The 57671-nt window shown below is 61.1% G+C and carries 52 protein-coding genes and 2 pseudogenes (1 of these 54 cut by a window edge); 25 read left to right on the forward strand and 29 right to left on the reverse strand.

Features of this window, described 5'->3' with window-relative positions; genetic code table 11:
* From ASD32_RS16755 to ASD32_RS16800, 10 genes and pseudogenes are all read right to left on the reverse strand, one after another.
* On the reverse strand, positions 1–785 hold the beginning of the coding sequence (locus ASD32_RS16755; protein WP_060639183.1) for a hypothetical protein. Its footprint begins 1411 nt before the window's first position; the window shows 785 of its 2196 coding nt (coding positions 1–785); the start codon lies at positions 783–785; its stop codon lies beyond the left edge, outside the window.
* Between the two features lie 50 nt (positions 786–835).
* Positions 836–1519: a class I SAM-dependent methyltransferase gene (locus tag ASD32_RS16760; protein ID WP_060639184.1), complete on the reverse strand. Its 684-nt coding sequence runs from the start codon at positions 1517–1519 to the stop codon at positions 836–838.
* Between the two features lie 40 nt (positions 1520–1559).
* Positions 1560–2570, reverse strand: a complete 1011-nt coding sequence (locus ASD32_RS16765) for a glycosyltransferase (protein ID WP_060639555.1) — start codon at positions 2568–2570, stop codon at positions 1560–1562.
* Between the two features lie 258 nt (positions 2571–2828).
* A pseudogene (locus ASD32_RS16770) lies at positions 2829–4046 on the reverse strand (glycosyltransferase family 4 protein); the annotation flags it as partial.
* 121 nt (positions 4047–4167) lie between these two features.
* Entirely contained in the window at positions 4168–5454 is a 1287-nt protein-coding gene (locus ASD32_RS16775) for a glycosyltransferase family 4 protein (RefSeq protein WP_060639185.1), read from the reverse strand.
* Complete coding sequence (locus tag ASD32_RS16780; RefSeq protein WP_060639186.1) at positions 5451–6227, reverse strand: polysaccharide deacetylase family protein; 777 nt, start codon at positions 6225–6227, stop codon at positions 5451–5453. Before ASD32_RS16780 ends, ASD32_RS16775 begins: the two co-directional genes overlap by 4 nt.
* Positions 6220–7560: an O-antigen ligase gene (locus ASD32_RS16785; protein ID WP_060639187.1), complete on the reverse strand. Its 1341-nt coding sequence runs from the start codon at positions 7558–7560 to the stop codon at positions 6220–6222. Before ASD32_RS16785 ends, ASD32_RS16780 begins: the two co-directional genes overlap by 8 nt.
* Before the next feature lies 1 nt (position 7561).
* A complete protein-coding gene (locus ASD32_RS16790; RefSeq protein ID WP_060639188.1) occupies positions 7562–9190 on the reverse strand; it encodes a GumC family protein in 1629 nt (542 codons plus the stop codon).
* A gap of 171 nt (positions 9191–9361) precedes the next feature.
* Positions 9362–10534: a GNAT family N-acetyltransferase gene (locus ASD32_RS16795; protein WP_244490187.1), complete on the reverse strand. Its 1173-nt coding sequence runs from the start codon at positions 10532–10534 to the stop codon at positions 9362–9364.
* An 82-nt stretch (positions 10535–10616) separates the two neighbouring features.
* Positions 10617–11870 carry a lipopolysaccharide biosynthesis protein gene (locus ASD32_RS16800; protein ID WP_082546821.1) on the reverse strand — a complete coding sequence of 418 codons (1254 nt, stop codon included), beginning with the start codon at positions 11868–11870 and terminating at the stop codon, positions 10617–10619.
* A 279-nt stretch (positions 11871–12149) separates the two neighbouring features.
* Here ASD32_RS16800 and ASD32_RS16805 point away from each other — a divergent pair, with 279 nt between their 5' ends.
* Both ASD32_RS16805 and ASD32_RS16810 read left to right on the forward strand, forming a co-directional pair.
* On the forward strand, positions 12150–12848 hold the full coding sequence (locus ASD32_RS16805) for a HemK/PrmC family methyltransferase (protein ID WP_060639558.1): 699 nt from the start codon (positions 12150–12152) through the stop codon (positions 12846–12848).
* Between the two features lie 53 nt (positions 12849–12901).
* Positions 12902–14017, forward strand: a complete 1116-nt coding sequence (locus tag ASD32_RS16810; RefSeq protein ID WP_060639189.1) for a hypothetical protein — start codon at positions 12902–12904, stop codon at positions 14015–14017.
* Positions 14018–14051: 34 nt separating this feature from the next.
* Here ASD32_RS16810 and nadE read toward each other — a convergent pair whose 3' ends face one another.
* The 5 genes from nadE to ASD32_RS16835 form a co-directional block, all read right to left on the reverse strand.
* Complete coding sequence (gene nadE, locus ASD32_RS16815; RefSeq protein WP_060639190.1) at positions 14052–15065, reverse strand: NAD(+) synthase; 1014 nt, start codon at positions 15063–15065, stop codon at positions 14052–14054.
* Positions 15062–16606, reverse strand: coding sequence for an AMP-binding protein (locus ASD32_RS16820; RefSeq protein WP_060639191.1), 1545 nt, complete (start codon positions 16604–16606; stop codon positions 15062–15064). Before ASD32_RS16820 ends, nadE begins: the two co-directional genes overlap by 4 nt.
* 24 nt (positions 16607–16630) lie before the next feature.
* On the reverse strand, positions 16631–16909 hold the full coding sequence (locus ASD32_RS16825; protein ID WP_060639192.1) for an acyl carrier protein: 279 nt from the start codon (positions 16907–16909) through the stop codon (positions 16631–16633).
* 21 nt (positions 16910–16930) lie between these two features.
* The gene (gene asnB / locus ASD32_RS16830) at positions 16931–18877 is read right to left on the reverse strand and encodes an asparagine synthase (glutamine-hydrolyzing) (RefSeq protein WP_060639193.1); all 1947 of its coding nucleotides are present in this window, start codon (positions 18875–18877) and stop codon (positions 16931–16933) included.
* 375 nt (positions 18878–19252) lie between these two features.
* Complete coding sequence (locus tag ASD32_RS16835) at positions 19253–19504, reverse strand: hypothetical protein (RefSeq protein ID WP_060639194.1); 252 nt, start codon at positions 19502–19504, stop codon at positions 19253–19255.
* A 190-nt stretch (positions 19505–19694) separates the two neighbouring features.
* Between ASD32_RS16835 and ASD32_RS16840 the strand changes: the two are divergent.
* The 4 genes and pseudogenes from ASD32_RS16840 to ASD32_RS16845 all read left to right on the forward strand — a co-directional run.
* Positions 19695–19880: pseudogene (locus ASD32_RS16840) on the forward strand (GNAT family N-acetyltransferase); the annotation flags it as partial.
* 22 nt (positions 19881–19902) lie between these two features.
* Complete coding sequence (locus tag ASD32_RS29620; protein ID WP_162252674.1) at positions 19903–20052, forward strand: hypothetical protein; 150 nt, start codon at positions 19903–19905, stop codon at positions 20050–20052.
* A gap of 365 nt (positions 20053–20417) precedes the next feature.
* Entirely contained in the window at positions 20418–20564 is a 147-nt protein-coding gene (locus ASD32_RS29625) for a hypothetical protein (protein WP_156383210.1), read from the forward strand.
* Positions 20533–22320 (forward strand): PAS domain-containing methyl-accepting chemotaxis protein, encoded by a 1788-nt coding sequence (locus ASD32_RS16845; RefSeq protein ID WP_060639195.1) that lies wholly within the window; start codon positions 20533–20535, stop codon positions 22318–22320. The genes ASD32_RS29625 and ASD32_RS16845 overlap by 32 nt, the downstream gene beginning before the upstream one ends.
* A gap of 84 nt (positions 22321–22404) precedes the next feature.
* On the opposite strand, the gene ASD32_RS16850 is transcribed toward ASD32_RS16845, so the two are convergent.
* Positions 22405–25635, reverse strand: coding sequence for an efflux RND transporter permease subunit (locus ASD32_RS16850; RefSeq protein WP_060639196.1), 3231 nt, complete (start codon positions 25633–25635; stop codon positions 22405–22407).
* A 40-nt stretch (positions 25636–25675) separates the two neighbouring features.
* Entirely contained in the window at positions 25676–26896 is a 1221-nt protein-coding gene (locus ASD32_RS16855) for an efflux RND transporter periplasmic adaptor subunit (protein WP_060639197.1), read from the reverse strand.
* Between the two features lie 187 nt (positions 26897–27083).
* Between ASD32_RS16855 and ASD32_RS16860 the strand changes: the two genes are divergently transcribed.
* On the forward strand, positions 27084–27683 hold the full coding sequence (locus ASD32_RS16860; protein ID WP_060639198.1) for a TetR/AcrR family transcriptional regulator: 600 nt from the start codon (positions 27084–27086) through the stop codon (positions 27681–27683).
* 54 nt (positions 27684–27737) lie between these two features.
* On the opposite strand, the gene hutC (ASD32_RS16865) is transcribed toward ASD32_RS16860, so the two are convergent.
* Positions 27738–28505: a histidine utilization repressor gene (gene hutC, locus ASD32_RS16865; RefSeq protein WP_060639199.1), complete on the reverse strand. Its 768-nt coding sequence runs from the start codon at positions 28503–28505 to the stop codon at positions 27738–27740.
* A 197-nt stretch (positions 28506–28702) separates the two neighbouring features.
* On the opposite strand from hutC (ASD32_RS16865), the gene ASD32_RS16870 reads away from it, so the two are divergent.
* The 7 genes from ASD32_RS16870 to ASD32_RS16900 all read left to right on the forward strand — a co-directional run bounded on the left by ASD32_RS16870 (position 28703) and on the right by ASD32_RS16900 (position 35548).
* Positions 28703–29542: a transporter substrate-binding domain-containing protein gene (locus ASD32_RS16870; RefSeq protein ID WP_060639200.1), complete on the forward strand. Its 840-nt coding sequence runs from the start codon at positions 28703–28705 to the stop codon at positions 29540–29542.
* Between the two features lie 144 nt (positions 29543–29686).
* Positions 29687–30409, forward strand: coding sequence for an ABC transporter permease subunit (locus ASD32_RS16875; protein ID WP_060639201.1), 723 nt, complete (start codon positions 29687–29689; stop codon positions 30407–30409).
* A gap of 15 nt (positions 30410–30424) precedes the next feature.
* The gene (locus ASD32_RS16880) at positions 30425–31135 is read left to right on the forward strand and encodes an ABC transporter permease subunit (RefSeq protein WP_060639202.1); all 711 of its coding nucleotides are present in this window, start codon (positions 30425–30427) and stop codon (positions 31133–31135) included.
* 32 nt (positions 31136–31167) lie between these two features.
* Complete coding sequence (locus tag ASD32_RS16885; protein WP_060639203.1) at positions 31168–31938, forward strand: ATP-binding cassette domain-containing protein; 771 nt, start codon at positions 31168–31170, stop codon at positions 31936–31938.
* A gap of 2 nt (positions 31939–31940) precedes the next feature.
* On the forward strand, positions 31941–33434 hold the full coding sequence (gene hutH / locus ASD32_RS16890) for a histidine ammonia-lyase (protein WP_060639204.1): 1494 nt from the start codon (positions 31941–31943) through the stop codon (positions 33432–33434).
* A gap of 21 nt (positions 33435–33455) precedes the next feature.
* Positions 33456–34613, forward strand: a complete 1158-nt coding sequence (solA, locus tag ASD32_RS16895) for an N-methyl-L-tryptophan oxidase (RefSeq protein ID WP_060639205.1) — start codon at positions 33456–33458, stop codon at positions 34611–34613.
* Positions 34610–35548, forward strand: a complete 939-nt coding sequence (locus ASD32_RS16900; RefSeq protein WP_060639206.1) for an arginase family protein — start codon at positions 34610–34612, stop codon at positions 35546–35548. Before solA ends, ASD32_RS16900 begins: the two co-directional genes overlap by 4 nt.
* Before the next feature lie 7 nt (positions 35549–35555).
* On the opposite strand, the gene ASD32_RS16905 is transcribed toward ASD32_RS16900, so the two are convergent.
* Positions 35556–36155, reverse strand: a complete 600-nt coding sequence (locus ASD32_RS16905) for a HutD family protein (protein ID WP_244490188.1) — start codon at positions 36153–36155, stop codon at positions 35556–35558.
* A gap of 57 nt (positions 36156–36212) precedes the next feature.
* Here ASD32_RS16905 and ASD32_RS16910 point away from each other — a divergent pair, with 57 nt between their 5' ends.
* A complete protein-coding gene (locus tag ASD32_RS16910; RefSeq protein ID WP_060639207.1) occupies positions 36213–36476 on the forward strand; it encodes a type II toxin-antitoxin system Phd/YefM family antitoxin in 264 nt (87 codons plus the stop codon).
* Positions 36473–36865: a type II toxin-antitoxin system VapC family toxin gene (locus ASD32_RS16915; RefSeq protein WP_060639208.1), complete on the forward strand. Its 393-nt coding sequence runs from the start codon at positions 36473–36475 to the stop codon at positions 36863–36865. Before ASD32_RS16910 ends, ASD32_RS16915 begins: the two co-directional genes overlap by 4 nt.
* A 4-nt stretch (positions 36866–36869) precedes the next feature.
* Here ASD32_RS16915 and hutU read toward each other — a convergent pair whose 3' ends face one another.
* Genes hutU through hutI form a run of 4 tightly spaced genes read right to left on the reverse strand, consistent with a single transcriptional unit; the run spans position 36870 to position 42194 of the window.
* Positions 36870–38543: a urocanate hydratase gene (gene hutU, locus ASD32_RS16920; protein WP_060639209.1), complete on the reverse strand. Its 1674-nt coding sequence runs from the start codon at positions 38541–38543 to the stop codon at positions 36870–36872.
* Positions 38540–39358, reverse strand: coding sequence for an N-formylglutamate deformylase (gene hutG / locus ASD32_RS16925; protein ID WP_060639210.1), 819 nt, complete (start codon positions 39356–39358; stop codon positions 38540–38542). Before hutG ends, hutU begins: the two co-directional genes overlap by 4 nt.
* Before the next feature lies 1 nt (position 39359).
* Positions 39360–40895, reverse strand: a complete 1536-nt coding sequence (gene hutH, locus ASD32_RS16930) for a histidine ammonia-lyase (RefSeq protein ID WP_060639211.1) — start codon at positions 40893–40895, stop codon at positions 39360–39362.
* A gap of 48 nt (positions 40896–40943) precedes the next feature.
* Positions 40944–42194: an imidazolonepropionase gene (gene hutI, locus ASD32_RS16935; protein WP_060639212.1), complete on the reverse strand. Its 1251-nt coding sequence runs from the start codon at positions 42192–42194 to the stop codon at positions 40944–40946.
* 99 nt (positions 42195–42293) lie between these two features.
* Between hutI and ASD32_RS16940 the strand changes: the two genes are divergently transcribed.
* Both ASD32_RS16940 and hutC (ASD32_RS16945) read left to right on the forward strand, forming a co-directional pair.
* The gene (locus ASD32_RS16940) at positions 42294–43634 is read left to right on the forward strand and encodes a formimidoylglutamate deiminase (RefSeq protein WP_060639213.1); all 1341 of its coding nucleotides are present in this window, start codon (positions 42294–42296) and stop codon (positions 43632–43634) included.
* A 124-nt stretch (positions 43635–43758) separates the two neighbouring features.
* Positions 43759–44493: a histidine utilization repressor gene (hutC, locus tag ASD32_RS16945; protein WP_060639560.1), complete on the forward strand. Its 735-nt coding sequence runs from the start codon at positions 43759–43761 to the stop codon at positions 44491–44493.
* 54 nt (positions 44494–44547) lie between these two features.
* On the opposite strand, the gene ASD32_RS30305 is transcribed toward hutC (ASD32_RS16945), so the two are convergent.
* The 6 genes from ASD32_RS30305 to ASD32_RS16970 form a co-directional block, all read right to left on the reverse strand.
* Complete coding sequence (locus ASD32_RS30305) at positions 44548–44688, reverse strand: hypothetical protein (RefSeq protein ID WP_200953611.1); 141 nt, start codon at positions 44686–44688, stop codon at positions 44548–44550.
* A gap of 44 nt (positions 44689–44732) precedes the next feature.
* On the reverse strand, positions 44733–44972 hold the full coding sequence (locus ASD32_RS16950; protein ID WP_060639214.1) for a hypothetical protein: 240 nt from the start codon (positions 44970–44972) through the stop codon (positions 44733–44735).
* A gap of 207 nt (positions 44973–45179) precedes the next feature.
* A complete protein-coding gene (locus tag ASD32_RS16955; protein WP_060639215.1) occupies positions 45180–45752 on the reverse strand; it encodes a sarcosine oxidase subunit gamma family protein in 573 nt (190 codons plus the stop codon).
* Entirely contained in the window at positions 45745–48702 is a 2958-nt protein-coding gene (locus tag ASD32_RS16960; RefSeq protein ID WP_060639216.1) for a sarcosine oxidase subunit alpha family protein, read from the reverse strand. The genes ASD32_RS16955 and ASD32_RS16960 overlap by 8 nt, the downstream gene beginning before the upstream one ends.
* A complete protein-coding gene (locus tag ASD32_RS16965) occupies positions 48699–48971 on the reverse strand; it encodes a sarcosine oxidase subunit delta (RefSeq protein WP_060639217.1) in 273 nt (90 codons plus the stop codon). The genes ASD32_RS16960 and ASD32_RS16965 overlap by 4 nt, the downstream gene beginning before the upstream one ends.
* Positions 48972–48980: 9 nt before the next feature.
* Positions 48981–50231 (reverse strand): sarcosine oxidase subunit beta family protein, encoded by a 1251-nt coding sequence (locus tag ASD32_RS16970; protein WP_060639561.1) that lies wholly within the window; start codon positions 50229–50231, stop codon positions 48981–48983.
* Between the two features lie 90 nt (positions 50232–50321).
* Here ASD32_RS16970 and ASD32_RS16975 point away from each other — a divergent pair, with 90 nt between their 5' ends.
* The 7 genes from ASD32_RS16975 (at position 50322) to purU (ending at position 57604) form a co-directional block, all read left to right on the forward strand.
* Positions 50322–51299 (forward strand): GlxA family transcriptional regulator, encoded by a 978-nt coding sequence (locus tag ASD32_RS16975; protein ID WP_060639218.1) that lies wholly within the window; start codon positions 50322–50324, stop codon positions 51297–51299.
* A gap of 74 nt (positions 51300–51373) precedes the next feature.
* Positions 51374–52069, forward strand: coding sequence for a helix-turn-helix domain-containing protein (locus ASD32_RS16980; RefSeq protein ID WP_060639219.1), 696 nt, complete (start codon positions 51374–51376; stop codon positions 52067–52069).
* 114 nt (positions 52070–52183) lie between these two features.
* Positions 52184–53089, forward strand: a complete 906-nt coding sequence (locus ASD32_RS16985) for a glutamine amidotransferase family protein (protein ID WP_060639220.1) — start codon at positions 52184–52186, stop codon at positions 53087–53089.
* 38 nt (positions 53090–53127) lie between these two features.
* A complete protein-coding gene (locus tag ASD32_RS16990) occupies positions 53128–53814 on the forward strand; it encodes a GXGXG domain-containing protein (protein ID WP_060639221.1) in 687 nt (228 codons plus the stop codon).
* A gap of 15 nt (positions 53815–53829) precedes the next feature.
* A complete protein-coding gene (locus ASD32_RS16995) occupies positions 53830–55158 on the forward strand; it encodes an FMN-binding glutamate synthase family protein (protein WP_060639222.1) in 1329 nt (442 codons plus the stop codon).
* Positions 55159–55250: 92 nt separating this feature from the next.
* Positions 55251–56558 (forward strand): type III glutamate--ammonia ligase, encoded by a 1308-nt coding sequence (glnT, locus tag ASD32_RS17000; protein ID WP_060639223.1) that lies wholly within the window; start codon positions 55251–55253, stop codon positions 56556–56558.
* Between the two features lie 161 nt (positions 56559–56719).
* A complete protein-coding gene (purU, locus tag ASD32_RS17005; RefSeq protein WP_060639224.1) occupies positions 56720–57604 on the forward strand; it encodes a formyltetrahydrofolate deformylase in 885 nt (294 codons plus the stop codon).
* The last annotated feature ends 67 nt before the right edge of the window (positions 57605–57671 follow it).

Consider the following 57671-nt stretch of genomic DNA (forward strand, 5'->3'; position numbering starts at 1 on the left):
GGGAGCTTCAAGCGCTGGTCGTAATTCGGCTTGCCCTCGCGCTCCCGCACGATGCTGTCGAACTCGATATTGTTCTCGTTGACGAGGATGACCAGCGCCAGCGCCTCGTCGTTGATGGGGGCCATGCCGGTATAGGGGTTGACGGCAGTCAGAAAACGGCGCTGGAATTCCAGCCAGTGATCGAAGGCATTCCCGTCGAAATACAGGGCGAGCTTGAGATCGCTTGAGGGATCCCAGCGGTCGTCATAGCTGCCGCCATAGGCACCACGCCAGGATGTCAAACCATCGATGATCCAGGAGATGCCGTTGCGCTTCAGCGCGGCGAGCAGATAGTGGATACGGTCGAGGACCTGCGGGTCAAAATCGAAATCTCCATCGCGCCCGGACATCAGCGAGGCGTCGAGGAAGGTCAGCCGGGCGATATTATAACCGTGGCGCGCCAGTTGCAGCGCGTAGCGGTCGGCATCGGCATGATCCGGAAAGCCGCCCGAGGCGGGGCTCCATGCGAGAGAGGCGCATAGCAGGCGTGCCGGTTTCTCAGGCGCATCGGTAAAAGCAAAACGGCCGCCCTGCGTGACCGCCAAGTGTTGACCCGCGCCGGTCGTGCCGTCCTTCCCGATGGCCCGGTTGGGCAGGATTGCGGAGAAATCGAGCGGGCTGCCGGGGTCAATTTCCAGCGATATCTCGCGCACCGGCAGCCATTCGCCGTCAGCGGCGCGGGCGCAAGGGCCTGAAACAGCGCTCAACAGGAGCGCCGTGGCGATTGAGGAAAGCAGTCTCTTCATGCCGGCTGGCCCTTTCCGGCGATCGCTTTGCGATCCCGTTTCATCACTCTTCAGGGCCGCGATGCGCCGTGCAGGATGTAGGATTTGGTAAGTCCAGCGGCCTTTTCCCGGATCAGCTGAGCCTCCGGCGCATAGGAGCGGAATTCCTTCAGCGTCAGGATCTGGATCTCCTCGAAATACTCCTTGATATGCTCTTCAGAAGGCTTGGACAGGAAGCGCCAGGGCGACAGCCTGACGGCGTGGCGCGCCAAGGGGCGGGGCAGCCAGTGGAGAGCAGGGCAGAAGAAATGCGGCTCGATGGGAAAGACGAAGGCCGGCGTCTGGATGAAGTAATAGTTCGAGACGCGGTTGATCTCGCGCACGAGATTGGCCCGTTTGGCCGGCGGCACGTGTTCGATCACCGAGTTGCACACGGCCACATCGAACGACTTGTCCTCGAAGGGAAGGCGGTCGCCGTCATAGACGATGACCTTCACATGGCCGTACGAGCCGGTGAACGAGCGCGCCTGACCGTCGTCGCGGATATTGACCAGCGTCAGATCCTTGGGCACGTCGGCAGGATCGAGCTTTTCCCAGAAATGGCGCGAGCCGCCGACGTCGCAGACCTTGAGCGACGTGAAGCCGGGGATCATCTGGCGGAACAGGCCGCCGCGCTTGCGGCGAAAATATTCCGACGAAGAATGGACGATCCGGTCCCAGAGCGAAACGTTCTTCTCTACACTGTCATCGATCATGAAGGGAACTTTCTCAAGGGTTTGTGGACTGGTTGCGCCGTCAGGCGGCCGTTCTCGCCGGTTTATGGAGGATGCGGCTTTCAATCGGTGCTGCCGGCGGGCGCCGGCGCCGCAGGAAGCCCAAGGGCAGTGCGCAGGCGTGGAAGAACCAGGTGACGACGGTATAGAACCCCATGGCCAGCCCGCCCTTGCGCCAGCTCATCAGCGCAATGATGCCGGCAAGGAGGGCAAGGACCAGGCCGAGAGCCAACCCCGTGTCAGGCAGGAACAGCAGCAAAGCTGCAGACAGCGCCCACCAGGCATAAACCGCGCTCCATAGCTTCAGTTCGGGCAGTTCGCGCAAAAGCTGGGTGAAGTAGGGCTTGCCAAGCGATGCGCGCAAGAGCTCGCCGACACCTTGGAGATACCTGTTCTTCCAGCGGCGCACGAGCAGCCGGTAGGAGTTCAGCGTGTGGCCGAAATGCTGGACGTAGCGCCGGTCGAGCCGGTGCAGCCGCCAGCCAGCGCTGCGCAGCCGGATGCCAAGATCGAATTCCTCATGGCCATGCAGATTGCGGTCGGAGAGATAGCCGGCCTTCTCGATGGCGCTGCGCCTATACAGGCCGCCGCCGTTCATCCGGTCGATATCGCCGGTGCGGTTTTCCGGACCCTTGCGCTGGACGCGGCGGGCATATTCGAGATTGGCGGTCAGCATTTCCTCGACATGTCCGGTAACGCCGCCAACCTGCGGGTTATCGGCGAGAAACCGCAGCGCCTCCGGCAGGAATTCCGGATCGAGGATCATGTCGCCGTCCAGCAGGCAGATATGATCGAAGCGCGAATACTGGAAGCCGAGCTGTGGCCCGATCCCGCAGCTCGGCTGCGCCGGCGGCGCAATCTGCACGACGGTAACGGGGTAGCCGGATGCGATGTCGGCGGTACGATCGCTGGAGCCGCTATCGGCAATGATGACCTCGCCTAGACCACGCGGCAGGGCAGCGAGCGCGCTTTCGATGGTCGCGGCAACGCGCTTTTCCTCGTTCAAGGTCTTGATGATGATGGATACACCCAACAGGACCTCCTGGTTCGAACGAAGCATTGGCGGCGTGGCGCTGGATGTGGCGGGGGCTCCCGCGCCGATCATGCCGCCGGATATCTTGAAATTCGGTTGACCGCGCCAGCGGGACCGGCGGTTTTCGGCGTGAGGCAGCACGGAGCGGTAGACCGCTGCCGTTCGTTCGCCGATCTTTTTCCAGCTGTAATCCGTCTGGATCTGGCTCGTCAGGCCGTCGGTTCCATCCTCGTCGAAGGGACTGGACAATTTGCGTCCGAGTGCGGCGGCCAGCGCATCGACATCGCCCATGGCAAAGTAGTCGGCGGGGGCGAGATTGAGTTCGCGATTGGCAGCGATATCGCTGGCAAGAACGGGCAGGCCATAGCTCAAGGCTTCCAGGAGCGCGATCGGCATGCCCTCATGGCTTGAGGGAAGCACGAACAGAGCCGCGTTGCTGTAGAGTTCGGCAAGGGCCGCGCCTGTCTGAAACCCTGCCATGACCACTAAAGGCGTTCGTGCCGCCAGAGCTTTCACATGGGCCGAATATTCGGTCTCGTGATCCGCGCCACCGACGATCACCAGTTTTTCGGGCCGGTTCGCCTTGGCAAAGGCGTGGATCAGATCGTGCTGGCGCTTTTCGGGAACGAGGCGGGCCATCATGACGATGTAGCGGCGCGGCGTCAGGCCGAACGTCTTCAGGGTGTCGGTAGAGGCGATCCTCGGTTGCACGGAGACGCCGTTCGGCACGAAATCGACGGCGACACCATATTCCCTGCGCATGGCGCGAACGATTTCCTGAGAGATCGCAATGCGCCCGTTGGACGTGTACATGCCGAATGCCTCGCCCATCTTGAGCATTCGCTTGGCAAACCAGCCCCATTTCTGGCGCTCGTAGTCGTAGCCATGGTGGGTGATGATCACCTTCAGACCGAAGAGGCGGGCGAGCGGCGCGACCAGAGCCGGGCCGACGGCATGGATATGGAGGATATCGGGTCTTTGCCGCGCGGCATAGAAAACGGCGGCGACGCTGTTGCCGATGGCCTCCAAGACCATCTTCTTTGGCGCCCACAGCGGAATGATGCGAATGCCGTTCCACATGGTTTGCGAAGCGCTTGGAAGATAGTGGCGGCGGCCGATGACATCGACGTCCCAGCCCATCTGGACAAGCTCGGTGCCGATCATCTCGATATGTTTCTCAACACCGCCCTGGACATTGGGAATGCCGCGGCTACCGATCATCATGACGCGGGGACGGGGTGCCGCTTGCGCAGCCGCCTCTGTGGTTTCGAACAGAGATGTTTCGCTCAATGGCGGAACGGGGACGACCGTGATGCGCTCTGCTGGCGCGGCGCCTGCGATTTTCAGAGGCACATCGGCAGTTGCATTCTCAACCTCGCCCCGCATCCCGGCGCCTGTATCGTTCAGGGTGCCGTCGGCGGCCGTTGGTTCGGGCTGCTGATATGCCGTTCTGGAAGCGTGCGGCTCGTTGCTCATGGTTCCATATCCCTGGTTCCTTGGGGATATGGTTAGCTGCGAACGGATGAAATCCAGGAAATATAACCGTTAAAATTGTAGCGATCGGCTGAAATTTGGGGTTGTTATGTGAAAAAATGTATCAATTTGAGTGTGTGGCTAGGCGTTGCGGTTCTGGAAGGTGTACACCGAGGGTGGCATAGAGTTCCGTTGTGCGCCCGAGATAGGCGGAAGCGGAAAATTCGGCGGCAATCCATTGGCGTGCCATGCGGCCCATCTCGCGCCGTTCCTGCGGCGAGCGCGCATTCATCGCGGAAAGCGCTGAGGCCAGATCCTGCACATTTCCCGGCATCCCCATCAGGCCGGTTTCGCCTTCAAGGATCATTTCGGGAATTCCACCAATCTTGGCGCCGATAACCGGTGTTTCGAGTGCATAGGCTTCAAGCACGCTGATCGGGGCATTCTCGTACCATTCCGACGGCAGCACCAGGGCCTTCGCCTGCCCGATCAAGCGGTGGAGCGCTTCCCCGGATAGGTATCCGGCAAAGACAACATCCGCTCCAAGCGTTTCCGCCAGCGCTTTCAGGGCTGCTTCCTCCGGCCCCGTTCCGGCAATCACCAGCCTTTGCCTCGCCTGTGCGGCGGCGCGGATCAGCGTGTCGATGCCTTTTTCCGGTGCGAGACGCCCGGCGAAAGCGAAGTAGTCGCCTTCCGTCCAGCTGGTTTCGAAAGCTTCGATATCGACGAAATTGGGAATGTAGACCATCTTTTCGCGCGGCCAGCCCCATTCGTTCAGCTTGTCGATATAGAACCGGCTGGGGACGACGAGGCGGTCGAGATTGTTACGGTACAATCCAAGGCTGCGATGCAATGCGGTTTCGGCCAGAACCACGGTGCTGAGCACGGTCGATCCCTTGATGCAGCGATGTACCAGCACATTGTGGATGCGGCCGCCCTTGCAGTCCTCGCAGACTTTGGCATCCCGCAGCATCTTGTAGGAGGGACAGGCGAGCTTGAGGTCATGAACGGTCATGACCGTCGGTACGCCGGCCGATTTTAGTGTCGAGAAGATTGCCGGAGACAGGTGATGGTAGACGTTATGCGCGTGGGCGATGGCCGGATTGACCCGCTCGATCAGCCGCTTGATATTGCGCTGCGCCTCAAAGGAATAGATGATTTTTGCGGCCTGCTTGATCTTGTTCAGCGTGCCCGTGTCGTGGCCGTACTCGATTTCGGACACGAAATAGTCTGACCATGGGCTCGGCGGGTTCAACTCATGCTGCATCGCGAAGGGAACGACGTCCCATCCTGCCTTTTCAAACATGGCGATATGATCGAGAAACACCGCCTCGGCGCCGCCGCGGCGGTAGAAGTAGTTGTTGATCTTCAGCAATGCCGGTTTGCCGGTCGCCGGGGTGACGTTGGTCAAGGCTGGGCCTCCTTCCAGCCGAAGCGGTCCAGGGCCTGATGGACCGGGAGAATGTCGCAGTGGCGTTCGCGGGCGTAGGACACCAGCCGTTCCAGCGTTTCCGGCCGGCAGCCGTAGGGTGTTGGGGTGGCGGCGATGTCGTGGGTGAAGAAGATGAGCCAGCCCGGATTGGCTGCGACATCGTCGATCCACCGTGTCAGCCCCAGCGCATGGTCCTCCGGCTGACGGATTTCCACGGCTTTCAGCATGAAAGGATCGACGTCTCCCCGGTTGATGGCTTCGCCTGCCGCGCGGCATGTCCTGTAACGCTGTTTCAAAACGTGCCGGAGCCGGGGCGATGCGGCATTATAAGGGAAGGCGAAATTGGTGGCAGGGCGGGCAATACCGGCATCGCTTAGAAAGCGCTCGTTGCGGTCAAGATCTGTGGCAAATGACCGGCTGCTCAGCGTGTTGATCTTGCGATGGGAAAAGGTATGGCAACCGATTTCGTGGCCGCGTGCATGGAGCTCAAGACAGCCTTCAGCCGAGATCAGGCGGCGGTCCGGCTCTATGCGCCCTTCCAATCCGCCGGCGATATAGAAGGTTCCGCGCGCGTCATATCGTTCCAGAATGGCGGCACCGTTGGTGAGGGCGGTATCGGGAACGTCGTCGAAGGTGAAGGAGATGACCGGCCGGTTGGTGGGGATAGGCCGTCGAGTCCTTGCAAATTTCCAGATCAGCCGGTTGTTCAGCCGGTCGGTGATATTGGTGATGGTGCTGACGATATCAGGCATGGGCCGCCGGCCTTTCTGCCAGCCGTTCCCCGGTCAGCGTCGCCGACGATTGGAAGCGCAGGCCATACAGGCAATAAAGGAAGGTGAACCAGAGTAGATTGCCGCCCTCGAAGAACAGGCTTTCGAGGCCGGCGTTGAAAATGAGGTAGAGCCAGACCCGGATGAAAAGCCGCGTCAGATCGGAATGTTCGATGGCTGCAGGCAAGCGCGATATGTCGCGCAACGGCAAGAAGAGCACCCAGACCAGGGTCATGAGCAGGCCGGGAATGCCGGCCATCAGGGCGATGTCGAGGTAGGAATTATGCCCATTGGCTGCCGCCACCGCCCAGGTTTCGACGGCACCGCCGCTATAGACCAGTTCCTGTGTCTGCCAGAATGCCTTGATGCCGTAACCGGTGACCGGATTTTCTGACAATGCCGTAAAGGCAAAGCGCCAGATGTCGGCGCGGTTGGTGAACGTGGCGTCGATCCCCAGCGAGCTGATGAAATCGCCAAGTGGCTTGATGACCGCCGAGCCGACGGCAAACAGATTGAACAGCGCGACGCCACCGACCGCAATGGGTATGCGCAGAAACCGGAAGCGCTCGAACATGAAGGCAAGGATCAGGATGCCGGGCAGCATGGCGCTGGAGGTCTTGCCGCCCGTGTGCAGCAGGAAAACGACCGACAGCACAACGATGGCGATCCCCGCCAGCCGCGACCAGGCATTCATGACGAACAGCCCGAAGAAGCAGGCAAGCACCATGGCGGCGGCGGCGCTGTTCTTGTGTGGAAAATGCCCGCGCCACATGCCGGCATTCATCGGTTCGCGCAGCTCCGAAAGCTGGTGGATCGACAGTTCCGGTTTGAAGACAACGCCGTAATAGGCGGTTGCCAGCGTGATCAGCGTGCCGATCGCCAGCATCTTGGCAAATTGCTTCTCCGATGACGGCATCAACAGATAGATACTGGCATTGATGGTTGCCATGACGGTCAGGACGACAGCCTTGATGCCGAGCATCGGATGGTTGGATATTAGCGACACGAACAGGAACCAGCCGAACATCGGCAAGAGCAGGGCACGCGGCTGCAGGATGGTGGCGCGCAGCGGGTGGAAAAGGCCGTAGCAGAGCGTGCCGGCAAACAGGCTGAGCGAGACGATCTGGTTGAGCCGGTTGGAATTGCCGGCGGACGGGTCGAGGATGTTTTCGCCGGTGAGATCGACGAATGGCGTCATGGAGATCCAGAAGAACAGGAAGATCGCCAAAAACAGCACCGGACCGGCGCCGATACCGGACGTTCCGATGCCGGCGGTGTCCGGGACTGCGTGAGTGTCCGGCGACGCGGTCTTCATCTCAGCCCGTGCGCGGCTGGTGCTGGCGAAACGCCCGCAGAATGCCGAACAGCAGCGCAAGACCGATGCCGATGGCGATACCGGCAAAGGCGCCGGCGGCCAGCAGGAGCAGCGTTCTTGGCGGCCAGCTGCGCGATTGCGGCGGCATTGCACGGGAAATCACCCGGATGTTGGAGGTGTTGATCTGCTGCTGCTCGGTGATCTGCTGAGCACGGGTCAGATGCGTTTCGTAGAGCGCAGCCTTGGCGCGCGCGTCGCGTTCCAGATCGCGCAGTTCCACCTGGGAATCGTTGTCCATGTAGACGGTCGTCTGCTGTTCGCTCGCCTTGCCCTGCAGCGCTGCCAGCGCCGATTTCGCCTGATTCATGTCGCCGAACGCCGTGTCGGCGATCCGCCGGGCTTCGTTGTCGATCGAGGCCTTCAGGGTCGACAGATCGGAGTTTGCTGCCGTGATCCGGGGATGCCTTGTGCCATAGGTCAGCTTGAGGGAATTGAGCTGCAACAGCGCCTGATCGTAGTCCTGCCGCAGCGCTGTCATGGCCGGGGAGGCAAAAACGGAGGCCGTGCTGGTCCGGCCCGTGGAGATAGCGTCCTGCATCTGTTTGTAGCGGGTTTCCAGCTCGATAAAGCGTTGCTGCGCCGTCAGGACCTGGGTGTTCAACTCGGCAACCAGCTGGGTGCTGACCAGTTCGCCATTGGCGGATTGCAGCCCGTTCCTGCGCTTGAACTCCTCCACCTTGGCTTCCGCGCTGGTGACGTTGCGGCGAAGCTCTTCCAGCCGATCGTTCAGCGTCGTCGCGACCCTGCCGGCACTTTGCGCGGCAGATTCGAAGATTTCCTTTTCAAAGGCATCGACCATCGCGTCGGATACCGCCACCGATTTCTCAGGGCTGTCAGTATACACGCCGAGCGACACGACGAAGGAGCGTTCTTCCCGGCGGGCTTCGACACGCTCAGCCAGCGCGCGGATTGCGCTCAGCATCTTGGCCTGCTCGGTCTCGTTCTTGCTGGCGCTCGAAAACAGCTGCTTGATGCCGTCGAACAGGCCCGGCTTCACGAATTCCTCGTCCTGCGTCAGGTTCATGCTGGCGATGACGCGGGTCAGGACATTGCGGGATGTCAGGACACGCAGCTTGCTTTCGACCTCAAGCAGCTGGGAATCGCGCAGCGGGCTGTTGCCGAACACGTCGTCGTTGACGACCTGAAGATTGGCGGGATCGATGACGAGGTCCGTATAGACGGTATAACGCGGCTGCGCGGCCATCGCATAGATCAGGGCGGCGGCCATGCAGAGTACCGTTGCCCCGATAATCCAGAGCAGGCCATCCTTCAACCACTGAAAGACGTCATCGGGGCCGATGGCGCGAAGGGCCGCGACATATCCCATGATCTGCCCTTTGACGGGCGTAGGTGGCGTGTTGATCTGTTCGGAAATCGCTGCCTGCTGCTGGTTTGGCGAAAAGGGAGTGCGGCTTGTCTCAGCAGTTTGGGATGGGTGGTGGGCGGGGCGGAAATCGTCCTCGTCGTCGGAGACCAGATCGAGCAGGGAACCGGGGCGCGGGCGAGCGCGCGCAGCCGTTTCCGGGCGCTTGGTCGCTTGCCGCAGTTCCGGCTCCTTCGGCGTATACATCCGTTCTGTCTCCGCAGCGTGCTTCAAGCCCGTACAGACTATCGCCGTGTTCTGGGTGAACATCATGAATAGCCGCTTATGGTAAACCGGACGTTAAAATGGCGGATGCGAGTACGCGCATATCGGGTATCCCCAGCGGTCCAGAATCCGTCTGCTTGAAGATGAAGCACTCTAGAAATCGTGAAGCAGCCGGCTCCAGCTTTCCGAAGCAAGGCCGCCGGCATAGAAGCCATCGCCGCTGGCGGCTGCCTTCAGGTCGGCGTGACGCGTCACCAGGCAGAAATAGCCGGTATGCCGGTGGACCAGATGGCGCTGGCGCAGCACTGCCTGTGTCAGGAACGGCTGGGCCATGCCCTGCGCGCTTGCATATCCAAGGTTGTCCAGGTCGGCAAAAAGCTGCGCGATGACGGCAGCCTCCTGGCGCTCATGGCAAAAGACATTCATGACCATCGCATTGCGGCCATCGGCACCAAAATAAAGGTAGCAGCCGATCTCTTTTCCCTGCGCATCCATGACGCCCCGGCATTGCAGTTCGCCGAGCGATGCGTTCAGTTTTGCCGCCGATATCAGCCAGTCAAATTCGGGCTTGGAAAACACCGGATGCACGGAAAAACGCTGCATCATTATGTGCGCCTGTTCCATGAATTGCGAAGGCGAGAGTGGTGCGCTGGTAATGCCGTCATGGGCAACTGCGGCGAAGGAGCGTTTCGAGCGGCGCACGAAACTGTCCGCAAGGCGCGCAAGTCCGTGCAACGGCAGTCTGGCCAGCGGCTTGATCTTGCGGCAGGCGCGGTTAAGCGCTGTTGCGGCTGGCCGGAACGTGCGATGCCATTCGAGGCTCTGGACGGGCAGGACCAATCCCCCCGCAGCGACCCAATGGTCGGCGCTGACAGGCGATGCATTGTCGGAAAAGCAGAAATCCTGGCGTGCGGCGCGCATCATGCGGGCAAGACGTGCGGCACCCGCCGCACCGGATTTTCCTTCCGCCATGAAGGCGCAGAGGATCTTCGCGGTGACCGTGCGTCCGTGAACATTGAACTCCACCGGCATGGCGAGGATGGCGCTATCGATCGCCGACGTTTCGTTGAGGTGGACGATGCTGCCGGCATCCGGCGTGTAAAAAGGGCTGCTGAAGAAAACCGTTTCGAGATAGCCCGCCAATTGGCTGTCCGTCGCCCGGTTGTTCTTGCGAAAGGTCCGGGTGAAGAGATCGGCAATCGCCGGCAAGTCGGATCGCTCCATCGCGCGGACCGTGCCTGCATGCGGCCGCGCGCGTTCCTCCGCGGCGGGCGGGCCGGAAAGTTCGACGGGCTTTCTCAGTGCGCTTTCTGCAGCGGGTGTCATAATCCACTCTTCAAATCCGGCTCTTTCAGCCAGTGTATTTACAGTATGCGGGTCAGTATTTTCCAAGCAACCTGACGCGGCCTCATGCAAGGGTGGCACCGGCTGCATCTTTTGCCTCATCCTTCTTTGCGTATCGAAAGAAGACCGCCCAGGCGACGGCCACCATTGCAATCTCGATAATGTAGAACGACACGACTGTGCCCATCGGCGGGGCGTACCATGTTGCCCAGGCGGCCAAGGCCGCGCCCAGAATGCTGCCAAGACCCATGACGCTGGCGCGCGCCGCGTGGTATCCGGCGGCCCCCAGCGCTTCGACCGCAATCGACCACATGCCGAGCGGCACGACGACCCAGCAGAGGCTGCGCACGAAGGAAACAAGCGTCAGATATTCGTGGCCGAACAGGTAGGGCAGCAGCGGTGCCAGAAGAAATACGGTTGTTGCCGCTGCCAGGCTGATGCCGGTGGCGGCAAACAGCACCTTGCGGATACGGTCCATCGCCTTGTGCAGGCCATTGGCCGCCGCCCGCGCCGAACCCGGATACATCAGCCGGTTCAAGGCTTCGACGGAGAGATAGCTGCTTTCGAGAATACGGCGGGCGACGCTGTAGCTTGCGACGATTTCGGCTGTGGTCACGAGGCTCAGCGTCAGGAGGTCGGCATTCTGGCGAATGGCGCGCAAAATGAAGGGAATGCTGAAATACATGCCGAGCGGAAGTTCTTCGCGCACGATCCGGTATTCGGGACGCCCGAGCTTAGCCAAGGCACGGATGCAAAAGGCAGCGACCAGCACATGGCAGGCAAATTGCCAAAGCGCCCATTCGGCAACCGTCGAAACACCAAAGGCAAGGCACGCAAGCGCTGCGGCGACCGTGCGCGCAATCGCAAAGCCGACCACGGTCATATTGGCCGAGACGAAATTGGAATGGCCGATGAAGATCTGCTCGGTCAGGACAATCATACGCACGAAAATAATGTTGGTGACCAGCATCACCGCCATATCGAGGAGGTTCAGTGACGGATCGGGCGAAAGCGCAAAGAAGAACGGCAATATAGCCACGCCGAGCAGAACCAGCGCCACGCCGCTGATGGTTGTCAGGATGATGTTGTGGCCAAGCATGACCGGATACATCGAGGGATCGCGTGCGACGCGCCGGACCAGGCACTCCATGCCGCCCAGTCCGCAAAGATGGACGGCAATGTTGCAAACGGCGCTGACGGCGACGAAGACGCTGAACTCATTGACGCCGAGCGAGCGGGCGAGAATGGCGAAGGTGAGCAACTGGGCAGCCGAACTCAAGATGAGGCTGCCGCCGGAAGCCATGTAGGACATGACCATCGACATCAGCGTTCGCTGCTTGGGCGCATGGAAAGCGTCCGTTGTCACCGCCGGTTTCTCCTCTTGCGGGCGTGCCTGTTTCACTTGATGACCCCGGCAACAATACTTTCATTCGCTGCAAAGGTCGTTAATTCAGCCGTGAAACACGTTGTTTGACGCCACAGAATTCATATTGAGGTTAACGGTTGGCATTAACAGACGGATTTCAGTTTATGTTTACTTCACTACGCTATTGATTGCAGAAGGTTTTGACGGTTGCAGGTTGGAGTTGCTGTTGTGATGGACAAGGCAGGTGTTGAGGACCGGACGGGAGCGGCGCTGCATCGTTTCATGGGCGTTGACCTGGAACTGGCTCCCGGCGTGCTCGTACCCAGGGAGGAAACCGAGCTTCTGGGCCGTACAGCGCTCCGGTTGATCGAGGGACTGCCCGATTATCCGGCCGGAGATCTGCGTGTCATCGACATGTGCTGCGGCTCCGGAAACCTGGCGCTGGCCATCGCCACGCATGTTCCCAAGGCGCGGCTCTTCGCCTGCGATCTGACGGACGAGACCGTGAACCTTGCAAAACGCAACGCCGAGCGCTGCGGGTTTTCCGATCGCATCACGGTCATCCAGGGCGACCTTTTCGGTGGCCTTGCCGGGCGTGATCTCGACGGCAAGATCGATCTGATCGTCTGCAATCCGCCCTATATCTCCACCCAGCGTCTCGAAGGCGATAGCGCCCATCTTCTCGACAACGAGCCACGCGAAGCCTTCGATGGCGGACCCTATGGTATCTCCATCCATCAGCGTCTCGTGCGCGATGCACTGGCATTCCTGAAACCGGGCGGCTGGCTGGCCTTCGAATTCGGCGAGGGTCAGCACCGCCAGGCCGCAGCGCTTCTTGCCCGGGCACGCGGATATGAGCCTGCGGCCTTTGCCGAGGACGCGGCTGGCCTTCCGCGTGCCGCCTATGTTCAAAAACGCTCCGATGTTTAACCGATTTCAATCGGGCCTGCTCGAAGAACCCGTTGCCGGAAGCTAGAAAGCCGATGAGTGAAATTCGCGCGTTGCAAAGCTCCGATATCCCGGCCCTTGCCGGGATGTTTCAACGCGTCTTCCGCGATAGCAAGATGCAGCCAAGCAAGGCGCTTTCGGACTATCTGGAAACTTTCTATCTCGATGCACCCGGCCAGGACATCGGTATTCACTCGCTCGTTCATCTCGATGACAGCGGCGAGATGACGGGTTTTGTCGGGGCAACGGGATTACCGGTGACATTTGATGGCCGGCCGCTGCGCGCCGCCATTTGCGGCTCGCTGATGGTCGAGGGGCGGGAGGCCGATCCGCTGGCCGGTGCGCGCCTGCTCAAGGCATTTCTTGCAGGGCCCCAGGATCTCTCGTTCAGCGAGACGGCCAGCGAAGTCTCGGCCTCGATGTGGATGAAGCTGCGCGGGCTGGCCTTGCCGCAATACAGTCTCGACTGGCTGCGCATCATCCGGCCGGCCGGTTTTTTCACCGAGCTTGGATCGAGCCGCATCGGCGCTGCGCGGCTTCTGTGGCCGCTGGCCCGCAAGACCGACGATATACTGCGCCGCCGCATGGGGGCTGATGATCTACGGTGGTCCGGCATTCCGGCGTCGTGGAACGGGCAGGGGAGCTTCAAAACGCGTGGTGTGTCCGTCGATGAGTTTGCCGCGCTGTTTGTCCGGCTGACAGCGCGCTACCGGCTCCGGCCTGATTTTCCGCAAGCGCAGCTCACCTATATCCTGCAGGATGCCAGGCAGGCGCGGACAGAAGGCGAGGCGGTGTTCTGCCAGGTGGAGGCGCGCACCGGTGCCGTCATCGGGGCATTCGTCTATCACGGCGATGCAGGGCGCATCGGCCGGGTTCTGCAGATCCTGTCCATCCCCGGGCAGGAACGCCAGGTCATCGATTGCCTGATCGCACATGCCACAGAGCGAGGCCTGGTCGCGCTGCGCGGCCGCACGCAGCCGGCTTTGCTTGAGGCTATGCTCGGCCGGCGCATCTCCTTCACCCATATCGCTTCAAGCGTCATTCATACCAAGGATCCGCAGATCCTGCAGGCCTTCCAGAATGGCGAAGGGTTCTTCAACGGGCTGGCTGGTGAACATTGGAGCCGGCTTGCGGCGGGCGATATCGGCTGATACCCGCCCGCTGCCGTGTTCGCACGATCATCTGTTATTTCGGCGCGATCTCGCTGACGGGTTCGACCAGTTGCGGCGCCAGATGCAGGTAGCGGGTTGCCTTGCGCTTGGCTGTGATGTCGGCCCAGACGCGTGACATCTGATCGGCCGTGAGGCCGGCAGCAGCCGCAACACGATCTGCGGGCAGATTGTTGTTGAGGCCGTAAAGGCAGAGATCCATCCGGTCGTAGGGCAGGGAGAAGTAGAATTCCTCCTGCGTCTGCTGCAGCGAATAGGTGTCGGTCGTCGGCGGGCGTTTGCAGATTTCGTCGGGCACGCCGAGATAGGCTGCCAGCTGATAGACCTGGGTCTTGTAGAGATGGGCGATCGGTTTGACGTCGGCTGCGCCGTCGCCGTTCTTGACGAAGAAGCCCTGGTCATATTCCAGCCGGTTCGGCGTGCCGATGACGGCAAAGTTCAGCCGGTCCGCATGGAAATATTCGAGCTGCTTGCGGGTGCGCTGCTTCATGTTGGTTGCCGCAACAATGCCGAGATAGACCGACGGCGTCATGCGCAGCTTGGTCTGCTTGCCATCCGGATCCTGCACGACAAGGTAGGAAATATTGTAGCCGTCGCCTTCCAATGCGTTGGAAATGACGATCTTGGAGGCCCAGGCGCCGGTATAGTCTGGAACCAGTTCGCGGATGAAGGCATCGCGGCGATCGTAGCAGCCCATGGCCTGCAGCGATGGACCGATATCCTCGACAATGCTGTCAATGCCGAAAGTCTCGGCGATGGTGCGGCCGAGCCGCAGGCTTTCCGGATCGGAATCGTTTTCCGGCATGAACAGGGCGTAGACGTTCTTTGCGCCAACAGCGCGGGCGGCAAGCGCTGCGCAGACGCTGCTGTCAATACCGCCGGAAAGGCCGAGGACAAGGCCTCGCTTGCGTAAAGGACCGCGCAACTGCTCGCGCAGCGCAGCGACGATTTTGTCGGTTTCCTTCGCCGGGTCGATTGAAAGCGTTGCCTTCGAAAACGCGGCGGATGTATCGGCATTGTGCATGTTCATTCGGCAGCCTCCAATGTTTCTGCAGCGAGCCTGCGGCTGACCTTGCCGGTATCCGTCTTCGGCAGCTCATCGCGAAACTCGATGACACGCGGGACCATGAAGTCTTCGAGATGGGCGGCGCAATGCTTGATGATGTCGCGCTCACTCAGAGCGGGATCGGAAAGAACGACGAGGGCAACGATGGCCTGGCCGAGCACCGGATCGGGCAGGCCGATGACGACAGCCTCGGCAATGCCCGGATGGGCATGCAGCACCGTTTCCACTTCCTTGGGCGCAACCTTCTCGCCGCGGGTCTTGATGATGTCGTCCTTGCGGCCGACGAAATAGAGGAAGCCCTCGTCGTCGGTGCGGAAAAGGTCGCCGGTATAGAGCACCTTTTCCCACGGATTGGGGCCGGGGCGCAGCATCTTTGCGGTCGCCTCGTCGTTGCGCCAGTAGCCCTGCATGACATGCGGGCCACGGATCACCAGCTCGCCGGATATGCCAGGCGCCACGCGCTCGCCGTTGTCATCGACCACGAAGGCTTCGGTATTGGGAATGGCGATACCGACCGAGCCGGGGCGGCGATCGAGTTCGGCCGGTGGCAGGTAGGTGCAGCGCTTGCACTCCGTCAGGCCGTACATCGAATACACAGTTGCACGCGGAAACAATTCGCGCAGGCGGGCGATATGGGCCGGTGGCAGGGCTGCTGCGGTATTGGTGATGTAGCGCAGGCTCGGCAGGAAATCCGGCTCCAGGTCGCGCATCTGCAGGATCATCGCCACCATGGTCGGTACCAGCGGAAAACCGGTGACGTTTTCTTCGCGAATGCGGTCGAAGATCGCCTGCGGAAAGGCAAAAGAGGCTTCGAGCACGATGGTTGCGCCAAGCTTGACCGCCATCAGCAGCTGGTAGAGCCCATAGTCGAAGGCAAGCGGCAGCACGTTCAGGATGATATCGTCAGCCGTGTTTTCCAGATAGGTGGTGATCGATGTTGCAGCCGCCTCGACGTTGCGGTGCGTCATCATCACGCCCTTGGGGCGCCCGGTCGAGCCTGACGTATAGATCAACAGCGCCAGATCGACATCGATACCATGGTGTTGCACGCCACCTCCGGTTGCTGCCAGGCACGTTTCGAAATCGGCTATGCCGTTACCGGGACCTGCACCTCTGAATGTCGTCGCGGCGACGAACAGTGGCCGTGGCGCAATCCTGCGTGCTTCGGACAGGACAGGCAGCAGCTTGCCTTGCGTCAGAATGCCGGCCGCCTCGCAATTTCCGATCATATAGGCAAGCTTGTCGGCCTTGGTCGAGGGATTGACCGGCACGGCGGTTGCTCCGGCTTTCAGGATCGCAAAGAGCGAGACCGCCGCTTCCCAGCAATTGTTCATGAAGACGAGGACGCGGTCGCCGCGCACGATGCCGCCTGCGGCCAGCGACGATGCCAAACTTGCGGCTGCCGCTTCGAACTGCGCATAGGTGAAGCGCTTGTCGCCCGCCACCAAGGCGGTCTTTGCGCCGTGGACGTGGGCACTGGCTTGCAGGAATTCCTCGACGCGCATCGTCTGTCTCCCCGTCGCCTCGTATCAGGCCGACATCTTGTTGAGTGCGTTTTCTCCGGCATGTCTGGCAACGAAGGCCGTGATGCGTGCCACCGAATCCAGATTGGCGGGCACGATATCCGCATCGGCCATGACGAAACCGAACTGGTCTTCGATGAAGGCGACCAGTTCGAGAACGCCGGTGGAGTCGATGACCTCGTTTTCGATCAGCGACGCGTCGTCCTGCAGGTCGTAGGCGGTGTCGCCAAACAGGAAGTTCTCGATGATGAAGGCCTTGATGCTGTCTTTGATGGGCTGGGTCATAGGTTTTTCCTCAGATGAAGCTCAAGCCGCCTGGGTGCTGAGCGCCTTGGTGGCTGAAAACGTGTTTTGCCAGAGCTGGGTTGATAGGATGCCGACGAAGGCGGCATTGTCGCGATAGCCGGACGCCGGCTTGTCGCTGCATTTTTCATAAAGCTTGGAAACGGCCTTCGGATTGAAAAGGCCGGTTTCGGCAATGCTGCGCTCGCTGAAGGCGTCGCGGACATAGTCCCGGTCGTTTTTGCCGACGAAGGACTGGCTGTCGGGCGCGCGGTAGGGCTGCTTGGTGCGGCGGCCGATCGTGTCCGGAAGGAGGTGTTTCGTCGCCTCGCGCAGGATGTGTTTTTCGACCAGCCCCTTGAGCTTCATTTCAGGCGGCAGGCGGGTGGCGAATTCAACGAGGCGGTGGTCGAGGAACGGGAAACGGCCTTCGACGCCATGCGCCATGGCCATCCGGTCGCCCTGGCTCGACAGGATATAGCCCGGCAGCAGGAAACGGCTTTCCAGATATTGCGCCTGATGCAGCGGATGCCAGCGGGAAAAGTCCTGCGGAAGCCGCGAAACGAGTTCTGCCGCCGCGTCGTAGCCCGAAAGCGTCTGGCGCAGGTCTGCGGAGAAGAACAGCTTGGCGGCAGCGGTGCCGCGCAGGCGCGGCCGGTGCGAGAAGAGCGGATCGTCCATCGGGTCGTCACCGGCGCCGAAGAAGGCAGCGAGATATTCGGCCGATTGCTGCTTCAGGCCGGGCAGATAGGCATAGAGCTTGCGAAACAGATGCGGCCTGATCCGCGAACCGGGCTGGCGGGCGCAGAAACGGCGCACCCGGGCCTCCTTGAAGATATCATACCCGGCAAAAACCTCGTCGGCGCCTTCCCCGGTCAGGACCACTTTCAGCCCCTTTTCGCGAACAAGACCGGACAGTTGATAGAGCGGCGCCGGTGCCGTGCGCAGGATCGGGCGTTCGGTGAAGCGGATCACGTCCGGAAAGGCGCTGGCAATATCGCCTTCGCCGCAGGCAACCGCGTGATGATGCGTGCCGAGCGCGGTCGCCATCTGTTCTTGGAAAATGCTCTCGTCATGTTCGGCGCTGCCGAAGGTGACTGAGAAGGTCGAGAGGCCGCCGGGTGCCATGGGGGCTGCCAGCGCCGAGACGATCGAGGAATCAAGGCCGCCGGACAGATATGAGCCGACGGGAACATCGGCCCGCATCCGGATGCGTGTTGCGTCGGTCAAAAGATCGCGCAATTCTTCGGCGGCGTCGCGCTCGTCTTTATAGGCGGCGGGCTCGCCGATATCCGGATATTGCAGCTGCCAATAGGGCCTGATCGACATGCCGCTTTTGCCGGCGATCAAAAGATGTGCGGGCTCGAGCTCGAAAATATCGCGGAACGCGGTGCGCGGCGCAATCGGCGCCCAGAGCGTGAAGATCTGATCCAGCGCCAGCGGATCCATCTCGGCCCGCACGCCCGGCACTTCAAGCAGCGCCTTTACTTCCGAGGCGAAATAGAGGGTCTGTCCAACTGTCGTATAGAACAGCGGCCGCACGCCCATCCGGTCGCGGGCAATTACCATTCTTTCTCTGGACGCATCCCAGATCGCAAAGGCAAAATCACCATTGAACAGGGACAGGCAATCCAGCCCCATGCGCTCATAAAGGTGCAGGATAACTTCTGTGTCGCTGCCGGTGCGGAACACATGACCCTGCGCCTTCAGCGTTTCGCGCAACTCGACATAGTTGAAGATTTCGCCGTTGAAGACGATGGTGAGATCGCCGCTGGAATGGGTCATCGGCTGCTGGCCGTCGCCCAGGCCGACGATCGACAGGCGGGCATGGCCAAGTCCGGCGGAAGGGGCGGTGAAGATGCCCTGCTCGTCCGGCCCCCGGTGCGCAATCGCAGCAACCATGCGCTGCAGCAGCGGCTGCGCATCATGGGGCGCGACGCCATCTCCGAAGTATCCGCCAAATCCGCACATGCAGCAAAATCCCTGACTTGCTCTTGGAGATTGCATAATGCCTGAAAAGTACCCGCTATGTGTTAATCTGGACCAGAATTCAGAAGTAAAATCCGATATTTGATCTCACAGTTAAGATATCTCTAAGAATAATTTCCGCCTTTTATTAAAGATTTAACCAATGGAAAGCTGGTGTTTTCTCCTATTCGGATACGGTTTGAGCTTCGAACTCATGCCCGTTACAGGCGATATGGTTCGACGGGTGTCTGACGCCGCTTTCCAATGTTTTGCAATCTTGGGTGGATTTTTGCGAATCTCAGGAGCGCCTTGGGCAGGCGCTTCCTCGCGCCGGCATGCTTAACCAATCCTGAAAATGATGCCGGCCGGTGCGGCCGCTCAATCGCGAGGTGGGTTTGTGCGTATCGCCGCTGTGGGATCGACAAGCACGAATTCGGCCTTGGACGCGCCCGCCATCATCTTCAGTATGAAAACCAGTGTTAGCAGCGGCCAGACGAGGCAGAAGATCAGGCCCGCGACGCGGTGGGCCGACCATTGGCCGCCAGCCCTCTCGCCTTCAATGTAGGTGGGTATGAGATAAACGAGGGTGATAGCACCGTAAACAAGCGCCGCAATCTGCAGATTCGTCACGATCGCGCTCCCCGTTTATCTTCGCACACTATTCTGTCCTGCAATTTGCGCTGAAGCCGCAGAGAAGTCACGGCTATAAGTGGTAGAATTAACGATTTCTTAACTTAAGGTAAATTTGCGCTGCCTCCGGCGGTGGGCGTTTGATCCTGGGATGTGGGCAATTCGGAGGTTTAACGCCTGTGGGGCAGCGCGTGGCGAACGGATCGGCCATGCTCTGCTTCTGGCGAGCCTGCATGATCGTAAAGTGATGGGATACGGCTACGCGATCATCGGCGATGTCGGGCCATCGGGCTTTTCTGAGCGCACAGTCGGCGCGACGGAGATCCCGAATTCGGCACCCGGCGTCTTTGCCGACATGCTGATGAGTGCCGAATAGGATTTTTCCGGAGGAAATGACGATGGTGGCAAGGGCAGACCATCACCTCGAAACCAGGAATTCGTCGTTTTTCGCACGCGCTCCTGTGCCGCTGGTTGCAAAACATCTGCTGTTGCGGGCGGATCAAAATGATGAAACCTGGAATCAATTAATGGTTGTATTTTTGATGTAGGTTGATCCAGTCGTCGGATTGCGTTGGCCGATATGTAACGGCCTCTCAGTAAGAGACACCCAGTTTTTTACGGTGCGTTCATGTAAAAATATCAGTAAAATCAAATTGATAAGCTGAGGTCGAGTTCGAAAATTCAGCGTAAATCGAGCGAATATTTAGAATTATATATGATCAAAAATTGCGCCAATTCTTAATCATTATTTTAGGTATTATACCAATAGTTGCAGTGTGCATTCGAACTTTTGAATGTTCGAGCATGATGCTGGATGCACAAGCCGGGAAGACCGGCATGGCCTTTTTCCAAAAAACCTGACCGGCTCGCCCACGTCCTTTCGGATGAGCGGCGCTCGCCAGAGCCAGGCTCCATGGTCAAGACAGATACGGACGTAAAACGTGACATCAGCGGCCCGGACCGGCCGGTGCGTGCGCCTATTGTTGCGCCGAAATGGCGCATGAAACATTGCCTGAAGGAGGCGTTGTATGAGCAGGCTTTTTCCGCGTTTTGGCGGTGACACCGCAGCTATTCTGGCTGCGATGCACAAGTCGCAGGCGATCATCGAATTCGACCTCAGCGGCAATATCCTCAACGCCAATGCCAATTTCTGCGCGGCGCTGGGCTATGAGCTGCCGGAGATCAAGGGCAAGCATCACCGGATTTTCGTTGAACCGGCGGAGGCCAACAGCGTCGAATACCGGGAGTTCTGGGCCCGGCTCGGCCGCGGCGAATTCGACCGGCAGCAGTATAAGCGCTTCACCAAGAGCGGGCGGGAAATCTGGATCGAAGCCTCCTACAATCCGGTGTTGCGCGGCGGCAAGCCCTACAAGGTGGTGAAGTTTGCAACCGATATCACGGTGGTCCGGCAGAAAGCCATGGAGGACGCCGGCAAGCTGAATGCGGTCTCGCGTTCGCAGGCGGTGATCGAATTCACCCCCACAGGTGAAATTCTCACCGCCAACGAGAATTTCTGCGGCGCGCTGGGGTACCAGCTGCAGGAAATTCAGGGGCGGCATCACCGGATGTTCTGCGATCCCGCCTATGTGCAGACGGAGGAATACCGGCAGTTCTGGGAGCGGCTCGGACGCGGTGAGTTCACCGCCAATGAATTCCTGCGCTTCGGCAAGGGCGGCAAGGAGATCTGGATCCAGGCGGCCTATAATCCGATCATCGATGACAAGGGAAAGGTCTGCAAGGTCGTCAAGTTTGCAACGGATGTGACGGAGCGCATGGGCGCTGTCGGCACGCTGGCAAAGGCCCTGAAGGGTCTGTCGGACGGCGATCTCACCCAGAATCTCGACAAGCCCTTTGTACCGACCATGGAAAAGGTGCGCCACGATTTTAACGATGCGGTGGAGAAGTTGCGGCTGGCCATGCACTCTGTCGGCACCAATGCCGAGGCGATTGCCGCCGGTTCGACGGAAATCCGGTCTGCTGCCGATGACCTGTCGAAGCGCACCGAACAGCAGGCGGCATCCGTCGAGGAAACCGCTGCAGCGCTGGAACAGATCACCACGACCGTCGCCGATTCCAGCCGTAGGGCAGAGGAGGCCGGCCATCTGGTGGCCGCCACACGCGACAATGCCGAGCGCTCCGGAGCGGTGGTGCGCAATGCCATCACGGCCATGGGGCAGATCGAAAACTCGTCGCGCGAAATTTCCAACATCATCGGCGTCATCGACGATATCGCCTTCCAGACCAATCTCCTGGCGCTGAACGCTGGCGTGGAGGCGGCGCGCGCTGGGGATGCCGGCAAGGGTTTTGCCGTCGTTGCCCAGGAAGTGCGTGAACTGGCCCAGCGTTCGGCCAAGGCGGCCAAGGAGATCAAGGCGCTGATCAATACATCCGGCGAGCAGGTCAAGAGCGGCGTCTCGCTGGTCGGGCAGACCGGCAAGGCGCTGGAAGAGATCGTCAAGCAGGTTCAGGAGATCAACAGCAACGTTGTCGCCATCGTGGAAGGCGCACGAGAGCAGGCGACGGGTCTGAAAGAGATCAACCATGCGGTCAATGCCATGGATCAGGGCACGCAGCAAAATGCAGCCATGGTGGAACAGTCCACTGCGGCCAGCCATGGTCTTGCACGCGAGGCCGAGGCGCTGTTCCAGTTGCTGAGCCAGTTCCGCGTCGGGCAGCAGGCGAGCGGAGCCCGGCCGGTCGATGCGGGACATCATCATAGGCCGGTCGCATCGCCGGCGCGCAGGATGGCAGGACAGGTGATCCGCGCCTTTTCCGGCAGCGCTGCCGCAGCACAGGATAATTGGGAAGAGTTTTAAGGCGGCCGGTACCGGATGAAATGAAAACGGCGCCGCTGGTTGCGGCGCCGTTTTTGCGTTGTTTGGACCGGGATCCTGAGCCGTTTATTCGGCGGCTTCGAGCCCTGGAAGAAGCGGCTGGCTGTGCAATTGCGTCACCGAGGCCGTTTCTGTGGGCGTGGCATGATGACCGCTTTTCTTCAGTGGCCGGTTTCCGGTCATGGCGCGCACCAGTGTGTAGAAGACCGGGGTAAGGAACAGGCCGAACAGCGTCACGCCAATCATGCCGGAGAACACCGCAACACCCATGGCATGGCGCATTTCCGCACCGGCGCCGGTCGAGATCACCAACGGTACGACACCCATGATGAAGGCCATCGAGGTCATCAGGATCGGGCGCAACCGCAGGCGGCTTGCCTTGATGACGGCTTCGAACGGGGTCGCGCCTTCGAACTCAAGCTCGCGGGCAAATTCCACGATCAGGATGGCGTTCTTGGCCGACAATCCGACGAGCACGATCAGACCGATCTGCGTGAAGACATTGTTGTCGCCTCCCGTCAGCCAGACCCCGGCGAGTGCGGCCAGAAGCGCCATCGGGATGATCATGATGATCGACAGCGGCAGCGTCAGGCTTTCATACTGGGCTGCCAGCACCAGGAAGACGAGCAGGATCGACAGCGGGAAGATCAGGATACCGGTATTGCCGGCAATGATCTCCTGGTAGGTCAGCTCGGTCCATTCGAACGTCACGCCAGCGGGCAGTGTTTCCGCCGCGATCCGCTCGATGGCAGCACGGGCCTGGCCGGACGAATAGCCGGGTGCCGTATTGCCGTTGATATCGGCGGCGAGGAAGCCGTTATAGCGCATGGCGCGTTCGGGGCCTGCACTCGAGGTGACATTGAGAACCGCCGAAAGCGGGATCATTTCCCCAGAGCTGGAGCGGACTTCCAGCTTGCCGATGTCTTCCGCCTGGGCGCGGTAATTGGCATCGGCCTGCACACGCACGGAATAGGTTCTTCCGAACTTGTTGAAGTCGTTGACATAGACCGAGCCCAGATAGATCTGCAGCGTGTTGAAGATTTCCGTCAGCGGAACGTTCAGCTGGCGGGCCTTCGCCCGATCGACGTCGGCATAGAGCTGCGGGACGTTGACCTGGTAGCTGGAAAACATGCCGACCAGTTCAGGTGTCGTATAGGCCTTCGCCATGAAACCCTTCACGGCTGCGTCGAGCGCCTCATAACCAAGTCCGGCCTTGTCCTCCAGCTGCAACTTGAAGCCGCCGATGGCACCGAGACCCTGGACGGGCGGTGGTGGGAAGATGGCGCTGAAGGATTCCTTGATGACGCCGAGTTCCTGGTTCAGCCGTCCGGCGATTGCGCCGGCCGAAAGGTCCGGCGTCGTGCGTTCCTCGAAAGGTTTCAGCGACAGGAAGACGATGCCGGCATTGGACGAGTTGGTGAAGCCGTTGATCGACAGGCCCGGAAAGGCGATGGCGCTTTCGACGCCGGGAACCTTGAGCGAGATATCGCTGATGCGGCGGATGACCTCTTCGGTGCGGTCGAGCGAGGCACCATCCGGCAGCTGGGTGAAGCCGACCAGATATTGCTTGTCCTGCGGCGGCACGAAACCGGGCGGCACCGCCTTGAAGAAGAACACGGTGGCGCCGACGAGCAGCAGATAGACGCCCATCATCAAGGTCTTGCGCGAGATCACGCCCTTGACGCCGGAGCTATAGGCCCGCGAGCCGCGCGAAAAGACAGCGTTGAAGCCACGGAAGAACCAGCCGAACAGGAAGTCCATGATCCGGGTCAAGCGATCCTTCGGCGCGTCATGGCCACGCAGAAGCAGGGCAGCGAGCGCCGGGGACAGGGTGAGCGAGTTGAAGGCCGAGATGACGGTCGAGATGGCGATCGTCAGGGCGAACTGCTTGTAGAACTGGCCGGTGAGGCCTGAGATGAACGCCAGCGGCACGAAGACGGCGACGAGAACCAGCGCGATCGCGATGATCGGGCCGGACACTTCGGTCATGGCTTTGTAGGTCGCCTCGCGCGGCGAAAGCCCATCCTCGATGTTGCGCTCGACATTTTCCACGACCACGATCGCGTCATCGACGACGATACCGATGGCGAGAACGAGGCCGAACAGGCTGAGCGCGTTGATCGAGAAGCCGAGCATCTGCATCACGGCGAAGGTGCCGATGATGGAGACGGGAACGGCGATCAGCGGAATGATCGAGGCGCGCCAGGTCTGCAGGAAGATGATGACGACGATGACGACGAGAGCGATGGCTTCGAGCAGCGTATGGATGACGGCCTCGATGGAGGCGCGCACGAACTGGGTCGTGTCATAGACGATCTCGTAATCGACATCCTGCGGCATCGATGCCTTGATCTCTTCCATGGTGGTGCGGACCTGGTCGGCGATCTCGATCGCGTTCGAGCCGGGGGCCTGGAAGACGGGAATTGCGACGGCCTGCTTGTTGTTGAGCAGCGAGCGCAGCGAATATTCGGCCGAACCAAGCTCAATACGGGACACGTCGCGCAGGCGGGTGATGGCACCGGTCGGGCTCGTCTTGATGATGATCTCGCCGAACTCTTCCTCGCTTTGCAGGCGGCCCTGGGCATTCACCGAAAGCTGCAGATCGACCCCTTGCGCGTTGGGCGAGGAGCCGATGACACCGGCAGCGGCCTGGACGTTCTGGGCGCGGATTTCATTGACGATATCGGAGGCGGAGAGACCGAGTTGCGCCATCTTCTGCGGATCGAGCCAGATGCGCATCGAATAGTCGCCGGACCCGAACAGCTGGACCTGGCCGACGCCGTCGATGCGGGCGAGCCTGTCCTTGACGTTGATCAGCGCGTAGTTGCGCAGATAGGTCATGTCATAGCGGCCTTCGGGCGAGGTCAGATGCACCACCATCATCAGGTCGGGAGAACTCTTGATGGTGGTGATGCCGAGGCGGCGCACTTCTTCCGGTAGCCGCGGTTCGGCCTGGCCGACACGGTTCTGGACAAGCTGCTGCGCCTGGTCGGGGTCGGTGCCGAGCTTGAAGGTGACGGTCAGCGTCATCAGACCGTCGGTCGTCGCCTGGCTGCTCATATAGAGCATGTCCTCGACGCCATTGATCGATTCCTCCAGTGGCGTCGCCACGGTCTCGGCAATGACTTTCGGGTTCGCGCCCGGATAGTTGGCGCGAACGACGATCTGCGGCGGCACCACATCGGGATATTCCGAGATCGGCAGGATCGTCATTGCGATCAGGCCGCCAAGGAAGATGATGAAGGACAGAACGCCCGCGAAAACCGGGCGATCGATAAAGAATCTGGAGATATTCATTGGCGTGATCCGCCCTTGTGCTGAGATGCCGGAAAAAGGCTTAGTTGGTTATCGAGGCTTGCTGCTGGGGATCGGCTTCCGGTTTCATGGAGACCATTTCCGGGGCCACCAGCGCGCCGGGGCGGATGCGCTGCAGGCCGTTGACGACGATGCGTTCCTCAGCTTTCAGGCCGGCCGTCACCACCCGCAGGCCATCGGATTTCATGCCGACGGTGATTTCGCGGTATTCGGTGGTGTTGTCCGGCTTGACGACCATGACGTATTTCTTGTTCTGGTCGGTGCCGATGGCCCGTTCATGCACCAGGACTGCGTCCTCGGACTTGGCCTGGCCCATGCTCAGCCGGGCAAACTGACCCGGCATCAAGGCGCCATTGGCATTGTCGAACACGGCGCGCACACGGATCGTGCCGCTCTGCGGATCGACGCTGTTATCCACCAGCTGGAGCTTGCCGCTGACAACAGAGGAGCCTGCAACATCCATGCGCACCGGCACGCGGTCGATGAAGTTGCGGGCGTTGACGCCTTCCGGCAGCTCGGCAAGAATGCTGGACACGATCCGCTCATCGGCTTCGAAGCTTGCATAGATCGGGCTCAGCGACACCAGGCGGGTCAGGATCGGCGAGGACGGGCCAGCGGCGATCAGGTTGCCTGCGGTGATCTCGATCTTGCCGACGCGGCCGGTGATCGGAGCGCGGATCTCGGTATATCCGAGATTGAGCGCTGCCGATTGCAGCACGGCGCGGGCAGCACCCACATCCGCTTCGGCACTGGCCAGACCGTTCATGCGCTGATCAACCTCGCTCTGCGACACGGCATTGGAGGCCAGCAATTGCTTGCCACGCTTCAGTTCGACGCGCGCCAACGAGGCGCGGGCTTCGGCTGCGGTGACGCTCGCTTGCGCGCGGGCAACCTCGGCCTGGTAGGGGGCTGGATCGATCGTGACGAGCAGGTCGCCCTTATTGACGATCGCGCCTTCCTGGAAATGCACCGACTGGATGGCGCCGGCAACGCGCGAGCGCAGCTCGACATGATCGACGGCTTCGAGGCGGCCGGAGAATTCGCTCCATTGCGTGACGGACTTTGCCTCGACGACTGCGACGGAGACGGGGATGGCAGGCGGCGCTGCGGTCGAGGCATCGGCCGCGTTGCCGCTGCCGGCCGGGCTTCCCAGCAGATCGAAATAGATTGTCGGCGAAATGGTGGCGACTGCCAGTACGAGGCCGGTGGTGATGAGCTTGGTCTTGAAACTTCCGAATGACATGGCGGCTATCCTGAATTTCTGCCCCGGAGTGTGGGCTGCCTGTGGTCCATCGTGGGAGGCGAAGGATTTGGGCAAGGGTTGCATTGACGTTCAATACCGTTCGGTATAGAAATAGGTTCTGAAACCGATCACTGTCAATCGAATTATGTACCGATCGGTATAAAAAAATTCGGGAGGGCCCCACCCCATGGGACGGCCAAGAGAGTTTGATGTCGATGATGCCTTGGAAACGGCGATGGAGCTGTTCTGGCGAAAGGGCTACGAAGGCACGTCTCTCACCGACCTGACGGAAGGCATGGGCATTACCAAGCCGAGCCTCTACGGTGTCTTCGGCAATAAGGAAGGTCTCTTCCTCAAGGCGCTGGAGCGTTACGAGCGCACCAAGATGAATTTCTTCCATGAAGCCCTGAAGGAACCGAAGGCGCGCGATGTCGCCTGGAAAATCCTGAGAGGGTTTGCCGATTCGCAGACCGCCGAAACCGGTCCGAGCGGCTGTCTCGGCATCAATGGCGCGCTCGCCTGCAGCGAGGCGGCCGCCGAAATCCAGAAATGCCTGATCGAAAACCGTCAGCGCGGCGAGCGCGATCTCGGCCGGCGGTTCGAGCGTGCGCTGAAAGAGGGCGATCTGCCCGCCGGGCACGAGCCCTATGACCTCGCCCGCTACATCATGACGATTTCGCAGGGGACCGCCATCCAGGCAGCATCCGGCGCCGACCGTCAGGCGCTCTACCGTGTCATCGATATGGCCTTGCAGTTCTGGCCCGAAACGGTCGCGGCTGAGAGCTGAATCAGAAGCTTGCCGAGTTCCATATACAACTTTGCCAGTGTCGTACCGGCGCGATCACTCGTCCGCCATCTTTCCACTGCGCGATTCCAGCCGGTAGCGGTTGCCGGGATAGACCAGCCGGGCAAAGGAAACGACGCGTTTGGACGACCATGTGCGCCGCCGGATGAGCAGGCAGGGCTCTGTGCGCAGGATCACCAGAAGCTTGCATTCCCATGGCTGCGGCATGGCCGCTTCGACGATATGTTCGGAGCCGCTCAAAGGTGCTTCCGCCGTCAGATAGGCGTTCGGTGTCTGCACTGTAAAATCTTGCTCCAGGTAGCCGGGCGCTGCTTCCGGGTTGACGAAGCGGTCTTCGATCTGGACCGGAACGCCGTTTTCGCTGTGCACGATCAACGAGTGAAACACGGGCGCGCCGATCGGTAACCCAAGCGCATCGGCAACGTCGGGTGCCGCGGTTTCCTGCGCCAGAACGACGACCGTGGCCTGATGCGTATGGCCCCGCTCATCGATTTCCTCGGCGATGTTGCGCACTTCGAACAGTTCGGAATAGCCTTTGCGCTCGGCAACAAAGGAGCCGACGCCTTGGATGCGCACAAGTTCGCCTTCGCTTGCCAACTCCCGCAGCGCCCGGTTGGCCGTCATCTTGCTGACGCCCAGTTCCGCCACCAGTTCGTTTTCCGACGGGACCCGGTGTTTCGGCGGCCATTCGCCGCTCTGGATCCGGTCCAGGATCATCTGCTTGACGCCGGCATAAAGCGGCGACCCGTCATTGTCGCTGGTCACCCATTTTAACGGAGCGTTCTGGTCGTTGCTTCGTTTCATATGCTTATTCCTTGGGCGGAATTAATTTTGCATTCAAATGCGGCCGCCCACTTGCATACCATAAAAATTAGCATATGGTACCATATACAACATGGATGTTCAGGGGCATTTTTCGCGTCTTGATTTCCATCAGTTATGTGTAAAGCCGGCGCAGATCGGCGGACGTTGTTGAAGATAAACCTCAGAGGAACGTGAACATGAACCTGTCAAAATTTCTGATGGCTGGCGCCGTCGCATTTGCAACGCTTGCCGCTCCGATGGCTCAGGCCAAGGACTGGAAGACCGTGACCATCACGCTTGAAGGCGCCTATGCGCCGTGGAATCTCACCAATCCGGACGGCACGCTCGGCGGTTTCGAGCCGGAACTGGCGAAATATCTCTGCGACCACATGAAGGTCGAATGCACATTGGTTGCCTCCGACTGGGATGGCATGATCCCGGCGCTTAACGCCGGCAAGTTCGATGTGATCATGGACGCCCTGTCGATCACCGAAGAACGCAAGAAGATCATCGACTTCACCATTCCCTATGCCCATACGCATGCGGCTTTTGCGACGCTCAAGGATGGTCCGCTGGCCAATGCCGCAGGTACCGGCACGGTCGTGAAGCTCGATCCGGGCGCGACCGGCGTCAAGGAAGTCGAAGCGATGAAGGCCGCCTTTGCCGGCAAGACCATCGGTATCCAGGCCGCCACCGTCTATTCCAAGTTCGTCTATGACAATTTCGGCGATATCGCCACCGTTCGTGAATACAAGACCGGTGCGGAGCGCGATCTTGATCTGGAAACCGGCCGTATCGATCTCGTCTTCGATGACGCCGTCTACTTGATCTCGGCGTTTGACAAGTCCAATGGAACGCTCGGCTTCACCGGTCCTGAAATCGGCGGCACGATCTTCGGCAGCGGCGAAGGCCTTGGCGTGCGCCAGGCCGATACCGACCTGCGCGACATGCTGAGCAAGGCGATCCAGGCTGCTCTCGACGATGGCACGATCAAGACCCTGTCGATGAAGTGGTTCAAGACCGACGTCACGCCCTGATCTCAAGTCTGTCCGCCGCTTGCTATTTTGCCTGCGGCGGGCACACTTGCTGCGGCAGGCCGCTCTCTTCAGGAGGCGCGGCCTTCCATATCCACCTGAAGATCGGGAATCCGGCCTTGCCGGGAACGACGGGATGCCTGCGGCATGGCTTTACTTCAAATGATCGGTTTTGGCCCCACCGGCTGGGGCGGGCTGCTGCTCGTTGCGGCGCTCATGACGCTCTGCGTCACCGCCGTTGCTCTGTTGATCGGCGCTATCTTGGGCTCGCTCATTGCCTGGGCGAAGCTGTCGGGAAGCCGGGTCATGCGCACGATCGGCGGCATCTACACCACGGTGTTCCGGGGCGTTCCCGAGCTGTTGATCATCTATCTCGTCTATTTCGGCGGCTCGAGCGCCGTCACCGCCATCGGCACGGCGATGGGATATGAGGGCTTCCTGGGGCTGCCCTCCTTTGCGGCCGGTGCGCTGGCGGTCGGCGTCATCTCCGGCGCCTATCAGGCGGAAGTGTTTCGCGGCGCCTATCTGGCCATCCCCAAGGGGGAACTGGAGGCGGCGCAGGCGATCGGCATGAACCGCAGGCTGCGTTTTCGCCGCATCATCGGCCCGCAAGTCTTCCGTTTTGCCATTCCGGGTATCGGCAATGTCTGGCAGCTCAGCCTCAAGGACTCGGCGCTGGTCTCGGTCACCGGCCTTGCCGATTTGATGCGCACCAGCCAGGTCGCGGCCGGCTCCACCCGCCAGCATTTCCTGTTCTTCATTGTCGGGGGATGCCTCTATCTGATCCTCACCAGCTTCTCGGACCGCATTTTCAACAGTGCCGAGAAGCGCGCCAATCGCAGCATGCCGACCAGCCTCGGCCAGGCCTGATCAAGGAGACGCGCGATGGACATCGCCTTCATGTTCGAGACCATGAAAACGCTGCTGGCCGCTCTGCCGATGACGCTGGCGCTGTTTTCCCTTTCCGTCATCTTCGGCGGGCTTCTGGCACTTTTGATCGTCTGGATGCGCGTCAGCGGCAATGCCGCCGCCCGCAACTTTGCCAAGGGCTATATCTTCGTGTTCCGCGGCTCGCCGCTTTTGATCCAGATGTTCCTGATCTTCTATGGCCTCGGCCAGTTCGGCTTCATCCGCTACAGTTTCCTGTGGCCGGCGCTGCGCGAGCCCTTCGTCTGCGCCGTCCTGTCGCTGGCGCTTTGCACGGCCGGTTATTCCGCCGAAATTTTTCGCTTCGGGCTTCGGGCCATTCCGGCCAAGGAGATTGAGGCGGCGCGCTCCATCGGCATGTCCGGCTTTCTGTTGACCCGCCGTATCCTCGCCCCGATCGCCTTCCGCCATGCGCTGCCGGCCTATTCGACGGAGGTGGTGATGATGGTGAAATCGACAGCGCTTGCCAGCCTCGTCACCGTCTGGGAGGTGACCGGTGTGGCGCAGCGGCTGATCTCGCAGACCTACCGCACGATGGAAGTCTTCCTCTGTGCCGCCGCCATCTATCTCATCCTCAACTTCATCATCCTGCAGGCGATGGCGCTGCTTGAATACAAGCTGACCCCGCATCGCCGCGCTGCTCCTCTTTTCCCGGTGCCGCAACGATGAACGCCGCGACCCTTAACCAGACTGGAACGACCATGGCAGGCACGACCCGGCTTTCCGTCCGCAACATCCGCAAGAGTTTCGGCACGCATGAAGTGCTGCGCGGCATCTCGCTCGAGGCCCGCGATGGCGATGTCATCTCGCTGCTCGGCGCCAGCGGCTCCGGCAAATCGACCTTCCTGCGCTGTATCAATCTTCTCGAAATTGCCGATCACGGCGAGATTTCCGTCGATGGCGAGCTTATCCAGATGCAGCAGCGCGGGGGAAAGAATGTCCCCGCCAACCGCCGGCAGGTGGACCGGATCCGCTCCGAACTCGGCATGGTGTTCCAGTCGTTCAATCTCTGGTCCCATATGACCATCCTTGAGAATGTCATCGAGGGACCGGTTCATGTGCTGAAGCGCCCGCGCGCCGAATGTATTGCGGAAGCTGAGGCGCTTTTGGAAAAGGTGGGGATTGCAGAAAAGCGCCATGCCTATCCGGCCCATCTTTCCGGCGGCCAGCAGCAGCGCGCGGCGATTGCCCGCTCATTGGCAATGCGGCCGAAGGTGATGCTGTTCGACGAGCCAACCTCGGCGCTTGATCCGGAACTGGTCGGGGAAGTGCTGCGCGTCATGCGTTCGCTGGCCGAAGAGGGCATGACCATGCTGGTCGTCACCCATGAAATGAGCTTCGCCCGCAATGTTTCCAACCGGGTGATCTTCATGAAATCCGGCGAGATCGACAGCGACGGCGCGCCGGAAGAGCTTTTCGGTTCCGGTGGTTCGCCGAGCTTCCGCCAGTTCATCGGCAATTTCGGAGGCTGAGCGTGCAGGACATCGTACTCGACACGGCACCCGGCTGGCGTGCCGTGGCTGCGGTTGCCGATGGTGCAACGCTGTCGCTTTCCGAAGCGGCCAGGACGCGGATCGAAACAGCAAGCCGCATTGTGTCGGCGATCGTCGAAAGCGGCGTGCGGGCCTATGGGGTGAATACCGGCGTCGGGGCGCTTGCCGATACGGTGGTCGATCGTCCCTCGCAGAGCCGTCTGTCGCGCAACATCATTTTGAGCCATGCCTGTGGCGTCGGCCCGCTTCTGGAGGCGCGGGAAGTTCGCGCCATCATCGCCGCCCAGATCGCCAATTTTTCCCACGGTCATTCCGGCGTGCGGCCAGTGATCGTGGACCTGCTGCAGGTCTTTCTGCGCGAAGATTGCATTCCCGACGTGCCGTCCAAGGGTTCGGCCGGCTATCTCAGCCATAATGCCCATATTGCGCTGGTATTGATCGGCGAGGGCAGGGCGCGGCTGAAGGGCGTTCCGGTATCCGGTGCGCAGGCTTTGGAAGCGCTTGGCGCCGCGCCGCTGGTTTTGCAGGCAAAGGAAGGCCTGAGCCTCGTCAATGGCACGGCCTGTTCTACCGGGCTCGGGGCCGTGGCGCTCGCGCGGGCTGAACGGCTTCTGGTCTGGGCCGATGCCATCGCAGCGCTGACGATCGAGGCGCTCGGCGGTCAGATGACCGCCTTTGACGCTGACGTGCTCGCCCTTCGCAAATCCAAGGGGATCGAGAAGGTCGGCAGCACTTTGCGCGCGCGTCTCGCCGGTAGTGGTCTGATCGAGGCAGCGAAAGGTGCGCGCACGCAGGATGCCTTAAGCCTTCGTTCGGTTCCGCACGCCCATGGCGCGGGGTGGGATGTGCTTGATTTCGCCGGAATGGTCGTCGATCAGGAACTGGCCTCCGTGACGGACAATCCGGCGGTGTCCGGCACGCCGGAGACACCGGTGGTGTCCTCCGAGGCGCATGCCGTGGCGCCGGCGCTCGGCCAGGCGCTGGATAGTCTCGCCATCGCCATTGCCCAGATTTCGATGATGAGCGAGCGCCGGATTGACCGTCTCGTCAATCCGCTGGTGAGCGGTCTTCCGGCCTTTCTCGCCGCCGATCCGGGCGCCGGGTCCGGCTTCATGATCGCGCAATATACGGCAGCGGCCCTTGCGGCGGAAAACCGCCGTCTCGGCGCTCCGGCAAGCCTGGATGGCGGCATCACGTCGGCGCTGCAGGAGGATTTTCTCGGGCATCCGACAGCTGCGGCCAACAAGCTGCTTGCCGTGATCGACAATGCCGAGCAGATCCTCGGCATCGAATTTGCCGCTGCCGCGCAGGCGCAGGATTTCAAGGCCGATGTGGCGCCGCGTGCTCAGGGAACCGACGTGCTCTATCGTCATATCCGCGCGAATATGCCAACCTATGCCGACGACCGGCCGCTCGGCTGGGATCTGGAAAAGGCCCGCGACCTGCTCTTGCAATCGCCGCCTCCCCATATCTGAAACTCCCGAAAGGATCTTGCCATGACCGCCCATTTCGACGTTGCCGTTATCGGCCTTGGCGCCATGGGCAGTGCTGCGATCGCGCATCTGGCCGCCCGTGGTGCAAAGGTGATCGGCATAGACGCCTATTATCCGGCACACGCGCTGAGCTCGTCGCATGGCGATAGCCGGTTGATTAGGCTTGGTTATTTCGAGGACCCGTCCTATGTGCCGCTGCTGCAGCGTGCCTATGCCAATTGGCGCGCGCTCGAAGCGCGGCTGCGCGAGGATATTTTGACGATTACCGGCGTGCTGCAGATCGGCAAACCCGACAGCAAGATCGTCAGCGGCACGAAGAAGAGCTGCGCGCTGCACAACCTGCCGCTCGAAACCCTTGATCCCGGCGAAATGCGCCGCCGCTTCCCGGTGTTTTCTCTCGATGAAGACGAGGTGGCACTGCTCGATCCGCAGGGTGGTTATCTCAAGCCCGAAGCGGCTGTGATGGGGCATCTGAAGCTTGCGGCTGCCGATGGTGCGGCCTTGCATTTCGGCGAAAAGGTGACGGCGATCGAGCCGGGTGAGGGCGGGGTGGCCATCGTTTCGCAGACCGGGCGTTATCATGCGAGCAAGGTCATTGTTGCGACCGGCTCATGGATCGGCGAGCTGGTGCCTGATCTGCGCGATCACGCGGTGCCGATCAAGCAGGTGGTCTCCTGGTATCAGCCCGCCGACGGTTTCGTCACCATGCCGCAACGCATGCCGGTGTTCATCCGTGACGAAGGCGACAACGGTTCGTTCTTTGGCTTTCCGGCGATCGGCGTCGATGGCGTCAAGGTCGGCCGTCATGCGCATTTCCGCGAGCCGATCGATCCGAACCAGCCCAATCCGGCCGTCAACGGCAAAGACACGGATCTGCTCGACAACTTCATCAAGCGCCGGCTGCCGGCCGCTGCCGGTCTGCGGGTACGCTCCACCACCTGCCGCTATACGATGCTGCCGAGCGAGGATTTTCTGCTCGACCTGTTGCCGGGCGACAAACGCATCGTCGTGGCGTCGCCCTGCTCAGGCCATGGGTTCAAGTTCACCAGCGTTGTCGGCGAGATCCTTGCCGATCTGGCGCTGGAGGGCGGCACGGACCTGCCGATCGGGGCCTTCTCGTTTGCCGCTATGGACCGGTTTCTGGCAGCGCGGGCGGCATGAGCATGACTTACACGCTGAAACCTGCGACCGCGACTTTCCTTGGCCTGCCGGCCGCGAGCCAGGCCCGGCCGGGTTCGGCAGCGATTTTCGGCGCAGTGCACGGAACCGCCTATCCGCATGCCGTTCAGACTATATCCGGCATATCAGCGCCTGATGCTGTGCGCCGGGCGATCACGGAAGCATCCGTGCATGTGGATCACTGGGATTTCGATTTTGACGGCCCTTTGTTGAACGATAGTGGGCTGGATGTGGTGGATCTCGGCGATATCGAGACGAAGCCGCAGGACAATGCCGGTAACCGCGCGGCGATCGAGGCGGCAACGCGGGATATCCGGGCAGCGGGCGCTGTTCCGATCCTGATCGGCGGCGACGATTCGGCCGCTATTCCTTTCATGCGCGGTCTTGCGGATGCCGTTGACCTGCATATCCTGCAGATCGATGCGCATATCGATTGGCGCGACCGGATCGGTGAAGAGACGCTCGGCTATTCCAGCACGATGCGGCGGGCTTCCGAACTGCCGTTCGTGCGCTCCATGACTCAGGTCGGCATTCGCGCCGTCGGCAGTGCGCGCCGGGAAGAGGTCGAGGCGGCAAAAGCCTGGGGTTCGCGGCTGGTCACGGTGCGCCAGGTGCGGGCAAGCGGTGTCGCCGAAATCGCCGATGCCATCCCGCGTGACGGCGCGCTGCTGATCCATATCGATGTCGATGCGCTCGATCCATCGATCTGCCCCGGCATCAACGCCTTGTCGCCTGGAGGCCTGTGGCTTGAGGAAGTGACCGATCTGATTGCCGCAGCCATGACCGGGCGCAGGCTTGCCGGCTTCTCCATCGTCGAGTTTCAGCCGGCAAACGACGTCAACTCCATGACCGCGACGGTCGTTGGCCGGTTGATCTGCCATGTCCTGGGCAATCTGGCCCGCCAGACCGGGCGCTAGAGTTGTTTTAAGCCGGGGTGATGCGGATCAGGTACGTCTCCGTTGGCATGTCGGACGTGATCAGCACGACGCCCTCAAGGATGGCGCAATCGAGACGCCCGAGTTCCTCGCCATGGCCCTGGCTGTCGATCCGCATGTTGCCGAGCGAAAGAAGCATCGTGACGCCGCCTTCGGCATCCAGATGATGCTGGCCTTCGACAACCCGCCTTTCGACCTGATGTGTCCATTGCCCCCGGCGCGTCATGACGTTGAGATCAACGATCGGCCCCGATACCAGCCGCGCGGATGTCTGGGCGTCGGCCGGGAAGGCCAGCGGGTGGGAGGCCTGCGTCAACAGGGTGGAGGGCCTTCCGGCGATGTCGAGCTCCATGCCTTTCCCCTCAAGGATCGACAGGGTGCGGTCTATTCCGGCGAAAACGGAAAACGGCCCATCGCTTGCCACCGTCGCCATGCTGACGCGCCAACCGAAGCCGGCGAGATCGGCTTCCGGCGGAAAGACCGCAATCTCCACCGTCTCGCCGCCGCCGTTTTTCCACGGCATGCGGCGGTGGTTGCTGGCTTTCAGGATGTGCAACTGGCTGTGAAGCGGCGTTTGTCGGTCGTGCATTGTAAACCTCTGCGGAGTAGACTAAGTTTAGTGGACTAAGTCCGAAGGAGGACGATGATGGAAACTGTCAATATTCACGAAGCAAAGACACATTTGTCGCGCCTGATGGAGAAGGTCTCCAAGGGCGAGTCGTTCATTATCGCCAAGGCCGGAAAGCCGATCGGTAAGCTGGTGCCACTGGATGAGGCGGAAATGCCGAAGAAGCGCCGCATTGGGTTCATGAAGGGTGAAATCGTTGTGCCGCATGATTTTGATAGGATGATGGCAGACGAAATCGAAGAGATGTTCTACGGCAACCCCGATAAATTCAAAGATCGATGAGATTTTTGCTCGATACACATATCCTGATCTGGGCGGCGGGCGATATCAACCTGTTGCCGCACGACGTCAGGCTGCTCATCGAAGACGGCAGCAACGATCTCCTGTTCAGTCCTGCCAGCATCTGGGAGATAGCCATAAAACACGGTCTCGGGCGGGACGATTTTCGCACCGATCCTTTTGTTCTGCGTTATCGGCTTCTCGAAAACGGGTATATCGAACTGCCGATCAACAGCGAGCATGCAATCGCGATTGCTGGCCTGCCGCTGCTTCATAAGGACCCCTTCGATCGCATCCTGATTGCTCAGGCGATCATCGAAGGGGTCGTTCTCATAACGGTTGACGATATGGTTCTACGATATCCGGGACTTCCGAAATATCCGCTGAACTAAGGTCTCAGTTCCCCAGAATCCCCGGCAACCGCAGACCCTTTTCCTTGGCGCAATCGATGGCAATGTCGTAGCCCGCGTCGGCGTGGCGCATGACGCCGGTGGCCGGGTCGTTCCAGAGCACGCGCTCCAGGCGGCGGGCCGCATCGTCGGTACCATCGGCGCAGATGACAACGCCGGAATGCTGCGAGAAGCCCATGCCGACGCCGCCGCCATGGTGCAGCGACACCCAGGTGGCGCCCGATGCGGTATTGAGCAGCGCGTTCAGCAGCGGCCAGTCGGACACGGCGTCCGAGCCGTCCTTCATCGCTTCGGTCTCGCGGTTTGGCGAGGCGACGGAGCCGGAATCGAGATGGTCGCGGCCGATGACGACCGGGGCGGAGAGTTCGCCTGTTCTGACCATCTCGTTGAAGGCGAGGCCAAGCCGGTGGCGGTCGCCGAGACCCACCCAGCAAATGCGCGCCGGCAGGCCCTGGAAGGCGATGCGTTCGGCGGCCATGTCGAGCCAGTTGTGCAGGTGCTTGTTGCCGGGGGTGAGTTCCTTCACCTTGGCATCCGTCTTGCGGATGTCTTCCGGATCACCGGAGAGGGCGGCCCAGCGGAAGGGGCCGATGCCGCGGCAAAATAGCGGGCGGATATAGGCGGGCACAAAGCCCGGGAAGGCGAAGGCGTTTTCCAGGCCCTCATCCTTGGCGACCTGGCGGATGTTGTTGCCATAGTCGAAGGTCGGGATGCCCATGTCCTGGAAGGCGATCATCGCCTCGACATGGTCGCGCATGGAGGCGCGGGCCGCCTTTTCGACGGCTTTCGGGTCGCTTTCGCGCTTTTCCTTCCACTCTCCCATCGTCCAGCCCTTCGGCAGATAGCCGTTGACCGGGTCATGGGCCGAGGTCTGGTCGGTGACCATGTCGGGGCGGATGCCGCGGCGGACCATTTCCGGCAGGATTTCGGCGGTATTGCCGAGCAGGCCGACGGATTTTGCCTCACCGGCGGCGGTCCAGCGCGCGATCATCTCCATCGCCTCGTCCAGCGTTTCCGCCTTCTCATCGACATAGCGGGTGCGCAGGCGGAAATCGATCGAATCGGGATTGCACTCCACGGCAAGGCAGCAGGCGCCGGCCATGACGGCGGCCAACGGCTGGGCGCCGCCCATACCGCCGAGACCGCCGGTCAGAACCCATTTGCCCTTGAGATTGTCGCCATAATGCTGGCGTCCGGCCTCGACGAAGGTCTCGTAGGTGCCCTGAACGATACCCTGCGTGCCGATATAGATCCACGAACCGGCCGTCATCTGGCCGTACATGGCAAGGCCCTTCTTATCCAGTTCGTTGAAATGATCCCAGGTCGCCCAATGCGGCACGAGGTTGGAATTGGCGATGAGCACGCGCGGCGCATCCTTGTGGGTGCGGAACACGCCGACCGGCTTGCCCGACTGCACCATCAGCGTCTCGTCTTCATTGAGGTCACGCAGCGTTTCGACGATCTTGTCGAAATCGGCCCAGGTGCGGGCGGCGCGGCCGATGCCGCCATAGACGACCAGTTCATGGGGGTTCTCGGCCACTTCGGGATCGAGATTGTTCATCAGCATGCGAAGCGGCGCTTCGGTCATCCAGGATTTTGCGGTCAGCTCGGTGCCACGGGCGGCGCGGACGTCGCGGATATTGTGACGAGGATTGGTCATTTTGTTCCCCTTTTGGTGTGTGCCAGTGTCAGCGCTACTGTTTCGATGCGCGTGAGAATGTCTTTTAAGTGGATGCGGAGTTTGGCGGCCTTGACCTCGTCATAGGCGAAGGGCGGCGTTTCCGTGCTCAGGTGCGTGGCTTGCGCCAGTTCCATCTGTATCGTTTGAACGCCGTTTTCCTGATCGCTGTAATGGCGCGTCGTCCATCCGCCCTTGAAGCGGCCGTTGAGGATGCTGGTATAGCCCTCGGCATTCAAAACGACATCGACCGTTGCGTCCTGGATGGCTGGATCGCAGGTCTTGCCCATGTCGGTGCCGATGTTGAAGTCGGGCAATGTCCCTTCGAACAGGAACGGAATGTCCGAACGGATCGAATGGCAATCGTAAACGACGGCAATGCCGTGGATAGCCTTTACGCGCTCGATCTCGGCCAGGAGCGCGGCATGATAGGGCGTGTGGAAATCGGCAAGGCGGGCGGCGATATCGGCTTCGGTTGGCTCTTCCCCGTCCTTCCAGATCGGGACGCCGTCAAAGTCCGTTTCCGGAATGAGGCCGGTGGTGTTCTGGCCGGGATAAAGGCTGACGCCTTCCGGATCGCGGTTTGCGTCAAGGACGTAGCGATGGAACGTGGCGCGCACCGTGGTCACATCCGGCAGCAGGCCGTCATAAAGGCGATGGATGTGCCAGTCGGTGTCGGTCAGCAGCCGGCCTGTCTCGTTGAGCCGTTCCCAGATATCCGGTGGAACATCGGTTCCGGTATGGGGGAAGCCGAGGATGACCGGCGATGTGCCCTGTTTGATTTCGAAAACGCTCATATCAAGCCTCCAGAACCGGCAGGATGCCGCTTGAAATCGCAGCGTTCAGCGCGCCGGTGGCAATAAGATCGCTTGCCGCCTTCAAGTCTGCCGCCATGTAGCGATCGACCTCCAGCGTCGCCACGACAGTGCGGATTGCGGCGATGGCGTTGGTCAGTTCCGGGCTGGTTATGAGAGGCGCGCGGAAGTCGATGCCCTGGGCGGCCGTCAGCGCCTCGATGCCGATAATGGCGAAGAGATTGTCGGTCATCTGCAGCAGGCGGCGGGCGCCGTGGCAGGCCATGGAGACATGGTCCTCCTGGTTGGCCGAGGTCGGGGTGGAATCGACCGAGGCCGGATGCGACATCTGCTTGTTTTCCGACATCAGCGCTGCCGATGTGACTTCGGCGATCATCAGGCCGGAATTGAGGCCGGGCGTCTTGGCAAGAAATGCCGGCAGGCCATAAGAGAGGGCGGGATCGACCAGAAGAGCGATGCGGCGCTGCGAGATCGCGCCGATTTCGCAGATGGCGAGCGCGATCTGGTCTGCCGCAAACGCCACCGGTTCGGCGTGGAAATTGCCGCCGGAGACGACGGAATTGTCCGACAGAACCAGCGGATTGTCGGTGACGGCATTGGCTTCGATTTCGAGCGTGCGGGCAACCGAGCGCAGGAGATCGAGGCAGGCACCATCGACCTGGGGCTGGCAGCGGATGCAATAGGGGTCCTGAACCCGCTCGTCGCCTTCGATATGGCTTTCACGGATGACAGAGCCCTTGAGCAGGCCGCGCAGGGCAGCTGCGGCATCGATCTGGCCCTTATGGCCACGCAGGGTATGGATGTCTGGATGGAACGGTGCCGAGGAGCCCATGGCGGCATCAGTCGAAAGCGCGCCGGTGATCAGCGCGGATTGCGCGGCACGGTGGGCACGGAAGAGACCGGCCAGTGCCAGCGCGGTCGAGACCTGCGTGCCGTTGATCAGCGCCAGGCCTTCCTTGGCGGCCAGAACGACCGGGGTCAGGCCGGCGCGTTCCAGCGCTGTGCGGCCGTCCAGCTGTTCGCCGTTGAAGAAGGCCTCGCCTTCACCCATCATCACGGCTGCCATATGGGCGAGCGGTGCAAGGTCGCCGGAGGCGCCGACCGAGCCCTTTTCCGGGATGACCGGGATGACGCCTTTTTCGAGCATGCCCTCGATCAGGCGAACGAGTTCGATCCGCGTCCCGGAGGCGCCACGGCCGAGCGAGACCAGCTTCAACGCCATGATCAGGCGGACGATGTTTTCAGCCAGCGGCTGGCCGACGCCACAGCAATGAGAAAGAATAAGATTGCGCTGCAGGGTGGCGACATCCGCAGCATCGATCCTGATGCTCGCCAGTTTGCCGAAGCCGGTATTGATGCCGTAGACCGGCGCATTGCCGGCGGCGATTTCGGCGATGCGGGCGGCGGCCTTTTCGATGCCCTTGTCGAAGGCGGGATCGAGCCGGGCGGCTTCCCCGGTCCAGTAGATGGTTTCAAGCGTTAAAAGCGGGACGGAGCCCGGCTGAAGAATAAGCGTCATGTATCTGTCCTCACCAATGCGCGGAGCCGGGCTCACGCGTCTTTACATTCAGTGCCCGTTGCGCACACGCGCATGCAGCGTGTTGAAGCCCATGCGATAGACGAGCTCGGCCGGCCGCTCGATATTCCAGATGGCGAAATCGGCCCATTTTCCAGGTTCCAGCGTCCCCACCTCATCGACCAGACCCAAGGCGCGGGCAGCCTCCCGCGTCACGCCGGCAATGCATTCGGTGACCGTCATGCCAAACAGGGTGGCGGCCATATTCATGGTGAGAAGCAGTGATGTCAGCGGCGAGGTGCCCGGATTGTTGTCGGTGGCGATGGCCATGGCGACGCCCGCCTTGCGAAACAGCTCGACCGGCGGCTTCTTCGTCTCACGGATGAAATAGAAGGCGCCCGGCAGGATGACGGCAACGGTGCCGCTTTTCGCCATCGCTTCTGCGCCGGCCGCGTCGGTATATTCAAGATGATCAGCCGAAAGCGCGCCATATTCGGCGGCAAGCGCTGCGCCATGCAGGTTGGACAGCTGGTCGGCATGCAGCTTGACCGGCAGGCCATGGGCTTTTGCGGCATTAAAGACCAGCCGCATTTCATCGGTCGAAAAGGCGATGCCTTCGCAAAAACCATCGACCGCATCCGCCAAGCCTTCGGCGGCGATGGCGGGCAGCATCTCGTCCACCACCTTGGCGATATAGCCGGCTTTGTCCCCCTTGAATTCCGGCGGCAGCGCGTGGGCGCCGAGGAAGGTCGTTCGGACCGCGACATCGCGCTCATCGCTCAGGCGGCGTGCGGCGCGCAAGGCCTTGGCCTCGTTTTCGAGGTCGAGGCCATAGCCGGACTTGACTTCGACCGTGGTGACGCCCTCGGCAATCAGCGCGTCCAGACGGGGAAGCGTCTGCTCGACAAGCTCATCTTCGCTGGCTTCCCGGAGCGCGCGGACGGAGGAAACGATGCCACCGCCGGCACGCGCGACCTCTTCGTAGGTTGCGCCCGCGAGCCGCATTTCGAATTCGTTGGCGCGGTCACCGGCGTGGACGAGATGGGTGTGGCAGTCGATCAGGCCGGGGGTGATCCAGCGGCCGCCGCAATCGATGATTTCGGCGGCATGTTCGATCGGGAAGGGCACGCTGGCTTCGGCGCCGGCATAGAGGATGCGCCCGTCCTGAACGGCAATGACGCCGTTTTCGATGAGGCCGAGACCAGGCAAAGCGGGGTTCAGCGTCGCCAGCCGGGCGTTTCGCCACAGGCGGTCGCAGGCGGCGGGCTTTGTGCTGTCTGGTGCCGATTTTATGGAAGACATCGTTTTCTAGCCTTTCCTTTTCGTGCTATTATGTATAGACATAAAGAAAATCAGCGCAAGTGGTTTTTTTGATCGGCGCAGTCAGGAAGGGATGAGGCCTTGACCAGCATTCATGTGAAATCGGCTCTGACGCCGGCGGGATGGCAGGCGGATGTGCGGCTGACGATCGAGGGCGGCAGGATCGCTACCGTCGCAGCGGGGGTGGCTGCAGCGGCGGGCGACGAGCGCCACGATATCCTGGTGCCCGGCATGCCGAACCTGCACAGCCACGCCTTCCAGCGCGGCATGGCGGGCCTTGCCGAAACCCGCGGTCCCGGCGCTGACAGCTTCTGGAGCTGGCGCACGATGATGTACCGTTTTGCGCTGACAATGACGCCGGATCATGCCGAAGCGGTCGCCAGCCAGCTCTATATGGAAATGCTGGAAGCCGGGTTTTCGCGCGTCGGCGAGTTCCACTATCTGCACCATGACATCGATGGCCGCGCTTATGCCGATATTTCCGAAATGGCGCAGCGTATCGCATCTGCTGCTTCACAGACGGGGATCGGCCTGACGCTGCTTCCGGTTTTCTACGCGCATTCCACATTCGGCGGTGTTGCGCCGAACGAGGGGCAGCGCCGTTTTATCAACACGGCCGAGAGCTTCGAGCGGCTGCTCGATGGCTGCCGTTTAGCCGTCAAGGATCTGCCTGGGGGCCGTGCCGGCGTGGCGCCGCACAGCTTGCGGGCAGTCACGCCGGATGAGCTTGCCGCAGTGGTCGCGATGGTGAAGGAGGGACCGATCCATATCCACGTGGCCGAACAGGTCAAGGAAGTGGAGGATTGCGTTGCCTGGTCCGGCGCGCGTCCGGTCGAATGGCTGCTCGACAATGCCGGGCTCGATCACCGCTGGTGCCTGATCCACGCAACTCACATGACCGATGACGAAACCCGGCGGATGGCTGGGAGCAAGGCGATTGCCGGCCTTTGCCCGATCACCGAAGCCAATCTCGGCGATGGCACGTTCAACGCGGTCGTCTTTGCAGAAGCGGGCGGCAAGTTTGGCATCGGTTCGGATTCCAACGTGCTGATCGGCCTGCCGGATGAACTGCGCCAGCTTGAATATTCGCAGCGCCTGGCGCATCGCTCCCGCAACGTTCTGGCGGCACCCGGCCAATCGACCGGACGCGCTTTGTTTGACGGCGCCATCGACGGTGGTGGTATCGCCATGGCAATCAAGACCGGAATAGCGGCCGGCAATCCCGCCGATTTTGTCAGCCTGCGGGCGCCGGATGGCGATCTTGCCGGTGATGCGGTTCTGGATTCCTGGCTGTTTGCCAATGGCACGAAGCCGGACAGCGTCTGGGTTGCGGGCCGCAAGCAGGTGGACGGCGGCCGCCATCGCAGGCGGGACGAGATATCGGCCAAATTCCGTAGCGTGATGCGCGAGCTTCTGGTCTGAGCGCCTCTGTTTGCCATCCCGTCTTTTCCGGCAGGCGGCGCGGAAGAGTTTCTGCTAGGACCGAGCGGGATACATTGAAAGTGAGACCGTGGTAAAATCGCAGGATACGGACCGGGCCGTGGATGTGCCGCTTGCCGAAAGTGCAGGCGAGCTATCGCTGCATCAGCGTATCCTCGGCGATATCGAGGATCGTATTCTATCCGGCGAATGGCAGCCGGGCTTTCGCATTCCGTTCGAAGTCGATCTGGCCGAACAGTATAAATGTTCGCGCATGACCGTGAACAAGGCGCTGACGCAGCTGGCAAAGACCGGGCTTATCGAGCGGCGCCGGAAATCAGGCAGCTATGTCACGCAGCCACGGGCGCAATCGGCAGTTCTGGAAATCCGCGACATCAAGCTGGAGGTCCAGTCGCTGGGCCTCGCCTATGATTACCGGCTGTTGAACAAAACCCGCCGCCGCAGCACCGGCGACGACAAGCTCAGGCTCGGTCTGCCTGCGGCCGCTTCCATTCTGGAGGTGAATTGCACGCATTTCGGGGGCGTACGGCCATTTTGCTTCGAGCAGCGGCTGATCAACCTGACGGCGGTGCCGGATGCCGCAGAAGAAACATTCGAGGTCGAGGCGCCCGGTCCCTGGCTTTTGAACCGCGTGCCCTGGAGTGCGGCAGAGCATACGATCCGCGCGATTGCTGCCGATGAGATGATTGCCACGGCTCTGGCCATTCCGGGTGGAACGCCGTGCCTGACGGTTGAGCGGCGGACATGGAGCAACGGCTCCTATGTCACCCATGTTCGCCTGATCTATCCGGGCGAACGGCATGCGCTGATTGCCAATTTTACCCCGGCGCAGCCGAAATAGGGAAAAACGCGAAGAGGCCGCGCCGGATGCCGGCGCCGCCCCGTTGCTGGTGTCCTACTTCTTCGGCTTTGCGCCGGAGAGCTTGGGCACTTCCTTTTGGGTCGTCGCAGCGAAAGGCGTCGCCGTCTTGACGGCTTCCTTGTCCTTCTTCGGCTTCCTGACTTCCTTGTTGCTCTTTGCCTGTCCCTTGGCCATGTGCTGTCCTTCCTCGTTCAAATTATGGAGGGTGAGCACGGGCTCTACCCCTTGGCATCTTCCAGATTGTCTTCCGTCGCTACCCGTTCGTAGGTCTCGCCTTCGGTGCGAATCCGATATTGCGGCGAACCATCGCGAATGGGCAATGTTGCGAGAATGCGAAAAATCGTTTCGTCGCGCAATGACAAACCGACGGTACTTTTCATGCGGACCTTTTGCCCGACGGAAAAGCGGTGGAGCCGGGACTGTGACTGTCCTTTAGGCGGGGCGGAGTTGGTAGGCATGGCCGTTCTCCTTGACGTCAAAAATGGAAATGAAAAAAGCGGAGCCTGGCCCCGTTTTGGTCATATCCGCTTTTTTCAAGGAGCGTCTGCCGGGTCGGGAGCTGCCAGTCCATCCATGGTCAATCCCTGCCGAGTGCCGGCCGGAAGTGTTCATCCCGAATATAATAGACTTTCCTAATCTCCATGGCGATACCAGGAGCGTTACTATCAGCTGCCAAAGTTGGCATCGACGCCGAATTCGAGGCTCATCTCGATCAGTTCATCCCAAAGGCTTGCCGCAAAACCGCGCAGCACCAGAAGCTCGAAGCTGTGTTCGCCCGTGCGCGAAATCAGCGCCGAAATATGGCCGATCAGGGTCATGGCGGAATGTCCAACCGGAAAATTCGAAACTACGAGGTCAACTGCCGTACCCTTGGCAAGCACCGCCTCGACAGACGCGCCGCTGATGCCGATCCGGACGCGGCCATGGCTCTGGTCGGCAATGGATGCCTTACCATCCAGAAGCGGCGTCCTGCCGAAAATCTCCGCAGCCGAGAGCGGGGCATCACCGATGACGAACCATTGTCCGGGACCATAGGGCCGCACCGCATGCGGCGTGCCATCGCCGATCCGCGGGATCAGGTCTTGCAGGTCGCCGCTGCCACGGGCGCTGAGAACGTGCAGCACATGGCCTTCCGGCAGCGCCGTCAGCGTGATCCGCTGCGCGTTTGAAGGCGCGCCGAACGGACCGGACTTGGCATCGGCAAGGGCAGGGCGGTGAAGGAGCGCAAAATCAGCCATGGAGCTTTCCGTTTTCCGGATCGAAGAAGACCGGGCTGCACAGCACGGCTTTGGTATATTCATTTTTCAAGTCGTTCCACACAGTCACATGTTCGCCGTAGCGCTTAGGGCCGTGTTTGACGAGTGCCAGGCCGATGGTCGAGCCGAGGTTCGGCGAGTAGCAGCTGGACGAGACATAGCCCTGGTCGTTTTCGAGCGAGGGAACAGCGCCGTCGGAGAGAATATGCGAGCCTGTCCTGAAGGTGGTTGCCGGATCGATGGGTTTGACGCCGACCAGCGAGAGCCTGTCGTCGGCCAGCAGGCCCTCGCGGGAGAGCATTGCCTTGCCGATGAAATCCGGCTTGGCCGCGGAAACCATCTTGGCAAAGCCGAGGTCGGACGGGATGACGGTGCCGTTGATCTCGGAATGGGTGACATGGCCTTTTTCGATGCGCATGACGCCGAGCGCCTCGACGCCATAGGGGCAGATGCCATGCGGCGCGCCCGCTTCCATGATGGCATCGGCAATCGCCTCGCCATAGCCGGCTGGCACTGCGAGTTCGTAGGCCAGTTCGCCGGAAAAGGAGATGCGGAACAGGCGGCCTGTCAGCTTGCCGCCGCAGAGCGATACTTCCTTGGCGCCGAGGAAGGGGAAGGCAGCGTCGGAGATATCCTCGTCCACCAGAGTCTGGAGGATCATCCGGGATTTCGGCCCGGCAACGGCGATCTGCGCCCATTGATCGGTCGAGGAGGCAAACTGCACGTCGAGATCGGGCCACAGCGCCTGGGCGCAGAATTCCAGATGGTTCATGACACCCGCCGCATAGGCCGTGGTGGTCGTCATGAAGAAATGGGTTTCGCCCAGACGGCTCGTGGTGCCGTCGTCATAGATCATTCCGTCTTCGCGCAGCATCAGGCCGTAGCGTGCCTTGCCGACCGGCAGCTTCAGGAACGCATTGCAATAGATCCGGTTGAGGAACTCGGCGGCGTCCGTGCCGAAGATCTCGATCTTGCCGAGGGTCGAGACGTCGCAAATCCCGGCATTCCTGCGGACATTCAGCACTTCGCGATCGACACTTTCGCGCCAAGTCGTTTCGCCGGATTTCGGGAACCAGGAGGAGCGGTACCAGAGGCCGGTCTCGACGAAGACTGCGCCGTTCTTCTTAGCCCAGTCGTGCAGCGGCGATTTGCGCACCGGCTGGAAATGCTTGCCCTTGGAAGCGCCGGTCAGCGCGCCGAAAGAGAGCGGCGTGTAGAATGGGCGGAACGTCGTCGTGCCGACATCGGCCGGCGAGACCTTTCGCGCTTCGGCGAGAATGCCGATGGCGTTGATGTTGGACAGCTTGCCCTGGTCGGTCGCCATGCCATTGGTGGTGTAGCGCTTGGCAAGCTCGACATGGCCATAGCCTTCGCTGACCGCCAGGCCCAGGTCCTTCAGGTGCACGTCGTTCTGATAATCGACAAAGGCCTTGCCCTTCGATCCATGGATGCGCCAGAGCGGCTTGGACACCGTCGCCGTGTCCGCTTTCGCAGCGAAGGCCGCAATGGTGTTTGAGAAGCCGAGTGTCTGCAGCGCGGACGCGGCTTTTGCAGCACCGTTTGCAAGGCAGGCTTCCAGGCTGCCAATGCCGGCGGCAGCACCAGCGACGGTCAGTCCGTCCAGCCGTTCCGGGGCGAGGAACGCGGCCTGTGCATCCGACCAGACCGGTTTTGCACCGCGATGGCAGGCCAGATGGATGATCGGGCTCCAGCCGCCGGACATGGCGAGCGCGTCCGCCGCAATGGTTTCCGGGCGGCCGTTGCTAAGGACCGTCACACCCTTGAGGCTCTTGCCGCCGCTGGCATCGACAACCACCGCGCCGGGAAGAATGCGTGCCTTGCCGGACCATGTGTGGGCCGCATCCGGACGGCTGTCGATGATGGCAGCAACCTCCAGGCCTGCCGCTTCCAGGTCGCCCGCAGTTGCATAACCCGACGCGTCGTTGGTGAAGATGACAGTGCTTTTTCCGGGCGCGACAGCCTGCCGGTTGAGATAGGACCGCATGGCGCTGGCCATCATCACGCCGGGTATATCGTTGCCACCGAACACCAGCGGCCGCTCCTCAGTGCCGGATGCAAGGATCGCTTGCTTGGCGGCGATGCGCCAGATGCGCTCGACCGGGCGGTTCGGGTCTACTGTGGCCGTGTTCTTCTGCACGCTTTCCACAGCGCCAAAGACATTGCCGTCATACCAGCCAAAGACGGTCGTGCGGGAAAACAGCCGGACATTGGGCATGTCGTCGAGCTCGGCCAGCGTCTGCGCCAAAAGGTCGGCTGGGGATTTTCCACCGGCAGGCGCCGTCTCGGCCAGAAGTGAGCCGCCGAGCTCAAACCCTTCGTCTGCGAGAATAACGCGGGCACCGGCACGGCCTGCCGTCAACGCTGCGGCGAGGCCGGTCGGTCCGGCGCCAATCACCAGCAGATCGCAATGGGCCCAGCATTTCTCGTAGGCGTCCGGATCGGGCTGATAGGTGGCGCGGCCAAGGCCTGCTGCCTTGCGGATGATCGGCTCATAGACCTTTTCCCAGAAGGCAGCGGGCCACATGAAGGTCTTGTAGTAGAAGCCGGCACCGAGGAAGGGCGAGAGCAGGCTGTTGACGGCACCGAGGTCGAAATCGACCGAGGGCCAGCGGTTCTGGCTTTTTGCCGTCAGGCCGCTGTAGAGCTCGACCAGCGTGGCGCGGGTATTGGCTTCCGTGCGGCCGCCTTCGCCGATGGTCACAAGCGCATTGGGTTCGGCTGCACCGGCCGTGAGGATGCCGCGCGGGCGGTGATATTTGAAACTGCGGCCGACCAGCTGGCGGCCGTTGGCAAGAAGTGCTGACGCCAGCGTGTCGCCGGAAAAGCCCTGCATCGCCTTGCCGTCGAAGGTGAAATCGAGCGGCTTTGCGCGGTTGAGGCGTCCGCCTGTGGAAAGACGATAGGATGTCATGCGGTCTCTCCCTTCGCGCTGGCATCCGTGACCGCGTAGATCGCGTGGGTCATCGTATCGCGCTCGACCACCAGCCAGCGGCGGCAGCCGGATGTGTGGTGCCAATGTTCGCTATGGCGGCCGCGCGGATTGTCGCGCAGGTAGACATAGGCGTACCAGGCATCCTCACCGGCATCGGGTGCCGGGCGGATTATGCCCGCGTCGCCGCGAACGGTGAATTCTTCCTTGGGGCGCGGCCCGCAATGGGGGCAGGCGATCAGGCTGGCCATGACATGTCCTCAGTGCAGATTGGGTTGCGAGCCAACGCCCTTTTCATCGATCATCCGGCCGCGTGCGAAGCGGTCGAGCCTGAAGGCGCGGCCAGTCTCATGCGGTTCGTTCCTGGCGATCAGATGGGCGTAGCAGAAGCCGGAAGCGGGCGTCGCCTTGAAGCCGCCGTAACACCAGCCGGCATTCAGGTAGAGATTGTCAATAGGGGTGCGGTCTATGATCGGCGAGCCATCCATGCTCATGTCCATCACCCCGCCCCAGGACCGCAGAACCCGCACCCGCGACAGAGCCGGGATCATCGCGACGCCGGCCTCGGCGACATGTTCGACGGTCGCCAGATTGCCGCGCTGGGCATAGGAATTGTAGCCGTCGATATCGCCGCCGAAGACGAGGCCGCCCTTGTCCGATTGCGAGACATAGAAGTGTCCGGCGCCGAAGGTGACGACATTGTCGATGAAAGGCTTCAACCCTTCCGAGACGAAGGCCTGCAGTACATGGCTTTCGATCGGCAGTTTCATATCGACCATGTCGGCCACGGTGGTGGAATTGCCGGCCGCCGCCAGCGCCAGCTTGCCGCAGCCGATAAAGCCCTGACTGGTTTCGACACCCATGACGCGGCCGTTTTCGCGGCGAATTCCAGTGACTTCGCAATTCTGGATGATATCGACGCCGCGCATATCCGCGCCCCTCGCATAGCCCCAGGCCACGGCGTCATGGCGCACCGTGCCGCCGCGCTTTTGCATCAGCGCTCCCTGGATCGGAAAGCGGGCATTGTCGTAATCGAGGAAGGGCAGCATCTGGCGCACGGCATTCCGGTCGAGCAGGTCGGCATCGACGCCGTGCAGGCGCATGGCATTGCCGCGCCGGGTATAGGCATCGCGCTGGGCGTCGGAATGATAAAGGTTCAGCACGCCGCGTTGTGAAACCATGGCGTTGAAGTTGAAATCCTGCTCCAGCACTTCCCAGAGCTTCATCGACAGTTCGTAGAACGGGTTGTTGCCCTCAAGCAGGTAGTTGGAGCGGATGATCGTCGTGTTGCGGCCGACATTGCCGGAGCCGATATAGTTCTTTTCCAAAACGGCGACGTTGGTGACGCCGAATTCCTTGGCGAGATAATAGGCCGTGGCCAGGCCATGCCCGCCGCCGCCAATAATGATAACGTCATAGTGGTTCTTCGGAACCGGGCTGCGCCATGCCGGCTTCCAGCCTTTGTTGCCACGCAGGGCATTCAGAAAAACGGAAAAGGCGGAGTAGCGCATGGCAATCGAATCCCGGTGAACCGCTGCAATCATGACAGGATTGCGTTTTCAGACTTGCAGGAAAAGGACGTTTTAAGTCATAATAAGGACATGGTGTCAGATGACCTGAAAAACGTCCAGAAGATCGGCTTCATCCTTATCCCGGGGTTTGCGCTGATGTCCTATGCCTCTGCGGTGGAACCGTTGCGGGCTGCCAATCTGCTCGCGGGCCGGGACATTTATGCGCTTTCGGCACATACAGTCGAGGGTGCTGCCGGCATGACCTCTTCCGGCATTCCGGTGCCTGCCACGCCGCTGCCGGTTCGTGGTTCCGGATTTCACACCGTTTTCGTCTGCGCCGGCGGCACGCCGGTCGATTGGAACGTTCCGCCGGTGCTTGCCTGCCTGCGCCAGCTTGCCCGCGATGGTGTGCGCATCGGCGGCATTTCCGGCGGACCCTATCTGATGGCGGCGGCGGGGCTTTTGGAGGATCGCGATTTTACCATCCACTGGGAGCATGCGCCGGCGCTGATGGAGGCATTTCCCGGTCTTCCTCCACGCCAGGCGCGCTATGTGCTCGACGGCAACCGCATCACCTGCGGTGGCGGCGTGGCGCCGCTCGACATGATGCATGCGCTGATTTCCGAGCGCATGGGATCGGATTTCGCCCGGCGCGTCAGCGACTGGTATCTGCATACCCATGTGGAGAGTTCCGGAGCCCCGCAGCGGGCCTCGCTGGCGCAGCGCTACGGCATCAACCATCCAGGCCTGCTGACCGTGCTTGAGAAAATGGAGGCGACGATCGAAGCGCCGCTTGACCGCCAGACGATGGCGGCTTTGGCGGGGCTTTCCCCGCGTCATCTCGACCGGCTGTTTTCCAGCCTAATGGGGTCGTCCTTTCTTCTCGAATACCGCAAGCTGCGGCTCGATCATGCCCGCCGGCTGCTGCAGCAAAGTCCGCTTTCCATCTCGGAAATCGCCTTTGCCACCGGCTTTTCCAGTGCGGGCCATTTCTCCCGCAGCTATCGCACTGCATTTGGCGAAGCACCGCGGTCGCAGCGGCAAATTGGCAGTGCCGCAAGCCGCTGATCGATATTCTTCCCGGTTGAGAAAATTTCACTCTCAGGATAAATTGGTGGCCTGGGAAGCAGGGGCGACACCGCATGGCGAAAAAGCAGCCAATCATCGATATCGGCCGGACCACGGATGACGAGCGGCCGGCCTTGAAGGCTGCCTTTCTGCAGGATCCGCACGCGCTGCGCGAGCCCAAGGAAAACAATCTGGAAATTGCCATCGGCCATGAGGTGCGGGCGTTTCGCAAGAAGCTCGGCATCACCGTCACAGACCTTGCCACCGCCACCGGCATTTCGCTCGGCATGCTGTCGAAGATCGAGAACGGCAATATCTCCCCGTCGCTGACGACACTTCAATCCCTGTCGCGGGCGCTCGGCGTCCCGGTTACCGCCTTCTTCCGCCGTTATGAGGAGCCGCGCAATGCCGTGTTCGTCAAGGCCGGCGAAGGCGTGGAGCTGGAGCGGCGCGGCACCCGCGCGGGTCACCAGTATAATCTGCTCGGCCATATCGACAACAACACGGCCGGCGTGGTCGTCGAACCCTATCTCATCACGCTGACGGCGGATTCCGATACCTTTCCGGCCTTCCAGCACGAGGGCATGGAATTTCTCTACATGCTGGAGGGCGAGGTGGTCTACCGCCACAGCGACCGGCTGTTCAGCATGCAACCGGGCGACAGCCTGTTCTTCGACGCCGACGCCCGCCATGGCCCGGAGCAGCTGGTGAGGCTACCGATCCGCTATCTGTCGATCATTTCCTATCCGCAGACGCGGACCAATATTTGATAGTTTGAGCATCTCAACAATCTTGCTTTAAAAGAAAATAACTTTCTTCTCAGTTGAAATCCGAAACGGCAGCTGCTATCCCTCTTTTCATCAACGAAACGAAGGATCGTCCCCATGTGCGGAATTGTCGGATTGTTTTTGAAGGACAAGAGCCTGGAGCCGCAATTGGGTGCCATGCTGTCCGATATGCTTGTCATCATGACCGACCGCGGGCCTGACAGCGCAGGCATCGCCATCTATGGCGCGCCTTCGGAAGGCCGCGCCAAAATCACGGTTCAATCGGCTGATCCCAAACAGGATTTTGCTGGGCTCGACGCGCTGTTGAAGCCGGTCGATTCGAGCGCGACAGTCGAGCTGAAAAGCACGCATGCCGTCATCGAAACCAGCGCGGACAACGCTCAGGCCGTGCGCGATCTGCTGGCGCAGGAGCGGGCCGGTATCCGGGTCATGGGTTCGGGCGACAGTGTCGAAATCTACAAGGAAGTCGGTCTGCCGAAGGACGTGGTATCGCGGTTCGGTATTCGCTCTATGGGCGGAACGCACGGCATCGGCCATACCCGCATGGCGACGGAATCGGCCGTCACCACGCTCGGTGCCCATCCGTTCTCCACCGGTGCCGACCAGTGCCTGGTGCACAATGGTTCGCTCTCCAACCATAACAACCTGCGCCGCGAACTGGTGCGCGAAGGCATGACGTTCGAGACGCAGAACGATTCTGAAGTTGCCGCTGCCTACCTGACGGCCGAGATGGCCAAGGGCAAGGATCTGGGGCAGGCACTGACCAGCGCGCTCGACGATCTCGACGGCTTCTTCACCTTTGTCGTCGGCACCAAGTCCGGCTTCGGCGTCGTGCGCGATCCGATCGCCTGCAAGCCGGCCGTGATGGCCGAAACCGATCAGTATATTGCCTTCGGCTCCGAATACCGTGCGCTCGTCAACCTGCCGGGTATCGAGAATGCCCGCGTCTGGGAGCCGGAGCCTGCCACAGTCTATTTCTGGGATCATGAGAAGGCGGCCTAACCGTGGATGTCAGCGTAAAACGAGAAAGTCTGGAAGCGATGCGCGTATTCGATCTAGCCACCACGCCGCTGCGCGAACTGAACAGCGCGCTTCACACCATTGCCCCCGGTGCCAATGACACCAATTTCGAGGTCGTCAATCCGCGCGGCAGCCATGCCGTTGCCGTCGGCATCGATCAGCCTGTCACCGTCGAGGTGCGCGGCAGCGTCGGGTATTATTGTGCCGGGATGAACGATGGCGGTGCTGTTACCGTGCATGGTTCTGCAGGCCCGGGTGTGGCCGAGAACATGATGTCGGGAACGGTTGTCATCGAAGGCGATGCGAGCCAGTATGCAGGGGCGACAGGCCGTGGCGGCCTGCTGGTCATCAAGGGCAATGCCGCCTCGCGTTGCGGGATCTCGATGAAGGGCATCGATATCGTCGTCCAGGGCAATATCGGCCATATGTCGGCTTTCATGGGCCAGTCCGGTCATCTGGTGGTGCTTGGCAATGCCGGCGATGCGCTGGGAGATTCGCTCTACGAGGCCAAGCTGTTCGTGCGCGGCGAGGTCAAGAGCCTCGGCGCCGATTGCATCGAGAAGGAGCTGCGCGCCGAGCATATCGAAAAGCTCACCGAACTGCTGGAAAAGGCAGGCATTACCGACGTCAAGCCGCAGGAATTCAAGCGATACGGCTCGGCCCGCACGCTGTACAATTTCAACATCGATAACGCTGATGCGTACTAAGGCAGGGAACCGTTCATGAGCTATCACAACCCCTATACCCCGCCGCGCAAGTCAGCGACTTTCGACGATTATACGCTGGCCGAAATCCGCCGCGCGGCGGCAACCGGCATCTATGATATCAGAGGCGCCGGCACTAAGCGCAAGGTCCCGCATTTCGATGACCTGCTGTTCCTTGGCGCCTCGATCTCGCGCTATCCGCTCGAAGGCTACCGCGAGAAATGCGACACGTCCGTCGTGCTGGGCGCACGCCACGCCAAGAAGCCGATCGTGCTGAAGACCCCGATCACCATTGCCGGCATGAGCTTCGGTGCGCTGTCGGGCAATGCCAAGGAAGCACTCGGGCGCGGCGCGACGATCGCCGGCACCTCGACCACCACCGGTGACGGCGGCATGACGGACGAGGAGCGTGGCCATTCGCAGACGCTGGTCTATCAGTATCTGCCATCGCGCTACGGCATGAACCCGAAGGACCTGCGCCGGGCCGATGCGATCGAGATCGTCGTCGGTCAGGGCGCCAAGCCCGGCGGCGGCGGCATGCTGCTCGGCCAGAAGATTTCTGATCGCGTCGCCAATATGCGCAACCTGCCCAAGGGCATCGACCAGCGCTCCGCCTGCCGTCATCCCGACTGGACCGGTCCGGACGATCTGGAAATCAAGATCATGGAACTGCGTGAAATCACCGATTGGGAAAAGCCGATCTATGTGAAGGTCGGTGGCGCACGTCCCTATTACGATACGGCACTTGCCGTCAAAGCCGGTGCCGACGTTGTCGTGCTTGATGGCATGCAGGGCGGTACGGCGGCAACGCAGGATGTCTTCATCGAGAATGTCGGCATGCCGACCCTGGCCTGTATCCGCCCCGCCGTCCAGGCGCTGCAGGATCTCGGCATGCACCGCAAGGTGCAGCTGGTCATCTCCGGCGGTATACGCTCGGGCGCAGACGTGGCGAAAGCCTTGGCGCTCGGCGCTGACGCTGTTGCCATCGGCACGGCCGCGCTGGTTGCCATCGGAGACAACGATCCGCACTGGGAAGAGGAATACCAGAAGCTCGGAACGACGGCCGGTGCCTATGACGACTGGCACGAAGGCAAGGATCCGGCCGGCATCACCACGCAGGACCCGGAGCTGTCCAAGCGCCTCGATCCCGTCGCTGCCGGCCGCCGCCTTGCCAACTATCTCAAGGTGATGACGCTGGAAGCCCAGACGATCGCCAGGGCCTGCGGCAAGAACCATCTGCACAATCTGGAGCCGGAAGATCTCGTCGCCCTGACGCTGGAAGCTTCCGCCATGGCGCAGGTGCCGCTCGCCGGCACCAGCTGGATCCCGGGCAAGGGAGGCTTCTGACCCGAACATAGCTTAGGCCGTTGCACGATCTTACAAAGATAGGCAGCGGCCTTTTTACGAAAAAGTGTCTGAATAATCCAAAGGGGAACACAGTGACACTCGATCTTGCCAGCTTTGCCAAAGACCGTGGCATCAAATATTTCATGATCAGCTATACCGACCTGTTCGGTGGCCAGCGGGCCAAGCTCGTTCCGGCCGAGGCGATCGCCGACATGCAGAAGAACGGTGCGGGGTTTGCCGGGTTTGCCACCTGGCTTGACCTAACGCCCGCCCATCCCGACCTGTTTGCGCTTCCGGACGCGTCGTCCGTGATCCAGCTTCCCTGGAAGAAGGATGTCGCCTGGGTCGCTGCCGATTGCGTCATGGAGGACGAGCCGGTGGACCAGGCGCCGCGCGTCATGCTGAAACGGCTGATCGCCGAAGCCGCTAAGGAAGGTCTTCGCGTCAAGACCGGCGTCGAGCCGGAATTCTTTCTGATCTCGGCGGACGGATCGAAGATTTCCGACGAATTCGATACGGCCGAAAAGCCCTGCTACGACCAGCAGGCCGTCATGCGCCGCTATGATGTGATCGCCGAAATCTGCGATTACATGCTCGAACTCGGCTGGAAGCCCTACCAGAACGACCATGAGGATGCGAACGGCCAGTTCGAGATGAACTGGGAATATGACGACGCGTTGCAGACGGCCGATAAACACTCGTTTTTCAAGTTCATGGTGAAGACGGTCGCCGAAAAGCACGGCCTTCGCGCCACCTTCATGCCGAAACCCTTCAAGGGCCTGACCGGCAACGGCTGCCATGCCCATATTTCCGTGTGGGATGTGGACGGCAAGACCAATGCCTTTGCCGACAAGGACATGCCGTTCGGCCTTTCGGCCAAGGGCAAGACCTTCCTTGGCGGCATCATGCAGCACGCCTCGGCACTCGCCGCCGTGACCAATCCGACGGTCAATTCCTACAAGCGCATCAACGCGCCGCGCACGATTTCCGGCGCCACCTGGGCTCCGAATACGGTGACGTGGACCGGCAACAACCGCACCCACATGGTCCGCGTTCCGGGCCCCGGCCGGTTCGAGCTGCGGCTTCCAGATGGCGCTGTCAATCCGTACCTGTTGCAGGCAATCATCATTGCGGCCGGCCTGAACGGCATCCGCAACAATGCCGATCCCGGCCGCCACTGGGATATCGATATGTACAAGGAGGGCCACACCGTCACTGGTGCGCCGCGCCTGCCGTTGAACCTGCTCGATGCACTCAGGGAATATGACAAGGACGAGGAACTGAAGGCCACGCTCGGCCAGAGTTTCTCCACGGCCTACCTGAAGCTCAAGCATCAGGAGTGGAATGCCTACGCCTCGCATTTCACCGATTGGGAGCGGCAAACGACGCTCGATATCTGAGCGTCACGCCCAGTTCCAACACCAGAAGAGACGGCATGGCCTGTTCCTGCTATCCGATGTCGCGAAACGGATGGACGGGCAGGCCAGCGCCGCGCTAGCTTCCGTTCCACGATGCTGGGCCGGGAGGGCCAGCCAAGACCCAAAGCGAGAGACTGAAACCGATGAAGAGCTACGTTCTGACCGTATCGTGCAAATCCACCCGTGGCATTGTCGCGGCGATTACCGGCTATCTCGCCGACGAGGGTTGTTACATCACCGACAGCTCGCAGTTCGACGACCTGGAAACCGGTCTGTTCTTCATGCGCCTTACCTTCATCAGCCAGGAAGGTGCGAGCCTCGACAAGCTGAAAGCCGGTTTCGAGGCGGTGAAGACCCGCTTCGGCATGGAAGCCGATATCCTCGATTCAGAGCACCGGATGAAGGTGCTGTTGATGGTATCGCGCTTTGGCCATTGCTTGAACGACCTGCTCTATCGCTGGAAGATCGGGGCACTGCCGATCGAGATCGTCGGCGTCGTCTCCAACCATTTCGAATACCAGAAGGTGGTCGTCAATCACGACATCCCGTTCCACCATATTCCTGTCACCAAGGCCAACAAGCCGCAGGCCGAAGCCCGGATCATGGATGTGGTCGAGCAGACCGGCACGGAGCTGATCGTGCTGGCCCGCTATATGCAGATCCTGTCGGACCAGATGTGCCAGAAAATGTCGGGCAAGATCATCAATATCCACCATTCGTTCCTGCCATCGTTCAAGGGCGCCAATCCCTACAAGCAGGCCTATGAGCGCGGCGTGAAGCTGATCGGTGCGACGGCGCATTACGTCACCGCCGATCTCGACGAAGGCCCGATCATCGAGCAGGACATTGCCCGCATCACCCATGCGCAGTCGGCCGAGGATTATGTCTCGATCGGCCGCGATGTGGAAAGCCAGGTTCTGGCACGCGCCGTGCACGCCCATATCCACCACCGCACCTTCATCAACGGCAACCGCACCGTGGTGTTTCCGGCAAGCCCTGGAAGCTATGCCTCCGAGCGCATGGGCTGACGCTCAGCGACCCATCGAATGCCTTCGCATCCTCGGAAGCCCTGTGCTTTCGGGGATTTTTGTATGC

Source organism: Rhizobium sp. Root483D2 (assembly GCF_001426685.1).
Lineage (GTDB): Bacteria > Pseudomonadota > Alphaproteobacteria > Rhizobiales > Rhizobiaceae > Pararhizobium > Pararhizobium qamdonense.

Coding starts and splice junctions, on each gene's coding strand:
- ASD32_RS16910 (WP_060639207.1), top strand. CDS start 36,213: ATGGAAACTGTCAATATTCACGAAGCAAAGACACATTTGTCGCGCCTG.
- ASD32_RS16960 (WP_060639216.1), bottom strand. CDS start 48,702: ATGACATCCTATCGTCTTTCCACAGGCGGACGCCTCAACCGCGCAAAG.
- ASD32_RS16780 (WP_060639186.1), bottom strand. CDS start 6,227: ATGCCTGATATCGTCAGCACCATCACCAATATCACCGACCGGCTGAAC.
- ASD32_RS16790 (WP_060639188.1), bottom strand. CDS start 9,190: ATGTATACGCCGAAGGAGCCGGAACTGCGGCAAGCGACCAAGCGCCCG.
- ASD32_RS16850 (WP_060639196.1), bottom strand. CDS start 25,635: ATGAATATCTCCAGATTCTTTATCGATCGCCCGGTTTTCGCGGGCGTT.
- ASD32_RS16905 (WP_244490188.1), bottom strand. CDS start 36,155: ATGCACGACCGACAAACGCCGCTTCACAGCCAGTTGCACATCCTGAAA.
- ASD32_RS16785 (WP_060639187.1), bottom strand. CDS start 7,560: ATGAAGACCGCGTCGCCGGACACTCACGCAGTCCCGGACACCGCCGGC.
- ASD32_RS16825 (WP_060639192.1), bottom strand. CDS start 16,909: ATGACCCAGCCCATCAAAGACAGCATCAAGGCCTTCATCATCGAGAAC.
- ASD32_RS16915 (WP_060639208.1), top strand. CDS start 36,473: ATGAGATTTTTGCTCGATACACATATCCTGATCTGGGCGGCGGGCGAT.
- hutC (WP_060639199.1), bottom strand. CDS start 28,505: ATGAAACGAAGCAACGACCAGAACGCTCCGTTAAAATGGGTGACCAGC.
- ASD32_RS16795 (WP_244490187.1), bottom strand. CDS start 10,534: ATGACACCCGCTGCAGAAAGCGCACTGAGAAAGCCCGTCGAACTTTCC.
- ASD32_RS16855 (WP_060639197.1), bottom strand. CDS start 26,896: ATGTCATTCGGAAGTTTCAAGACCAAGCTCATCACCACCGGCCTCGTA.
- ASD32_RS16810 (WP_060639189.1), top strand. CDS start 12,902: ATGAGTGAAATTCGCGCGTTGCAAAGCTCCGATATCCCGGCCCTTGCC.
- hutH (WP_060639211.1), bottom strand. CDS start 40,895: ATGACGCTTATTCTTCAGCCGGGCTCCGTCCCGCTTTTAACGCTTGAA.
- ASD32_RS16990 (WP_060639221.1), top strand. CDS start 53,128: ATGCGCGTATTCGATCTAGCCACCACGCCGCTGCGCGAACTGAACAGC.
- ASD32_RS16970 (WP_060639561.1), bottom strand. CDS start 50,231: ATGCGCTACTCCGCCTTTTCCGTTTTTCTGAATGCCCTGCGTGGCAAC.
- solA (WP_060639205.1), top strand. CDS start 33,456: ATGACCGCCCATTTCGACGTTGCCGTTATCGGCCTTGGCGCCATGGGC.
- ASD32_RS16860 (WP_060639198.1), top strand. CDS start 27,084: ATGGGACGGCCAAGAGAGTTTGATGTCGATGATGCCTTGGAAACGGCG.
- ASD32_RS16965 (WP_060639217.1), bottom strand. CDS start 48,971: ATGGCCAGCCTGATCGCCTGCCCCCATTGCGGGCCGCGCCCCAAGGAA.
- ASD32_RS16985 (WP_060639220.1), top strand. CDS start 52,184: ATGTGCGGAATTGTCGGATTGTTTTTGAAGGACAAGAGCCTGGAGCCG.
- ASD32_RS29625 (WP_156383210.1), top strand. CDS start 20,418: ATGGTCAAGACAGATACGGACGTAAAACGTGACATCAGCGGCCCGGAC.
- ASD32_RS16820 (WP_060639191.1), bottom strand. CDS start 16,606: ATGCGCGTCGAGGAATTCCTGCAAGCCAGTGCCCACGTCCACGGCGCA.
- hutG (WP_060639210.1), bottom strand. CDS start 39,358: ATGAGCGTTTTCGAAATCAAACAGGGCACATCGCCGGTCATCCTCGGC.
- ASD32_RS16880 (WP_060639202.1), top strand. CDS start 30,425: ATGGACATCGCCTTCATGTTCGAGACCATGAAAACGCTGCTGGCCGCT.
- nadE (WP_060639190.1), bottom strand. CDS start 15,065: ATGAACATGCACAATGCCGATACATCCGCCGCGTTTTCGAAGGCAACG.
- ASD32_RS16900 (WP_060639206.1), top strand. CDS start 34,610: ATGAGCATGACTTACACGCTGAAACCTGCGACCGCGACTTTCCTTGGC.
- ASD32_RS16980 (WP_060639219.1), top strand. CDS start 51,374: ATGGCGAAAAAGCAGCCAATCATCGATATCGGCCGGACCACGGATGAC.
- ASD32_RS16950 (WP_060639214.1), bottom strand. CDS start 44,972: ATGCCTACCAACTCCGCCCCGCCTAAAGGACAGTCACAGTCCCGGCTC.
- hutI (WP_060639212.1), bottom strand. CDS start 42,194: ATGTCTTCCATAAAATCGGCACCAGACAGCACAAAGCCCGCCGCCTGC.
- ASD32_RS16875 (WP_060639201.1), top strand. CDS start 29,687: ATGGCTTTACTTCAAATGATCGGTTTTGGCCCCACCGGCTGGGGCGGG.
- purU (WP_060639224.1), top strand. CDS start 56,720: ATGAAGAGCTACGTTCTGACCGTATCGTGCAAATCCACCCGTGGCATT.
- ASD32_RS16805 (WP_060639558.1), top strand. CDS start 12,150: ATGGACAAGGCAGGTGTTGAGGACCGGACGGGAGCGGCGCTGCATCGT.
- ASD32_RS30305 (WP_200953611.1), bottom strand. CDS start 44,688: ATGGCCAAGGGACAGGCAAAGAGCAACAAGGAAGTCAGGAAGCCGAAG.
- ASD32_RS16995 (WP_060639222.1), top strand. CDS start 53,830: ATGAGCTATCACAACCCCTATACCCCGCCGCGCAAGTCAGCGACTTTC.
- ASD32_RS16800 (WP_082546821.1), bottom strand. CDS start 11,870: ATGGTCATGTCCTACATGGCTTCCGGCGGCAGCCTCATCTTGAGTTCG.
- ASD32_RS29620 (WP_162252674.1), top strand. CDS start 19,903: ATGGTGGCAAGGGCAGACCATCACCTCGAAACCAGGAATTCGTCGTTT.
- hutU (WP_060639209.1), bottom strand. CDS start 38,543: ATGACCAATCCTCGTCACAATATCCGCGACGTCCGCGCCGCCCGTGGC.
- ASD32_RS16870 (WP_060639200.1), top strand. CDS start 28,703: ATGAACCTGTCAAAATTTCTGATGGCTGGCGCCGTCGCATTTGCAACG.
- ASD32_RS16955 (WP_060639215.1), bottom strand. CDS start 45,752: ATGGCTGATTTTGCGCTCCTTCACCGCCCTGCCCTTGCCGATGCCAAG.
- ASD32_RS16760 (WP_060639184.1), bottom strand. CDS start 1,519: ATGATCGATGACAGTGTAGAGAAGAACGTTTCGCTCTGGGACCGGATC.
- ASD32_RS16885 (WP_060639203.1), top strand. CDS start 31,168: ATGGCAGGCACGACCCGGCTTTCCGTCCGCAACATCCGCAAGAGTTTC.
- asnB (WP_060639193.1), bottom strand. CDS start 18,877: ATGTGCGGATTTGGCGGATACTTCGGAGATGGCGTCGCGCCCCATGAT.
- ASD32_RS16845 (WP_060639195.1), top strand. CDS start 20,533: ATGAGCAGGCTTTTTCCGCGTTTTGGCGGTGACACCGCAGCTATTCTG.
- ASD32_RS16975 (WP_060639218.1), top strand. CDS start 50,322: ATGGTGTCAGATGACCTGAAAAACGTCCAGAAGATCGGCTTCATCCTT.